Raw genomic sequence first — 56,307 nt, 5'->3', positions numbered from 1 at the left:
TTGCCGGTGTAGTGCTAGGTTTAGGTGGTTTATATGGCTGGAAAGCATATAACCAATCGCAAATTGATAGCGCTGAAGCAGCGTCGGATGCCTACACGCAGTTAATCTCAACGGCAGGCCAAGAGAACTCTGACGTACTTGCAAAGTCAGATGCATTTTTATCTGAGTATAAAGATTCTAGCTATTCTGTATTAGCTGCGTTTGTAAGCGCGCGTGAAGCAGTTGATACAAAAGACTACAGTGCAGCAAAAGAAAAGCTAGAGTGGATTGTAACCAATGCACCAAAAGCTGAATTGAAAGCCATTGCTACAACGCGTATTGCACGTATTGAACTTGCAGAAGGAAACTTTGATGCAGCACTTGCAAAACTAAACGCAACGTTGCCAGAAGCGTTCAAAGCACAAGTAGAAGAGCTTAAAGGTGACATCTATCTTGCTAAAGACGATAAAGACAATGCACGTTTAGCATACCAAGCAGCACTTGATGCAGCAGGTGAAACGCAAAATCAGCTTCTTCAAGTTAAATTGGATAATCTAGCTGTTGCTCAGACGCTGTAGGTGATTTATGAAAAAAATTACCTTAGCAACCTTGTTGCTGCTAACACTTGGTTTAACGGGCTGTTCATCAAGTGATGATGAAGAAGACGAGTTAACACTGCCTGAAATCGTTAATCAGTTTGAAGCTGATAGCGTATGGCAAACTAGTGTCGGTTCTGGTGTTGAACATTATTTTTCGCGTCTTTCGCCGGTGGTTTACAAAGACACAGTATTTGTAGCGTCACGTCGTGGTGAAATCAAAGCAATTGATATTAACAGCGGCAAAGAACTTTGGCGCAGCGATGTACGTAAAAACCCAGCGTTTTGGCCATGGGAAGATGACGATAGCGCTAAGCTATCGGGTGGCTTAAGCGAAGCGTACGGCAAAATTTTTGTTGGTACAGAACGCGGTGAAGTGATTGCACTTGATCGTGAAACAGGTGAACTTTCTTGGCGCAAACAAGTACCAGGCGAAGCACTTTCAGCACCTGCTGCAGGCGATGGTTTAATTTATGTGAATTTAGGTTCAGGTAAGTTAGTTGCACTACATCCAGATGAAGGTGAACAGCGTTGGGTGTATGAGCATGAAGTGCCAGCACTTACATTACGTGGTATTAGCTCTCCGCAATCAGCAAACGGCGGTGTTATCTTTGGTGAAGAGAACGGTAAGCTGTCAGTAGTTATCGCAGAAAATGGCTTTTTAGCGTGGCAAGCTGACGTTGCAATTCCACAAGGTGCATCAGAGTTTGAACGTTTAGCGGATGTAGATACGCAGCCAGTTGTACAGGGCTCAACTGTTTATTCACTGGCGTATAACGGCAACTTAGTGGCTGTTGATATTCGTTCAGGTAATGTGCTTTGGAAGCGTGAATACAGTGGCTATCGCGATTTTACCGTTGATGGTCGCAATATCTATTTGGTAGATAGCCAAGGTTCTATCTATGCTTTAGATGCAAGCTCAGGTATTGAACGTTGGAGTCAACCAGCTTTAAATGGTTGGTTTTTGACGGGTCCAACAGTATTTGGCAACTATCTAGTAACAGGTGACCAAGAAGGTAACCTACACTGGTTAGATAAAGAAACCGGCGATCTTGTATCGCGCAGTGAATTCGATAGTTCAGGTTTCTACGTCGAGCCAATTACAGCGGGTGATAAACTAATTGTTATCACGCGTGATGGTGAAGTGAGTTTAGTAAACTTACCACTAGCGAATTAATATTTATTGCCAAGTGTGACTTGGTAAATTAAAGGCTTCGTTACGGCTTGCTCTGGACGAAGCCTTTTGTTGTTTATTTAAGAGGTTGAATATGCTTCCTGTGATTGCCCTTGTGGGCCGTCCTAATGTTGGGAAATCAACATTGTTTAATCGCTTGACGCGAACGCGTGATGCACTTGTGGCAGACTTTCCAGGTCTGACACGCGATCGTAAATATGGTCAGGCGAGTTATGAAGATTACGAGTTCATTTTAGTGGATACTGGCGGTATCGACGGGTCTGAGCAGGGCATTGAATCTGAAATGGCTGAGCAATCGCTGTTAGCGATTGAAGAGGCTGATATTGTAATGTTTTTAGTTGATGCTAGAGCGGGCTTAACCGCATCTGATATTGGCATTGCAGATCACTTACGTAAACAGCAAAAGAAAGTATTTGTTGTTGCCAACAAGATTGATGGTATTGATGCGGATTCAAACTGTGCTGAGTTTTACCAACTCGCACTTGGCGAAGTATATCAAATCGCTGCAGCTCATGGTCGTGGTATTACATCGTTACTTGATACGGCACTACAGCCAGTCATTGCTGAATATGCTGAAGCGTATCGTGAAGCAAATCCGGAAGAGTTTGAAGATGACTTAGTTGATTCACTTTACGATGATGAAAACGAAGGTGAAGACGTTGACGGTGAGCGCCCAGACAAACCGGTTAAACTTGCGATCATTGGTCGTCCTAATGTGGGTAAATCGACTCTTACAAACCGTATTTTAGGTGAAGAGCGCGTTATTGTTTACGATATGCCAGGGACCACTCGTGACTCTGTGTATATTCCAATGACACGCAATGAGAAAGAGTACGTACTGATTGACACAGCTGGTGTGCGTAAACGTAAAAAAGTATCTGACGTTGTTGAAAAGTTCTCAGTAATTAAAACACTGAAAGCGATTGAAGATGCAAACGTTGTGTTACTGGTAATTGATGCACGTGAAGGTATTAGTGATCAAGACTTAAGCTTATTAGGCTATACGCTTAATGCGGGTCGTTCATTAGTGATTGCGGTAAATAAGTGGGATGGCTTGGATACGGATGTAAAAGATCGCATTAAATCAGAGCTTGATCGTCGTTTAGGTTTTATTGATTTTGCGCGTATTCACTTTATCTCGGCGCTGCACGGTACTGGTGTTGGTCATTTATTTGAATCAGTAGATGAAGCCTATGAATCGGCAACAAAACGTATCAGCACTGCAATGTTACGCCGTATTATGGACATGGCACAAGCTGATCACCAGCCGCCGTTAGTACGTGGTCGTCGTGTTAAGTTAAAATACGCGCACGCAGGGGGATACAACCCGCCAATTATCGTTATTCACGGTAACCAAGTTAAAGACTTACCTGATTCGTACAAGCGTTATATGATGAACTATTATCGCAAAGCGCTTAAGGTTATGGGTACGCCAATCAAGATTGAATTTAGAGAAGGTGATAACCCGTATGCAGGTCGCACTAATAAGATGACCTTGTCGCAGCAGCGACAGCGCAAACGTATTTCTAAAATGTATAGCAAAAAGCCTTAATTTTAGATTTGTTGAAAAAAGCACCGAATAGGTGCTTTTTTCGTATGTGATGATGGAAATAGCTGCAATTACCAGCAGTTATGTGCTAATAATTAGACAATAAGAATAATTAACCATCATGTCATAAATGGATTACTTAAAAACGGTTATCTACGTTGATAATGTTGAAGAAACGTTAGATTTCTACTTCCAAGCATTTGCCGTCAGCACGGCTCAGCTCGATGAAGACGGGCAATATGGCGAGCTGGACTTCCAAGGTGCGTGTATTGCCTTCGCGGCGCATCCCTTAGCGCAATCTCACTTTAAGCAGAGTTATATTCGCGCGCAGCCAAAACAACCGGCACTTGGTTTTGAATTAGTCTTAAAGGTTGATGACATTAATTTAGCATTTGCAAAAGCGGTAGATGCAGGCGCAGAACCACTTTCTGCACCGCATGAAATGGAAGGTAAAAACTTGGCGTATGTACGTTCTATTGAAGGTACGCTCATTGCGCTAAGCGAATAAACTTTGCTTCATAAACTGCCACGTTTCATTTGAGTTTATAATGCGACCGTGACCAAGTTTATTAACAGCTTTTAAATTGATATGGCTGTGCTGACTTGCTTGTTGATTGGTTAATTCAAACTTAGCAAATCGGTCTTTTTGATCGTGAATAATATGAATAGGATGGGCGTGACCTGCAACGTGTAATTCAGGCAAAATCTCACCAAAACGCATACCGTGTTCATCTTCAACACTTTTTAGCACGCCACTAAATAAGTGTTGATGAATGCCCGTATTCAAAATACGTTGTTCAAAAGAATCGTAAAAGCCAAAGGTAGGCGCGATTAAAAAATGGGGTACATCTTTACTCACATTAAGCGCTGCAATTGTTCCCATAGAATGACTGACAATTGCTTTGGGCTGCTCAATGCTTGCCATTATCGATTTTAGCCCTTTGATAAAAAGCGGTAAATTGGCAAACTTACCATCGCTTTCACCATGACCGTAATGATCAAATGCCATCGCTTTAAATCCACTTGCTGCTACTTTCTCCATAAGTGGTAAAAATTGGCGGCTACTACCAGACCAGCCATGGGTAAAAACCACAGCAGGACCTTCACCAATTGAGGTAAGGTGTAAGTCACCGTGCTCGGTTGCTAGTTTTTGTTGCGTAAACTGGGCTGACAATGTTGTTCTTTTGCGGTTTTTTACCGGTGTTAACAGTAATTTTCTCGTTTGATTAAAGGCAAACTTTGGAGCAATTTTAAGCGCGGTAGTCGATGCCGCTTTAATCAGATAGTAGGCAAGCGGCTTTCTTTTTGCCGATGATGAAAAATAGATTTTACTGCTCATACAGATTCCTCTGCGCGGTGGCGCTCAATTAATTGGTTTAGGGCTGTTTTAAAACGGCTATGCTCAGCGTCTTCAACACCTAGCCACGACATGCTTTGGCTGCCCAAATAAAGTGCGTAGAGTTCAAACACAAATTGTTCTGCGCTTACATCTTGTTTGAATTGCCCCGCACTTATCACTTGCTTAACTTTGTGAGTTAAATAGCCAAGCCAATTTGCTAGATCTTGCTTAACTTGGTCGTGTATAGCGCCTGGTTGGTCATCAAACTCCACTGCCGCGGAGATAAAAATGCAGGTCTTTGCTTGGTTTTCATACCAATCTAGCCAGTTCTCACATAAGCTAAGTAATTGAGCAAGAGGATCAAGCTCGCGGTTGATTGGCTGTATAACCGTGCTTTGAAAAAGTTCATTGGCGAATGTTAGTACATTTAATTGCAGCGTTTCTTTTGATTTGAAATGCGAAAACAAGCCCGATTTTGACATGCCTGTGGCAACTGCAAGGCCGCCAATAGTGAGATTGTCTAAGCTTGACTGTGTAGCAATTTTTAACGCCGTTGCGAGGATCTGCTGTTTTGTTTCTTGACCTTTACTCATAAAAGTACGCTCGTGCTATTATTTGTGTGATAATAGCACGAGCGTACTAAAAGTAAATGTTTCAATTAGCTGTTCGCGAACACCGCATTTAATTCAATGTTGCCTATACTGTGTGTAATGTAATATGAGAGTTCACTATGCTAACCCCCGATTTACCAGCCAATGAAAATACAAGAATTAAAACCTTACAAAGCTTAAATGTGCTCGACACACCGTCTGAGCAAAGGCTCGATAGAGTCACGCAAATTGCCGCAAAAATGTTTAACGTACCTATCGCATTAGTATCGTTAGTTGATAAAGAGCGGCAGTGGTTTAAGTCTTGTGTCGGTTTAACGGCAAGTGAAACACCGCGAGATATTTCCTTTTGCGGCCATGCAATTTTGAGTGAGCAAGCATTGGTTGTAACAGATACTTTAGCGGATGAACGTTTTGCAGATAACCCGTTGGTACAGGGCGAGCCAAATATTCGCTTTTATGCGGGGATCCCTCTTGAACATGAAAATGGATGCCGTTTGGGTACCTTGTGCATTATTGATAGCAAACCTCGTAATTTTAATAGCGACGATATTACCCTATTGAAAGAGCTTGCGGTGCTTGTGGAACTTGAGTTAGTAAATAAATTACCAAATACCACAGACCCTGTCACAGGGTTATCAAACAAAGCCGGCTTTAAGTTATTAGCGCCGATTAGTTTAAAGGTGTGTCAAAAGTTAAATCTTAAAGTCTCGGTAGTGTATTTGTTTATGAAGGGACTGCTTAGTTATCGACATGATCACCAGAAGTATACAACTATTTTAAATACAACTGCTGAACTTTATAAAACCACATTTAGAGCAACTGATTTAATCGCGCATTACGATGAAAATGGGTTTGTTGCGCTAGTAAGCAATGCGGACAAACATAATACGCAAGAGCTACTTGATTGTTTGATTACGCAAATGAATGACGTTGATTTTGATGTGCAGCATGATAGTCCTATAGAGTTGATAACGGGTGTCATCGACAGCTCACCATTTTGTGATATTGATGAGCTGATCTTTAACGCCTTTATTAAGCTACATGAGCAAGGTGAGGGGTTTTAGAAGCAGGATGCGACAATAAGCTGCTTAATCATCTCTTGACTTGGTTTTATTTTTTCCATCGCTAAAAATTCATCGGGTTGATGGGCTTGTTGTATTGAGCCTGGGCCCATTACGATTGTTTCACAACCGAGTTGCTGTAAAAAAGGCGCTTCAGTGCAATAGTTTACCGCTTGTGCTTTTTCGCCAGACAGTTTTTCAGCAAGCTTTACTAAACTGCTATCGGTGCTGCCTGAAAACGCAGGAATAGGTTCGTGCAAATCATGTACCGCCACCGCATTTGGATATTGGTCATTTATCGGTGCTACCGCCTGCAATAACATAGCTTGAAGTTCTGGAATACTAATGCCGGGAATTGGGCGCATATCAATATGTAGCTCACAACAACCACAAATGCGATTGGCATTGTCACCACCATGAATGTGTCCAAGGTTTAAAGTTGGGTAGGGTATTTTAAAATCTGATAATGAATATTTATTCTTTATCTCTTCTTTTAGTTTTAGTAGCTGGCTAATCACAAGCTGCATTACTTCTATAGCGTTTAAACCCGCATCAGGATCAGAGCTATGACCTGCTTTACCTGTTACACGAATTGCCGTCGACATATGTCCTTTATGAGTATATACAGGCACCATGTTAGTAGGTTCACCAATAATGCAACGAGCTGGCTTTAGCTTATTCTGTTTAGCGATTTCAATTGCGCCAGCCATTGTGGTTTCTTCATCTGCTGTCGCTAAAATTGTAATAGGCTGTTTTAGGTTAGCGAGTCCAATATCGCTATCTATTTCTTGTAATGCATTTAAAACAAAAGCAAAAAAGCCCTTCATATCGATACTGCCTAAGCCATAAAACTTATTGTCTTGTTCGCTTAATTTGAACGGGTCGAACTGCCAGCGACTATCGTCAAATGGCACTGTGTCTGTGTGTCCTGCCAGCATTAAACCGCCGTCACCTGTACCTAGCTTTGCCGCTAAATTGTATTTTCCCGGATTGTTATCAAGTTCCGTAATTTCGACTGCAAAGCCTATTGATTCAAACCAACTTGCCAATAAATTGATGACTTCGCGGTTACTCATGTCGAGTGATGGCACCGTTGCGCTAATCGACGGTGCGGCAATAAGTGCACCATACATATCAAGAAAGTGTAATTGCGACATTATTCCCTCAAAACATCCAATAAATAATTATGCAAAAAAGTTGAATATAAATTTACATTGGTTTATTCTGCATTTCAATTCATTATTTTGAAATAATTAGTACCGAGACTAACAGCATGCATAAATCAACTTTACGACGATAACACTTTATTAAAACTTGTCTTAATAACCCTTTTTTAGTTTTTTGGAAAAAATATGAATATCGTTATCGTTGGTGCAAGCGGTTACTCAGGTGCTGAACTTGCCAAATTAATATCACTGCATGATTCGTTAAATTTAATGGGTATGTATGTGTCTGAAAATAGCCTTGATAAAGGCAAGACGCTTGCAAGCCTCTATCCTGAGTTAAATGGTGTAGTTGAAGGTGCGCTTTCACCACTTACACCAGAGGCGTTTGACTCTATTAATCAACATGCTGATGCTGTTTGTCTGTGTACTGAACATTCAGTCAGTGTCGAACTTGCACCTCAGTTTTTAGCAATGGGCAAAAAAGTATTTGATTTATCTGGAGGCTTTCGTCTGTCATCAAATGATGACTATGAAACCTATTATGGCTTTAAACACACTAGCCCTGAGCTATTAGAACAAGCTGTTTATGGTCTTGTTGAATGGCAAAAAGACCAAATCAAAAATGCACAGTTAGTAGCAGTACCTGGTTGTTACCCAACCGCTGCGCTAAATGCGCTTAAACCATTAAAACAAGCTGGCTTACTTACTGATGATACTGTGATTATCAATGCAGTTTCTGGTGTTACAGGTGCAGGGCGTAAAGCCATTGTGGCAACGCATTTTTGTGAAGTGAGCCTAAAACCTTACGGTTTATTTAATCATAGACATGGCCCTGAAATTGAAAAATACCTTGACCACAAGGTGTTGTTTACACCGCATTTAGGCAATTTTAAGCGTGGCATTCTTGAAACCATCTATGTCAAAGTAAAGCAAGGCACTACTGCAAAGCAAATAGCAGAGTCATATCAGGTGCTTGCTGATGAGCCTTTAATTCGCTTACTTGGCGATGCAATTCCATCAATTAAGGGTGTTGAGAACACACCGTTTGTTGATATTGGTTGGCAGTTACAGGGCGACCAACTCATTGTTATTTCTGCGATTGATAATTTACTTAAAGGCGCGTCTGGCCAAGCACTTCAATGTATAAACCTAACTTTAGGACTGCCGGCACATACGGACTTTCAAGGAGTGAATCATGGCTAATTGGGTAATTAAGCTAGGTGGCGCGGTATTAAATAATATTGACGCTGCAAAAGCGTTAATTGATGTGTTACATCAAAAGCCTGAAGACAAATTTATTCTAGTGCACGGCGGTGGCTCGCTTGTTGATAGCTGGTTAAGCGATGCGGGCTTTGTTACGTCAAAGCACCTTGGTCTACGTATTAGTCCGCGTGAACAAATGCCTTACATTGTTGGTGCGCTTGCGGGTTGTGCAAATAAACAACTCATGGGCGCGGCAATTAGTAATGGTTTTAAGCCTGTTGGTTTAAGTCTTTATGAAGCGGGGCTCGTTAGTGAGCAAAAGCTAAAAGCGCTTGGCCAAGTCGGTACCTGCATTGAAAACGATGCCAGTATTCTTAAATCGCTGCTCAATGCGGGATGTTTTCCGATTGTGAGCTCAATTGGTTTTGACTTAGAAGGCAATTGGTACAACGTAAACGCTGACGAAGCAGCAGCCAGTATCGCTCAATTGCTTGATGCGGAACTTGTTTTTATGACAGATGTAGAAGCAGTATTAGATCACAAGCTTAACCCATTACATCAGTTATCAAGTACTGATATCAGCACATTAATCGAAGAGGGAGTCATTAAAGGCGGCATGCAGGTAAAAGTAAATACCAGCTTGCAAGCTGCTCAACATTTACGACGTGGCGTGTATATCTCGAGCTGGCAAAAGCCAGAAAACTTAATCGCATTGCTCAATGGTGAGCATGTGGGAACCAAGATTACGCCATAGGAAAAGCAATGACTCAACAATTTATTACGGGCTTAGAACTCAACAAAGAAGCCAACTTAAAATTACTTAATTTAGCATTACAAATTAAAAATAACCCAATGGATTTTGTCGATGCGCTGAAAGGAAAATCGGTTGTTACGTTATTTGAAAAACCAAGTTTACGTACTCGTCTGTCGTTTGACATCGGCATTAACAAACTCGGCGGACATGCAGTTTATTTAGATCAGCAAAACGGTGCAATGGGGCAACGTGAATCAGTAAAAGATTTTGCCCTAAATATTTCCACGTGGGCTGATGGCATCGTAGCGCGTGTAATGGCGCATAGTACATTAACTACGCTTAGTGAATTTTCGTCTGTACCGGTTGTAAATAGTTTGTGTGATTTATATCACCCATGCCAAGCACTCGCTGATTTTTTGACATTGACTGAAATTTACGGCGACGTAAGCCAACTAAAATTGGCTTATTTAGGTGAAGGTAACAATGTTACGCACTCACTGATGCTATTAGCGGCAACCTTAGGTACTGACTTTGTCGCAGTATGCCCTAAAGGCGCATCACCTGATGCACAAATTGTAAAACAAGCTGAAGCGATAGCAGCACAAAATGGCGCATCGGTCTTGGTAAGTGACCGTGTAGAAGCCGCAGTTGGTTCGAATGCACTCTATGCCGATACTTGGGTATCAATGGGCGATAACACTCCACTTGTACAAGTAAAAGAAAAGTACATGCCGTATCAAATTAATCAAAAACTGCTTGATATGACAGGCGCATCAAGTGTGCTTCATTGTCAGCCAGCGCACCGTGAATTTGAGATTACCTCAGAGGTAATGGACGGTGAAAAATCATTCATAATACAACAAGCTGAAAATCGTATGCATGCGCAAAATGCTCTGCTTGTAAGTTTATTAAACCCAAATTTTGTGTAAGGAATCGGTAACATGAGTTCTATTAAAAAAGTTGTACTAGCATACTCAGGTGGTCTTGATACATCGGCTATCGTGCCATGGTTAAAAGAAAACTATAACTGTGAAGTGGTGGCATTTGTTGCGGATGTAGGTCAAGGTGCTGAAGAGTTAGAAGGCGTAGAAGCAAAAGCAATTGCATCGGGCGCATCTGAGTGTCACATCGTTGATCTAAAAGACGAGTTAATTGCCGATTATATTTATCCAACACTTAAAACCGGCGCAATTTACGAAGGTACTTACTTACTAGGTACATCAATGGCGCGTCCTATCATTGCTAAAGCACAAGTTGAAGTTGCGCGTAAAGTAGGTGCTGATGCACTCTCTCACGGCTGTACCGGTAAAGGTAATGACCAAGTTCGTTTTGAAAGCTGTTTTGCAGCCCTTGCACCCGATTTAAAAGTGATCGCGCCTTGGCGTGAATGGGATTTATCAAGTCGTGAATCATTACTTGATTATCTTGCTGAGCGTAATATTCCATGTTCGGCGTCGGCGACTAAAATTTATAGTCGTGACGCAAACGCGTGGCACATCTCACACGAAGGTGGTGAGCTTGAAGATCCGTGGTGCCAACCGAGCGATCAAGTATGGACATGGACAAATTCGCCAGAGCAAGCGCCAAATGAGTCACAATTTGTTCAGCTTAGTGTTAAAAATGGTGAAGTAGTTGCGGTAAATGGTGAGCAAATGTCACCGTTTCAAGTACTCACTACGCTAAACGAAGTTGCAGCACCTCATGGTATTGGGCGTGTTGATATCGTTGAAAACCGTTTGGTAGGTATGAAGTCGCGTGGTTGTTATGAAACACCTGGTGGCACTGTAATTATGGCGGCACTTCAAGCGATTGATGAGTTAGTGCTTGATAAAACCAGCCGCAAATGGAAAGACACTTTAGCGAATGAGTTCTCGCACCTTGTTTATGACGGTCGTTGGTTTACGCCACTAAAAGATTCAATTTTAGCTGCAGCAGAAGTGTTTTCGACTCTCGCTACTGGCGAAGTGGTATTAAAGCTTTATAAAGGTCAAGTTACTGCGGTTCAAAAGCAATCTGAAAACTCATTATATAGTGAAGACTTTGCAACGTTTGGTGAAGATGATGTGTACGACCAATCACATGCAGAAGGCTTTATTCGTCTATTTTCATTAAGCAGTAGAATTTCTGCAATGAATAACAAGTAATCTTGCCGAGAATTAGTGAGAGGATAGAGTTATGGCACTGTGGGGCGGACGTTTTTCTTCGGGACCAGATCACGCATTTAAGCAATTTAATGACTCACTGCCATTTGATTATCAAATGGCAGAAGAAGACATTATTGGTTCTGTGGCTTGGGCTGGTGCGTTACAACAAGTTGATGTGTTAACAGCGGACGAACATCAAAAATTAGTAGCAGGTTTAAACGAACTTTTACATGAAGTTCAGCAAAACCCAAATGCAATTGCAACGGCTGGGGATGAGGATATTCACTCGTATGTAGAGGCAAAGCTAATTGAAAAAGTGGGCGATCTTGGTAAAAAGTTACATACAGGTCGTAGCCGAAATGACCAAGTAGCTACTGATTTTCGCTTGTGGAGCCGAAAAACTGCGAAGCAATTACTTGCGGCCATAGCGTCATTAAAAAATGCCTTAGTCACCCTTGCGGAAAAAGAGTTTGGTACCGTGCTACCTGGATATACTCACCTACAACGTGCGCAACCTGTGTTGTTTAGTCATTGGTGTATGGCGTATTTTGAAATGCTGGAACGTGATGAAGCGCGTTTAGAAAGTGCGCTTAGCCGCATTAATGTATGTCCGCTAGGTTCCGGTGCGCTGGCAGGCACTGCCTATACCATCGACCGTGAACAACTGGCTGCCAATTTAGGTTTTGATAGAGCAAGCCGAAATAGCCTTGATGCCGTGTCGGACCGTGATTTTGTGGTAGAGCTTTTAAGCTGTGCGTCAATTTCAATGATGCACTTATCACGCCTTGCAGAAGATATGATTTTCTACAATTCGGGTGAAGCAGGCTTTATTGAACTGGCAGATAGCGTGACGTCTGGCTCAAGCCTGATGCCGCAAAAGAAAAACCCAGATGCGCTAGAACTTATTCGTGGTAAAACTGGCCGAGTATTTGGTGCCTTTAGTGCCATGATGATGACCTTAAAAGCACTGCCGCTTGCGTATAATAAAGATATGCAAGAGGACAAAGAAGGGCTTTTTGATGCAATGCCAACTTGGCTTGCCTGTATTCATATGGCTGAAGCTTGCATTAAAGGTGTTAAGGTTAATGCGGATAAAACCAAAGCCGCGGCACAAGGCGGTCATGCTAATGCTACTGAACTTGCAGATTACTTAGTTGCCAAAGGTATTCCATTCCGTGAAGGTCATCACATTGTTGGTGAACTGGTACAAGTGGCAATTTCAGAGGGTAAAAACCTTGAAGATTTATCACTATCGCAGTTTAAAGCCGTTTGCGATGTAATCAACGATGATGTTTACCCAGTGCTTGAACTACAAGCGTGTTTAGATGCGCGTTTAGCACTTGGTGGTACATCGCCGACGCAAGTTCAATTTGCCATTAGTAACGCAAAAAAAAACGCTGAATTTTCGGTAAGAGATGCCACGCTAAACGATGTGGAAGCAATTGCTGAACTTATCCAATATTGGGCGCGTGAAGGCGAAAACTTACCGCGTGCAAAAAGCGATATGATCCACAGTATCAATGAATTTGCTGTTACAGAAGTGAATGGCAAAGTGACAGGTTGTGCATCGCTATATATTTACGATACAGGCCTTGCTGAAATTCGTTCGTTAGGAGTTAATCCTGAATCGAATGTTAAAGGGCAGGGGCGAGCATTGGTAAATCACCTAATTGAAAAAGGTGGTAAGTTGGCGCTAGGGCGCATTATTGTGCTGACTCGTGTGCCTGGTTTTTTTAGTAAGTTAGGTTTTGCTGACAGCCATAAATCTCAATTACCTGAAAAGGTGATGAAAGATTGTGAGTTGTGCCTCAGAAAAGATAACTGTGATGAGGTTGCTATGGACTATTTGATTGCACGGCCAAATTCGTTGCGTATCGATTGTCGCAATGTAGCCTAAATCCATTTCAAATTTAATCGCCATTAAAAGCACAACAGCTATGCTGTTGTGCTTTTTTACGTTTAACACTTTTTGTACTTTACTCAATAGAGATGGTGCTATTTAAATTGCAGTTGTTATTCAATTTGATTTTATTGTTATATAAAACAGTAAATTAAATTTAACCCTTTATTCGTATATTGCGAGTAATTCGCATTTATGGATCGCTAATTGCTAAATTTGTGCACCTGATGTTTAGTTGTCAGAAAAATGACAATTAAAGGCCCTAGGTATATAGCAGTATAAATAATTAAAAAATAATGCTTAGGGGTATCTTTAAAAATTAGTTTATAAGGAATTGAAAAATGCAAATTAACGGTACCAATAGCTTAAATGCTACACAATATGCTCAAACGCAAAACAGTCAGTCAACTGCAGTTAAATCAGAGGGTTCACAAAACACCCTACAAAATGATAAGGTGACTTTATCTACTGATTTGCAACGCGGTGGCGGTATAATTAAAACCGACTCTTATGCAAATTTAAAGCGTGGCGGTGGTATAATCAAAACTGACTCGCAAGCAGATTTGAATCGTGGCGGCGGTATTATTAAAACTGACCCACAAGAAAATTTAAATCGCGGTGGTGGCATTATTAAAACTGATTCACAAGCAGACTTAAATCGTGGCGGTGGTATCATTAAAACTGATTCTTACGCAAATTTAAATCGTGGCGGCGGTATCATTAAAACAGACTCATACACAGATTTAAATCGTGGTGGCGGCATTATCAAGACGGATTCGTACGCTGATTTAAATCGTGGTGGTGGTATTATTAAAACTGATTCACACGCAAACTTAAATCGCGGTGGCGGTATTATCAAAACGTAAAGATTAAATGATTTGGACGACTAACCTGGCACTAACTATGGGAACACTTGTTGTTTGGGGGTTCCTAATGGCATTTTTGTTTAATATATTTATGCGTACTGTTTCTGCTAAAACAGATAACTATTTAGTCTGGGTTAGTGCCATTATGTTTGCGTCATATTATTTCAGTGACTTATTCCACGATCTCAGCTCAGGTACTGAGATTTACTTTACGTGGTTTATTTATGATCTGCTCACGTTACTTGTTGTTCTTTTTCCTCTTCTGTTTAAACGTCGTCTAAATCTCATTTTAAAACCAGCTTCAATTTATATTTTTATTGGTTTAATTGTAAATGCAATTTTGTTTTTAGCTATGTTTATTGATATGAACTTACTGGGCAATAGAGAGCCATGGTTGTTGTGGTCTATTTATAGCTTTACGGTGAATGCGGTTGATTATGCAATGATTATTACATTAATTATTGGTCGTGATTGGTTAGGCCTAATCAGATTGGCACGTTATGCGTACTCAAGAGCTCTTAAATCAGAAGCTAAACATGAGGCTCGCACTGAACAGTGCGCACATATTGTATTACACGCTTAATTAAAAACGATATTCCCAACTGCCACTTAGTGCGAATTCTGTATCCGAATCATTAGCCAATTTATCGCGCCAAGTTGCCGCTTTCAGCTTTAGTAAACCGTCAAATAACCCTTGCTGAAAACCCACCTCTAGTTGCAAGCGCTTTGTATCAAGTTTTTCAAAATCCATATGACGTAGTTTTACAAATCCAGCATAGCCATTTGTAGTTTGGTAGCTGCTTGATAAACTCAAGCCTTTAACATTCTGACCGATACTTGCCGCGATATTTTCACCTAAATGCGCGTACCCTTGCTCATAATATGGGTGCTGATATTGGCAATGGCTCAAGGTCGCAATATAACGACAGTTTGAAATCGTATCTGTGTATTCAATATAGCTTTTAACTAAGAAATCTTGACCACCAAAAAAGTGTTCGGCGCCTAAGGTGTACATGGTATCTTCAGGTAAAAAGCTTAGCTCGTTGGTACCAGCATATTCACCATAAAGTGCAATAGACTGATTAAACAGTCGTGTACTGTATTTAATATCAATGCTGGTTAATTGGTTATATTCATTAACCCCATTGTTATCGAGCTTATTCTTTGTCAGTATGACATCTGATAGCGCACCAAAGCCATGATCTGTATCTGGACTATCAAATTGCGCAGTTTGGTTTACGCCTACCTCTAAACCCGTAATCGGGGTTGATGAAAAGCGCATAGCCCAAAATAGGGTGTCTTTGTCATCGTTTTTGAGGTACTTATCTTGACCAACAAAGGCTGAAAAATTCCACGGACCAATAAATGAGAGAAAACTCGGTCCATAGTAATCGGTATTTAAACGGCTAAGGCGCAGCCCCGGCATTGGGTCGGCGTTGTTTGAGAGTAACAACGCGTTATCGTTACTTGGTCCAAACCATTTATTAATTTGCTCAACACTGACGCTCCAATTGCCGTATAAAACCGCCAAATAAGAACCGTCATAGTTGAGTTCCTTTTGGCTGGTGGCATCTTTGCTATAGCCAATAGATACTTTTGCAGTCACTCTGTCACCCATTAGTACAGAGGTGCCTTGAATGTTGCCTTTATGCTTATTGCGTTCGCCAAAACTTTGTAAGTTGCTTGGCTCACTGTTACCACTTACTTTAACTGATGAATAAGAGCCTGATTTTGCAGCTTTAAGTGCATGTTGTACTTTACGCAATGCGAAAATACCATCATCAGATAGCTTATTGCGATTGATCATTGATAAATCTTGCGCAATACCTTGCCACATAAGCGGATAGCTATTAACTGGGCGTTTAATCGCGCCTTCACTTACTAATTGCTCAATCGCGGCGCGTAAAAACGGGTCATCGGTGCCAATCCAAGGCTCAGCAAAAACGTTTGCTGCAAAAACTAAACTACATGATGCAGCAATATGGCTCAACTTCATTTTGCCAACTTTTCCTTAAGGGCGTTTACGACAATTGGGTCTACAAATTCATGAACATCACCACCATGAATTGCCACTTCTTTTACTAGGCTTGATGAAATAAATGAATTTTTCTCAGCCGGTGTTAAAAACACTGTTTCAAGCTCTTTATTTAGTCGGCGATTCATATTGGCTAATTGAAATTCAAATTCAAAATCCGATACTGCACGTAAGCCACGTACTAATACGTGTGAATTTTGCTCTCTCGCTAAATCAGCAAGCAGGCCAGAAAAACCAATAACTGTCACGTTATCAAGGTGTGACAAAATAGATTTTGCGATTTCAACACGTTGTTCTAATTCAAAAAATGGCTTTTTATTTGGGTTATGTGCAACGGCTAAAATTACTTCGTCGAACATTTTAGCGGCACGCGCTACTAAATCTGTGTGGCCATTTGTGATTGGATCAAACGTTCCAGGATAAATCGCTTTTACTTTCATGGTATTGGTAACTTAGTGATGATGCTGGCATTTTATCAAGCTTTGATTGGAATACCAATCGCCAAGCGAGACATTTTGCCAATTGGTATTCAACACTAGATTGTTTATACTGCGCGGTATTAACGTTAGGCATAATAGGATATTTATGAGTACCAAGGATAAGATAATTCAAACAAGCATTGCATTGTTTAACCAGCATGGAGAGCGTGCGATAACAACCAACCATATCGCATCAGAAATGGGCATTAGCCCAGGTAACTTGTATTATCACTTTAAAAATAAAGAAGACATTTTACGCAATATCTTTAGCCTTTATAAAAATCACCTTAAAGATAATTTTATCCCAATGGATAAAAACCAAGATGTGATGGCGCAGCTCGCCGGCTACCTTGATTCACTGGTTGAATTAATGTGGCGTTTTAACTTCTTTTATAACAACTTAACCGATATTTTAAGCCGTGATAATGAGCTTAAAGCGCAATATTTAGAGCAGCAAGCACAACTGTTAGAACAAGTAGCAGCGGTTATTGCAGGGCTAAAATACGCCGAAGTTATTGAGATTGATGACAGCGATATCGTTGAACTTGCACATATGGTGAAACTAACAGTGAGTTTTTGGACACCTTATGTAAAAGCGCATAGCGAAGATGGTCGCTTGTCAAAACAGGATATTTTTGGTGGTATTGTTAAAGTTATATTACTGTTTAAGCCTTACGCCAAAGGCGCAGGCTTAGAACAGCTAAAAGAATTACAACAAGAATACATTAATAAGCAACTTGACGTTGAGCAGGCGGTTGCTTAACGGTCTTTTTGGCAGTGCGTTAACAGTTGCTGCCAAAACGCGATACCTTTTTCTCGCGCGAGATTAATGTTTGTCTCTGGAATACCTTCCGGATCAGGATGAATATCAAGTACCCTTGCCATTGAAGCTTCTCTTATTAAATGCAATGTTGGATAAGGCGCCCTGTTGGTGTAGTTAGCTGCATCTTGCTCATCACTATCGGCAAATACATAGTCTGGGTGGAAATTGGCGATTTGAATAAAGCCTTCATAACCGCTTGATACCAACATCGCATTGGCTAAATCAACCAAATCTAAAAAATCGTCAAAATTTTGAAAGCCTTCGCTAAAAATATGTAAACAGGTTTCAATATCGTCGTTTTCACGCATTTCTTGGATTAACGAGAGCATTTCAATTACCGCATCTTCATGCGACTTTGTTTTGCTATCTACATAGTTAATTGTATTGTTTACCACTTCTTTTTTGGCAAAAGGGCAAAAGTTATACCCAACAATAACGCGGCTAACCCAGTTTTTAGTTTGTTCAATCGGTGATAATGTCATGAGAAATCTCGTTTTCGATAAGCGTTATTGTGCGTTTAACCGCGCCACTGTTAGCATTCAATATAGCTAACGCATTGTCACCTAGTTCTTTTTGCTTGCTAGGGTCGTTTGCAATTGAAAGCAGGCTTTTACAAAGCGCATCGGCACTATCAACACACAAGCAGGCATTACTGTTTAGTAATTGCGGGTACACGTGTAAAAAGTTGGTGTAGCTTGGTCCGGTAATAATTGGAATACCAAATGCCGCAGCCTCAAGCGGATTATGACCGCCGCGCTCAATTAAACTACCGCCAATAAAAGAACTGTTTGCGGCCCCAAACAGTGTAAGCATTTCACCCATGGTATCTGCGAGTAGTACTGATTGCCCATTGTGTGGCGCTTTACTGCGTTGGCTAAAACTAATATTTTGTTGTGTTAAATAGGCTGCTACTTTGGCAAATTGCTCAGGATGGCGCGGAGCGATAATCAGTAGGGCGTTTGGCTGTTGCTCTAACAGTGATAAATGTGCAGCAATAACCTGTTCATGTTCGTTAGGGTGAGTTGAACCTGCAACCCAAATAAAATCATGTGTTGTAAGCTCAGATTGAAACTTTGCTACGTTATTTGTTATTTCATTATTTAGCGTAATATCAAACTTAATCGAGCCGGTCACATGCGCATTTTTGGGTTTTAAACCGAGTGCTAAAAAACGTGCTGCATCGTCTTTATTATGCGCTGCTAGCAAGCCTATGTTATGCATGATTTGTTTGCTTAAAGGCTTTATGCGCTGATAGCCTTTTTGCGATTTTTCCGATAAACGCGCGTTAATAACACACACAGGTATGCCATGTTTACTTGCTTTAATAATCAAATTTGGCCAAAGCTCAGTTTCTAAAATAACAATGGCTTTTGGTTTTAATTGTTTTATAAAACGTGAAACAGCGCCAGGAAAATCGAGTGGCAAATACACATGTTGCACGCTGTCTTTAAATTGCTTTTTTATTTCCGCTGAGCCCGTAGGTGTATTGCAGGTTATAGTGACAAGGTGAGTCTGTTTTAATGTGTTAATTAATTTACTTGCGGCCATTAACTCACCGACAGACGCGCAGTGAATCACTAGACTGTTTGGTTTTAAATTATCATCATAAAAACCAAGACGTTCGGCCCAACGTTTACGATATTCAGGCGCTTTTTTTCCGCGTAACCATAAGAGCAAAAACACCAGCGGTGATAAAAGATATAAAACAAAACTGTAAATGATGCGTGCCATATCGACCTCACGAGATAGAGCGGCGAGTTATAACATATTTATACAATTTTTGCTGCGCTATGTGATGGCGTTTTGTTATCATGAATGAATAACTCTATAACGACTTCGCCTATGAAACTCAGTAATTTACTTATTATTGCAGGGGCATTTGTTGCAACAGAAAGTGCTGCAAAACCTACTGTATATTTGCCTTTGGGCATAGACGCCCACTTAGAAACCCAACTTGATCGCATGTTTGCACTTACCAGTGGAACGCCTATGCATAAGCCGTATGCGTTAAGTGAAGTCGACCTTGCACTTAGGAAACTAAAGCAAAAAGACAGTAGGCTGTATCGTTACTTAGTGGGCGAGCTGAAACGTTATCGTGGTGAAGACAAAATTAGCCGTTATGGTTTACGAACTACAGCAAGTAGCGGTGATACGATGCCGATTGCTAACCAGCGCGGTTTAACAACCGATGAATATGCGCAAGGTTTTTTCGAAGGTATTTGGCGCCCTAATGACTTTATGTTGGCACAAATAGGCGTAGATTACCGCGTTAAAGGGCAAGACTTAGTCGCTTATAATTCGACACTGAGCATGGCTGCTGCAAACCTACAACTTGATATTGGTTACAGAGATCATTGGTATTCACCATTTAAAAATTCGGCGCAAATTATGTCGAATAACGCACAGATGCCAATGAGTATTTCACTAGGCACTGTTGAGCCGCTTAATAATTGGTGGAACCTCGATTTTGAATTGTTTTATACCGAACTCGATGAAGTAAAAGGCGGTATTCAGTATCAAGGTGAATGGCACGACGGTAGCCCTAAATTAGTTGGCATGCACGGTTCAATTGAACCGACACATGGCTGGAAAATAGGCTTTAACCGTGTGATGCAGTTTGGTGGTGGTCCGCGTGAGACGGATATCAGTGATATCTTTAAAGCATTTTTTGACCCATCAGGTAACGATAATGCTGATAATGACTTGAGCACAGACGATGAATTTGGTGACCAAATGATCTCGTTTACCTCGAGTGTTTATTTTGATTGGGTAACACCAATTGAAATTTACGCAGAATATGGTGCTGAAGATACCTTGCATGGCAGCAATTTTAAATTTGGCAATCAAACCATTTCATTTGGTACGTACTTACCAAAATTAACGAACAACTCTTCATTAAGATATGAATATAACAAGTGGAATACACTTTGGTACGTTCACCACTTATATAAAAATGGTAATACTAATGAAGGTTTCACATTTGGTCATTTTGCTGCTGATAATCGTAATTTCGGCGATGGTGTACCAGCTGATGTACACACCATTAATTATGACTATTTTGAATCGGTATTGAGCTCTTGGCAGTTTAAGCTAAGCACGCAAAATAACGACAGCGACGATTATCAGCGCGCTTATTCGTTATCTGTGCTTAACAGTCGTAAAGTGGGTGAATACCGTGTTGAAACTAGTTTAATGGGTGGAAAAAACGTTTACGATGAAAGTTATGGTTATTTATCTGTAACCATGTTTTGGTAACCATTGATTATGGCCTAGAGTTTGCTCTAGGCCAACTTCAGAATATTCTCAGCAGCAACGACGACTTCCGAAGCTGCAATATTATCAACTCGCTTTTTCCCTTCAAGCACTGAATTAGCCTTAAGTGGACGCCAGCTTGATGCCGATTCTCTAATTAATGCGATTTGTGGCAGTGATAAGCTGCTTGCGATATGCATAATCGCAGTTTCAACAGAAATCACTAAGTCACAGGCTTGCATAACACTCGGTAGCTCAAAGAAATCCTTAGTTGCTGAAAATGCTTCCACAGCAATGTTTGTTTGCTGTGCACACCAGTTAGAAACTTCATCAAATTTATGCGGCGGCGCGTTTAACACAAACAGTGTATTAGGTGACTTTTCAGTTAGTTTTGCTGTTAATTCAGTTAATTGTGATAGTTGCCAGTCACGTTTTTCATTAGTCGAAATATGATTAATGAAAATAGTCGGCCCATTACTTAAGTTCTTAGCGTTACGCCATGCGTTAATTTGTTGTTTGCCTTGTTCACCCAGAGAGTTTGTGACCAATATTTCGCGAGAGCGCTGTTGTTCATCAAGTGACACAGCAAACAGGCGAGAAAAAATATGGTTATAAAAATCACTAATGTGCTGGCTGGTAGCTAATTCAGACAGCGCAATCGTAGTACTTAATGATTTGTACTGGTTGCGATAAAACAAACGCGACAAAAGGTTTTTAGGCTCAGTGCCAACTATGGTGGCGTTTGCGTTGATTGCCTGTGCCACTTTTAAATAGGCCGGTGCGCGTGTAGTGGCAACAAATACAATAAAATCATACTGCTGATTTTTTGCATCAGCGATTAATTGCTCTCTGTGCTCGTTACTACTGGCAATGGGATATATGGTATTTAGGTGGTTTTCTTTTGCTAGCCACTGCTGCAAAGTAGAATTTCTGCCTGAATGCCAAGATTTTTTCTTGTTGCGACAATCATCAATCCACACGTCAATTTGCACATCGGGGTACTGCTTTGATAAGGCTTTTAGAAACGCGCCCTGATAGACATAATCACCTAGTGCAAGGTGAGTCATGTACAGTACTTTACTGCCTTTTTTGAGAGTCAGTTCAGGAACTTGTATTTGAGTTGTGGTTGAATGCTTGCTTTGATGCACTTAAATCTCCCTGCGCATGAACCGGAATTGTAACAAACAACCCTGCTGCAAGGGTAGTAAATTTAAAGATTCTTAAAAGTTTAACAAAGCCATTTGTTAAGATTGGTTAACAAGCCTCGCCATTTTAAGACGATTCGTTATAAAATGAAGTTAACTATTTATAGATGCAATAAACAAAGACCTATGGAAGCGATTACAAACTCATACTTAGCAAGCTTAGAACGTCACCGCAAAGTGTTTGCTATTATGGAGCAATACCAACAACAATCACTATTACTGTTACAAGCTTGCCAAGAAACCTTAGATAAAGGCGGCAAAGTAATTTGGTTTGGTAATGGCGGCAGTGCAGCTGACTCGCAACATTTAGCCGCTGAGTTTGTAGTGCGTTATAAGAATGAACGTGGTCCTTTAGCATCCATTGCACTTACAACGGATACGTCAATTTTAACCGCGCATGCTAATGACTATCACTTTGATACAGTATTTGAACGCCAAGTTCAGGCACTTTGCAAACCAGAAGACTTAGTGATTGGTTTAACGACTTCAGGCACCAGTGCCAATATTAATCTCGCACTAGAAGCAGCAAACAAAATTGGTGCCTACACGGTGGCATTAACCGGTCGTGATGGCGGTAAGGTAAAAGACATCGCACGCTTACCAATTATTATTGCGAACGATGAAACTGCACGTATTCAAGAAGCACATATGTTTATTGGCCATTGGTTGTGTGAAGCAATTGATATGCTAGTTGCCCAAAAGAGCTAAGTGTTGATTATGGATTTATCGTATTTTAATCATTTATCAAACAGCAAAATTTTAGTTGTTGGCGACGTTATGCTAGACCGTTACTGGCATGGAGATACTGGGCGTATTTCACCTGAAGCGCCGGTGCCAGTGGTAAAAGTCAGTGGTCTTGAAGATAAAGCCGGTGGCGCGGCAAACGTTGCAAAAAATATCGCACACCTTGATGGCAAGGTTAGTTTGCTTGGCATTATCGGCGATGATGATAACGGACAAAGTCTTGAGGCGTTACTAAAGTCAGAGAATATTGATTCTCAGCTTATTCGTCAGTCAGAGGCGCCAACAATCGCAAAAATGCGTGTGATTAGTCGTCACCAACAAGTCGTGCGCTTAGATCTTGAAGAGCGTTTTAGCGAAACCCATTCACAGCTTTTGCTTGAGCAGCTTAAAACCCTGATTAACGATTTTGATCTGGTGGTATTTTCTGACTACAACAAAGGCTCACTGCATTTAATTGCGGATATGATTGCTGTTGCAAAAGACGCAGGCAAAACGGTTTTAGTTGACCCGAAGTCAAAACAGCTGGCGGATTACCGCGGAGCTGATTTTATTACGCCAAATCTTACTGAGTTTAAAGCGGCTAGTGGTGTTGTAGGTGATGAAGCAACCATCACGCAAAGTGCGCGCGATATTATTGCTGAGTGTGGTTTAGGTAGCATGCTGCTAACGCGTTCAGAGCAAGGTATGTCGTTAATTACGCCGAGTGAAAAACACGATTTCGCCGCGCAAGTATTAGAAGTATCAGATGTAACGGGTGCCGGTGATACGGTAATCGCAACATTGGCGGTAATGTTAAGTACAGGCATGCCAGCAGCGCAAGCCGTTGAAATTGCAAACATTGCAGCAGGCTTAGTAGTTGCAAAACTAGGAGCTGCCACAGTATCACCAGAAGAGCTAAGTGCTAAACTAACGCAATATTTACGTGACACCGGTGAGCAGTACCAAGCGCCAGCACAAGAAGTACTGCATCATATTGAGCTTGCTCGTCAGCGCGGTGAAAAAATTGTCTTTACCAATGGCTGTTTTGATATTTTACATGCAGGGCATGTGCGCTACTTAGCGCAAGCTAAAGCGCGTGGTGATAAGTTAGTTGTGGGTTTAAACAATGACGAGTCGATTAGTCGTTTAAAAGGGCCAGCGCGACCTATTAATCCACTTGATGAGCGTGCCACCGTGATCAGTGCGTTAGCATCAGTCGATTGGGTGATCCCGTTTGGTTCTGAAGCTGAAAATGATACCCCGGCTAAGCTGATTGAACTTGTAAAGCCAGATGTTCTGGTGAAAGGCGGTGATTATAAAGTGTCTGAAATTGCAGGCGCTGATTTTGTACTTGCAAACGGTGGTCAAGTTGAGGTGCTGGAATTTGTAAATGGCTGCTCAACATCGAACGTAATTCATAAAATTCAAAGCGATAGCTAGTAACCACTTATTTATAGGCGCACTAAGCAGTTTTTAGTGCGCTGTTATACACTTCAATAAATACCTGCCAATCCTTTTCTTGCCAATAAAATTGTGCATTGCGATTAGCTTCTTTATCGAATGAGCGCTTTAGGCGTGTAATATTACTTTGCGCTTCTTGTGGGTTGAATGCAGCACGAGTGCCACGGTCAAAATCGATTAAAAAAATGCGTCCATCACTAATTAAAATATTATTGATATTAAGGTCGGCATGATTAACGCCGTGATTATGAAAATCGGCAATCGTTTTGGCGCAATCAGTAAGCTCTTTTTCACTTAATGCTCGGGTTTTTAGTACATCGAGCAGACTTTGCGAGTGCGGTAGTGCCTCGGTAATGATATCTCCACGATAGATTAATCCCGATTTTACTACCTTAGCTGCAATGGGTTTAGGTACGGACAAGCCAATATTCTCAAGCTCTACTAATAACTTGAATTCTTGGTATGTTCTTGTTTTTTCAAAGCCTAAATACAGGTATTGATCAGACAATAGTTTACCAATTAAGCCGCCACGCCAGTAATGGCGAAGTACACCCGTTGTGTCACCACATTTAAAAAAGTAAGTTGTTGCACGGCCAAGTTTTTTGTCGGCAATCAAATCATTACGGCTTAAATATTCAACATCAAATAAATTGGGATCGAACGTACCGTCCAAGTTGCTTGGGGTAATGATGGTAGCTGAACCGTGTTTTTGAAATGACAGCATGGCGATTTAAACTAAATAGTAATTGCGTGCAAAAAGGGATTATACCAAGTTTTAATTTACGTTAAACTGCACGCATCTATTTATATGTTTTTAGGTAAATTGTGAGCTTACAAGGGCCGTTCAACGATATTTGTATTTTACGTCTTTCAGCAATCGGTGATGTATGTCATGCCGTTTCCGCGGTGCAGGCAATTCAGCGTCATTACCCAAACGCTAAAATTACATGGGTTGTTGGAAAAATAGAGGCGATGTTATTAGCAGATTTACCGGGAGTTGAGCTGGTTGTTTTTGATAAAAAACAAGGCAAAGCGGCTTATCACTCACTTAAAGAACAGTTTAAAGGACGTAAGTTTGATGTGCTATTGCACATGCAAGTTGCGCTGCGTGCAAATTTAGCGGCGCGTGTTATTCCTGCAAAAGTAAAAGTTGGATTTGATTGGCAGCGTGCTAAAGAAGGGCACTTTTTATTTACTAACCACCGCATTGCGGCTGAAAAAGAAGCCCATGTACTCGAAGGTTTTCGTGGTTTTGCAAAAGCGATTGGTGTGCCTCATTATGAGCCATCGTGGCAGATGCCAGTAAGTGAAGAAGACCGAAGCTACGCAAAAGAAACATTATCGCAACTAGGCAAAAAAGTATTGGTGCTTTCGCCTGCTGCAAGTAAGGCTGAGCGCAATTGGTTACCGGAACGCTATGCCGAAATAGCGGATTATGCGGTGCAACAAGGATTTAGTGTTGTTATAACGGGTGGCCCAACAGAGCTCGAGGTCACACTTGCAAAGCAAATTGAAAATGCGATGAAATCAACAGCACTAAACCTTGTTGGCAAAACAAACTTAAAACAATTGTTATGCGTGTTAGAAAACGCTTCTCTTGTCATTGCGCCAGATACCGGCCCTGCTCATATGGCGGTGACTATGGGGACACCGGTAATTGGGCTATATGCACATTCGAATCCGGCACGTACCGGCCCTTATTTATACCAAGATTATGTGGTTGAGGTTTATCATCAAAACTTAAAAAAGCAAACCGGCAAAACAGCAACCCAATTGCCATGGGGTACACGTGTAAAAGGCAAAGATTTAATGCAACAAATTAGCGTAGACAGCGTTAAAGAGATGTTTGACCGTGTTGTAAACGAAAAGGCATTGTAATGAGTGATAAGGCTGTTTTTCTCGATAGAGATGGTGTTGTTAACGTTGACCACGCCTATGTTTACAAAATTGATGATTTTGAATTTATTGCAGGTGTATTTGAAGCGTGTCAGTTATTTCAGGCCGCGGGTTACAAAATTGTAATCGTAACGAATCAGTCAGGTATTGGGCGCGGTTACTATACCGAACAAGATTTTCATACGCTTACCGATTGGATGGTGGCGCAGTTTAAACAACATAATGTGGAAATCAGCAAAGTCTACTTTTGCCCGCATCACCCAACGAAAGGTGTTGCACAATATAAACAGCAATGTGATTGCAGAAAACCCAAGCCAGGCATGCTATTGCAAGGTGTGAAAGAACTCGGGCTGGACCCATCAAAATGCATTATGTTTGGCGATAAAGGCTCAGACATGTTAGCAGCAAAGACGGCAGGGTTTAGTAAGAACATTCTTGTTCAGTCAGGACAATCGTTTGACGAGCAAACTATCACGTTAGCTGATGACGTGTGGCAATCGCTGAATTGCGCCAGTGAAAAGTTTAGTGAAAACACCTAGGATTAATTAGTGAACTATTTAAAATGCAGTTTATTAAACTGTATTTTTGTTTGGTTTTAGTTTTATCTACTTTTCTAATCGCATTTACTAGTATTAAGTGCATTTATCAACCTAACCTTTTACAATTACCCCTTTAAATATAAGCTACAATTTTAAGGCTTAGCATTCGTCGTTTTTAACGTATTTGTGGAAAACGTGCGAGCAACCCGTTCTATTAGGCATTGGAGACTTTGGATGAGAGCATCTGCATTTTTTGATCAGCTTAAACAACAGATTGAACAAGTAAAAGAAGATGGATTATACAAAAGTGAACGTGTAATCACGTCACAACAACAAGCTGAAATTGAAGTTGCATCTGGCGACTCAGTAATCAACTTTTGTGCAAATAACTACTTAGGTTTAGCAAATCACCCAGAGTTAATTAATGCGGCAAAAGCTGGATTAGATGACCACGGTTTTGGTGTGGCATCAGTACGTTTTATTTGTGGTACGCAAGACATTCATAAAACGTTAGAAGCAAAAATTAGTAATTTCTTACAAACTGAAGATACTATTCTTTATTCATCTTGCTTCGATGCTAATGCAGGCCTTTTTGAAACAATTTTAGGCCCAGAAGATGCGATTATTTCAGACTCGTTAAACCATGCATCAATTATTGATGGTGTGCGCTTATGTAAAGCAAAACGCTTCCGTTATGCCAATAACGACATGGCTGATTTAGAGCAGCAATTAATTGCTGCTGATGAAGCGGGTGTTAAAACCAAACTAATTGCTACAGATGGCGTGTTCTCAATGGACGGCGTTATTTGTAACTTAGAAGCGTTATGCGATTTGGCTGACAAATACGATGCTTTGGTAATGGTTGATGATTCTCACGCGGTGGGTTTTGTTGGCGAAAACGGTCGTGGTACACCTGAATACTGTAATGTAATGGACCGCGTTGACATTATCACGGGTACATTAGGTAAAGCGCTAGGTGGTGCATCGGGCGGTTATACGTCAGGTAAAGCTGAAATTGTAGAATGGTTACGTCAGCGTTCTCGTCCTTACTTATTCTCAAATTCTCTCGCGCCTTCAATCGTTACAGCATCAATCAAAGTACTTGATATGCTTGCTGATGGTAAAGAGCTACGCGATACACTTTGGCAAAATGCGGCGTACTTCCGTGAGCAAATGGAAGCGGTTGGCTTTACTTGTGCAGGTAAAGACCACGCAATTATTCCAGTAATGTTAGGCGATGCTAAATTAGCAGCTGAAATGGCTGATAAATTACTGGCTGAAGGTATTTACGTAACAGGTTTCTCATTCCCTGTAGTACCAAAAGGGCAAGCGCGTATTCGTACACAGATTTCTGCTGCGCATACCCGTGAGCAACTAGATAAAGCAATTGCTGCATTTACCCGTATTGGTAAAGAATTAGGTATTATTTAATTTGATATTGGCCTGTTAGATAACAGGCCTTTTTTGTGAGTAAAAAGATGAAAGCATTATCAAAACTTAAAGCTGAACCAGGGATCTGGATGACAGAAACGGCTAAACCGGAAGTTGGCCACAATGACTTATTAATTAAAATCCGTAAAACAGCGATTTGCGGTACCGATGTACATATCTACAAATGGGACGAATGGTCACAAAATACCATTCCAGTACCTATGGTTGTGGGTCACGAATACGTTGGCGAAGTAGTGGATATGGGCCAAGAAGTACGTGGTTTTAAAGTGGGTGACCGCGTATCAGGTGAAGGCCATATTACCTGTGGTCACTGTCGTAACTGTCGTGCAGGCCGTGTTCACTTATGTCGAAACACGACAGGTGTAGGTGTAAACCGCGAAGGTGCATTTGCCGAATACTTAGTTATTCCTGCATACAATGCGTTTAAAATTCCTGACAACATCCCAGATGAATTAGCATCAATTTTTGACCCATTTGGTAATGCTGTTCACACGGCATTGTCTTTTGATTTAGTCGGTGAAGATGTACTGATCACAGGTGCAGGTCCTATTGGCATTATGGCTGCAGCGGTAGCTAAACATGTTGGTGCCCGTCATGTGGTAATTACGGATGTAAACGAATACCGTTTAGACCTTGCACGTAAAATGGGTGCAACACGCGCCGTAAACGTGGCGAACGAGAAATTAGAAGATGTGATGAATGAGCTTGGCATGACAGAAGGCTTTGATATTGGCCTTGAAATGTCAGGTGTACCGAGCGCGTTTAATAGCATGCTAAACAACATGAACCATGGTGGTAAAATTGCCATGCTAGGTATTCCACCATCAGATATGGCGGTTGACTGGAATCAGGTTATTTTTAAAGGGTTAATTATTAAAGGTATCTATGGCCGTGAAATGTTTGAAACTTGGTACAAAATGGCAAGTTTGATTCAATCTGGCTTAGATTTATCACCAATTATTACTCACGAATTCCACATTGATGACTTCCAACAAGGCTTTGATACCATGATTTCAGGCCAGTCAGGCAAAGTTATTTTAAATTGGGATTAAGCTATCGCTTGATGATATTATAAAGGGAGCATTTGCTCCCTTTTTTATTGAGGTATATATGTCATACAAACATATTTCAGTGTCGCAAACAGCAGCACTTCTTACAAATGACAATGTTGTTATTGCCGATATTCGTGATCCAAATAGTTTCAGCTCAGCACGTATTCCTGGATCTGAGCGCTTGTCGAATGAGAATTTGGCACAATTTTTAAATGAAAAAGATTATGAGCAACCAATAGTTGTTGTGTGTTATCACGGTATTAGTTCACAAAGTGCTGCGAATTATCTGGTTGAGCAGGGTTTTGAAGATGTTTACAGCATGGACGGTGGCTTTGCTGCGTGGGGCAGCGAGCAAGCCGATAATGTTGAATCAGGTGCGTAATCATTGTGAAGCAACTTACTACGCTAAGTAATGTAAGGGCTGCACAAGGTTTTTGTGATTACCTTAATAGCATTAATATTCACTGTGAATCAAAGCCAATTAACAGTGAAACCGTTGTATTGCTGGTGTCAGATAGTCAGTTTGAAGTTGCTGAAAAAGAATTGACGCAATTTCAAGCCAACCCTAACCAAGCAAAGTATCTTGAGGCATCTTGGCAGGTTGGTTCAACCAATAGTGGGCTAAGTTATGGCGGCAGCTCACTTAATTTGGTACCGCGATTTTTAAAGCTTTCACTACTTATCCAAAGCGTGTCATTGTTATCGATTTTGGTATATGGGGCGTTTGTTTTAGGCGGTTTTGAGTGGTTGTTTCCATACCTTCAGTTTGCCCCTAATGCACCACATACTTGGCTTGCGCCCACTATTATGCATTTTTCAGCAATGCATTTAATTTTTAATTTGATGTGGTGGATGTACCTTGGAGATAAAATAGCGCAACAATTAGGTAAACGCTTCTTAGTATTGGTATTTATTGTTACTGCACTTGCCAGTAACTGGCTTCAGTTTGGGTTGGTGAATGCTAACTTTGGCGGCCTGTCTGGTGTGGTTTATGGTTTATTGGGCTTTTGTTGGCTGTATGGTTATATTACTGGCAATAGCAAATTAGCTGTTAGCCCGTCCATTGTTGGCTTTATGTTGGTGTGGCTGGTACTTGGTTTTGCTGACGTGTTGTTTATCAATATGGCGAATTGGGCACATTTAGGCGGATTGATCGCCGGTGCTGTGCTTGGCGTGTTAGCTGCGAGTAGTCATAAAAAAAGCAAAGTTAATTAACTTTGCTTTTTTTGTTTTCTATCTAGTAATACAGATACTTAGTAAATAGCACATCGTGCACAACTTCTTGCCCTGTTTCTTCTTTTAGTAACTCTTTTATTCGCTCGCTGCAACGTTTGCGAATTTCCTCACGGCCAGTTAATGATTTAACGTGTTCTTCTTGCTCTTTGCTAATAATTTCAACAATCGCGTCGCGTAGTAAAGGTGAGTGGTGTTCAACCACTTCTAAATTGCCCATATCTTTAATCATTAGTTCAACCGTTACTCTAACGTAACCTAATTTTTTATTTGACGTCGCAATGTAGTTTGTAATGATATCTGGCTCAAAGCCAAAATAACCAAAGTTAGACGCAGCATCGGCCTTAGGCGTTGATAGTGATAAAAAAAGTGTAATTAGAAATATCGATAGGCTACGCATTGCGTGACTAACACCTTGTTTTTCCCATAGTAACTTAACAATAATAATACTTGATTATGGGCTTTTTACTAGTCACTTAAACGTAATTTAATTGAAAATTTAATTTACCATTTAGCTCACTGTTATCCAGTGCTAAAATGGTGCGATTTTTTTTCGCAGCAGGTTATTGTGGTAACTTTCCCTTTAGATATTTCGGCGCAGTGGCATCAAAATTTTACCCAGTTAAATAGTGTGCAGAGTGAGTGGTTGTTAGAAACCGGTTCGCTTACTGCTAAGTTGAAGCAAACGTTTTCGCAATTTAGTGTGCGCGTGCTAAGCGAAAAGCACATTACGCTCAGCGCACAGCAAGCCAATGTGTTAGGTGCTGATCAGCAAACTGCGCTATGCCGCGAAGTTATTTTATATGGTGATGAAAAACCACGGGTGTATGCGCAAAGCTGGATTCCGCTTGAGCAATTAACTGACAATAGTCTGTTTTTAAATTTGGGGGAGCGCCCGCTCGGTGAGTTTATTTTTCAGCACCCTAATTTAGTGCGGGAAGATTTAATGATCACCCAGTTTTCGGGCTGTGCACAACTTCACTCGTTATTACAAGACTTGTCGCTTGAAATCGCTGATGTTTCAGCTCGCCGCAGTGTGTTTCATTTAGCAGACCTAAAACTAATGGTGTGTGAAGCCTTTTTACCAGGAGCATTTGAATAACCATGATCCAGCTAACATGGCAAAATCGTGATGCCTATAAAGCGTTAATGCGCACTGATAAACCAATTGGTACTTTGCTTTTGTTATGGCCAACATACTGGGCACTATGGCTAGCGAGTTCTGGTGTGCCAGATTTAACGATTTTGCTTGTTTTTAGCGCTGGTGTATTTGTTATGCGCAGCGCTGGCTGTGTAATTAATGACTTTGCTGACCGTAAAGTGGATGGTTTGGTTAAACGCACTCATATGCGCCCATTGGCATCCGGTAAAGCAACACCAGTAGAGGCGATTCAGCTTTTTACTCTACTGATTTTAATAGCATTTATCTTGGTGCTATTTTTAAATTGGCAAACCGTGTTACTGTCACTTGGGGCGTTAGCATTAGCATTTTGTTATCCCTTTATGAAGCGCTATACCCATTTGCCTCAAGTCGTGCTCGGCGCCGCATTTAGTTGGTCGATTCCAATGGCGTATATGGCTGTGCTTGGTGAAGTACCCGAGGAAGCGTGGTGGCTGTATTTTGCTAACCTCGTTTGGACTGTGGCATACGATACCATGTACGGCATGGTAGACAGGGACGATGATGTGAAAATTGGGGTTAAATCTACCGCTATTTTTTTTGGTCGTTTCGATAAAGCCGCGGTATTTATACTGCAAATCGCTTTTTTACTGACCTTAGTATTTATTGGTTTCAACCGCAATTTGCCATGGCCATTTGACGTTGGCGTGCTGCTATCAGCATTTTTGTTGGCGCATCAGCAAGTAAAAATTAAGCACCGCGACCGCGATGCCTGTTTTTGGGCGTTCTTAAACAATAACTACGTTGGGTTATTTATATTTATGGGCATAGCTGCAAGCTTTATTGGCTAGGGTCAACAAAGTTTGTGCTTGAATTATTTTTTCTAAACCAACCAGCAATAGAGTAGCGAGTGCTACCAGCCGCTAATACTTCGTGCGGGAAGCGTTCACTTTCAAAACAAATTAACGTACCAGCCTTCGGTGCTACTTTAGCGAGTGGTTCTTTGCCTTTTTCTGGGTAGATTAATAGCTCGCCGCCTTGGCTTGGGGTATTTAAATAGCAAACTGTGGTAAATACACGGTTTGATTTACCTTTAAACGCATCTAAATGCTTCTTGTAAAAATCACCTTGTTGATAAACCGCAAAATGGCATTCGTAATCAAATAGGCCTAGGTAGAAGCTTTGGTTGATTGCTACTCTAATTTGCTCCATGAGGGCTAGGTATCTCGTTTCGGCAGCTGTTTCACCATTAAACCATTTTGTTTTATCACTACGAATTGAACTTGCTTGCTGTAAATCCTGATGGCGTCCAATTTTAGCGTGTTGAAATTGTGCTTCTCGTGCTTCACATTGCTGTTGTAATTGAGCTATTAACTCTGCAGAAATCGCATTTTCGATAATGCAATAGCCATTTTCCGCTATATTATCGAGCAGATTGTCGAGGTATAAAAAGGTCTCGGGTGAGCAGTTCATAAATAACGCCAAATATAAAAATTGGCGTTATTTTAAAGAACATTTAGTCAGTTAGAAAGTTGCTTTTGCAAGTTCAATTTCTGGGCGAGCACCTGCTTCTAAAGTAATAAAGTTTAAGAGCTCAGAAATATTAGGTGCCGTTAGATTCGCTTTTGCAATTTGCAGCTCTAAGTTGAGTTTTTCAGATTGCTCAATCATTTCACTTAAATTTACAAGTTCTTCATTGTTCGTCACTTGTTGCATTAAATCGAGCGTAGTGAGTGCTATGTGATTACGGTCACTTAATTTAGTAACCACTTGCTCAAACGTACCTAATCGTAATGAATCTTGTTTGTTAAGATTAGTTGCTGCCTGATTAATTAACTTACCAAGTGCTTGATTAGTACTTACTGTCGCCAACATAGGTAGTTTGGTTATTTGTGATAACTGTACCGGAGAACTTTGTAAAATAGGGTGGTCTTTATGGCAGAACATCACCACTTGTTCTGGCAGGCTAAACATTTCACCTGAGCTTGTTGCGATAGGCGCATTAATTGCTAAATCAAGTCGACCATTTCGAATATTCTGCAATAACGTATCGGCATCTTGTAGTTGCATTTCAATAGAAATGTTCGGGAATTGTTGCATAAATTTGCCACATGCTTGTGGTACTAAACCAATGGCTTCTGGGCTATAACCAATCACAATTTTGTCGTTTTTGGCTTCGGTAAATTTACTTAATTTTTGTTTAAGTAATGCATGATTATCGAGCGCTTGTTGGCAGTACTGTAAAAATACTTCGCCCGCGGCGGTTAGCTTAACCGAGCGCGTCGAACGTGTTAATAAATTGCAAGCAAGATCTAATTCAAGCGTTTGAATGCTGCGGGTAAGGGCTGATGTGCTTAAGTTACACACCTCTGCAGCTTTGCGAAAATGTTGATGATGGGCAAGTGCAATAAACTGTTCAAATTGCTCTATACGCATGATTACTCCTGTAAACTAAAATCCGTGATTGTTGCTAATGAGAACATAATTAGGGTACAAATACCATTGCTAAAGTGTAATTAATTATTAGAGTTATCATTCTACGTAAATGAATGATAACGAAGTTAAAAGTTATACATTAGGACAAGACTTTTAGCTTAGTAAAGCACTACTTTAGTTTGTTGTGTTTTTATTCAGTTTACCGACGTATTTCAAATATTGGTTAATGCGTCATTAGGAATAGTCGCTACCGTAAAGTTAAAACGAAAAAGTAAATAAAACGGCTAAATGTTTTTCTCAATCGGGAAATTGATCTCTAATTGCTAAAAATTCATCGAGGTTATCAATAAAAATCTCAATTAGTTTGGGATCAAACTGCTTACCTTTTTCGTCTTTTAACAATGTAAGTATTTTATCGAGCGGCCAAGCGGGTTTGTAGCAGCGTTCGCTGCCAAGTGCATCAAACACATCTGCAAGCGCTGTAATACGCCCTGATATATCAATATCTTCACCTACGAGTTGCTGCGGATAACCCTTGCCGTCCCAACGTTCATGATGCTCATACGCAATCGTCGCACCCTGTTTTAAGATTTCATTAGTTGAGTTTTTAAGTATGTCGTAGCCAATCTCAGCGTGTGACTGCATGATTTCCCATTCTTGGGCGTCATGCTTTCCGGGTTTATTGAGAATATGATCAGGGATGGAGATTTTACCAATATCGTGTAGCGGTGAAGCCAGTTTGATAATTTCTGCCTGATATGGGGTTAACCCGTATTTAATTGCAAGCAAATAACTATAATGGGCTACACGTTTTACGTGGCTGCCTGTTTCTTTACTACGTTTTTCAACGGCTTCCCCAAGAATATAAGAGAGTTCTTTTTGTGACTCTCTAATGAGTTCACGAAGCCGTAAGTTGTCGTATGCAAGGGCAATGTTATGGGCAAAAAACTCTAGCAGTTGATGGTCCGAAGAGTTTAAATCTGATGACTTACTGACATACAGCATCGTCTCTAAGCCGCCTTTTGTTGGGAAATAGCCAACATATTCCTGCGGTGTTTTAAACGATGACTTCGTATTGTGTGCTTGCTCGAATAAATTGCCAATTTCGCTTGGTACGTCTTGCTTTGTGTTATCAGCACCAGAGCAAGCTAGTAGTTTAAAATCTGTTGCATTATCGGTCTGCGAGTTGATTGCTGCGGCACAGTAAATCTCTTTATTGCTGTGGCCAATTACACCTGAAACATGCTCTAGAATCGAAGATGCAAATTCGTTAACCGTTTCACACTCTAAGAATTTAGCAGAAGCATTAATGATGTTTTCAAGTCCCAATTTATGCTGCTCAATAATGCAAATATCACGATAAGAGCGAAGGGCAGAGTACAACAATGTTTTGAGTTTTATTGCAGTGAGTTCAGTTTTATTTTTGTAATCGTTAATATCGTAATCACGAATCACTGACTCTTCGGGTGCTTCACCTGGTTGTCCGGTACGTAAAATCAGGCGAATATCGTGATTATCGGCGTCTTCGCGAATATAACGAATGAGATCCAAACCAGCGTGGCTAGTTTCCATAACTACATCCACTAACGCTACGGCAACCTCGGGCAACCCTTTAAGCATTTGCATTGCCTCAGCGGCAGTGTATGCGTGGTGAAAGATCAGCCGCTTATCTTCAAACGTAAAGCCGTTTAGAACCAGCTTGGTGACCTGATGAATATCTTCTTCATCATCAACTACCAAAATATTCCAACTCTCGTCGTTTGACGCTTTTGCAATGTCATCAATTTGCTCTTCGGCAAATAGAAAGTCCGTCACAGTCGCTGCTCTAATTTATGAATCTTATTTAAAAGTATAGAAGCAAAAAACTAGAGTAGTGAAATATTAAATGTCACTAATATTACGTCGCGTTGTAAGGCTAGGGCTTTTATATGGCACTGTCGTCATTATCAATAACAGGTTTACTTTCTATATTATTGAGTTCGATTTCGATAGCCTGACAAGAGATATGTATTTCGTAAAGTGACAGCACTAATGAGTACAGCAAACACGCTAAGCTTAAACCAAATAAGCCTGTACCCAGCAAGTTTTGAGTGAGAAATACAGCGAACATGGCTGCGGTGCAAAGCAAAAAAGAAAGTACACCAAAAAACTGCATGCGGCGAATCAAATTTAGGCGGTCGCGAAGGTTGGAAATTTGCGCCTTCACCATAGCTCGAATTTCATTGCCATTTTCACGTGAATTTAATTGTCTAATAAGTTGTGCAAGTACCAAAAAACGGTTGGTATATGCGAGTAAAAGCAATGATATTGCTGGAAAAAGCAGCGCTGGGGTGGTTAAGTTTAGTTCAATTGTCATACCGTTTTAATAATTTCTTTTTTAGTAATAAATACTTATTTTTTTTATTTTACAACTAGGTTATTCCATCCGACTATATTGTAGGCTAGACTAAAGCGCAAAAATAACACGATTAAATCTCATCGCTATAGTAAGCAGTGCCAGATTTTATTGTCTACACTTATCTTTGATTTTTATTATTCATAACAACGAATGATAACAAAGAAACTTTATACGTAAATTGGATTACATTAGAGCAATAATAATAAAAAGCTCAAAGGGGGATACATGGGTGAAAATAAGAGCAAGCAGTTAAATGAAGTGCTGAGTGCTTTAAACAGTTTATCGCCTAGTGATGTGTTTAATCTTGCAGCAGAAAAAGTGAATGCAAGTCAAGAAAGTATCGAGCAACAAGTTGCTGACGCAATTGAGTTCGAACATCCGTATATTTCTGAATTAAGTCAAACCTTTACGACGAATATCGCGCCGATATTGCAAACTCTTTTACTAAGCGCGAGTCAACAGGCGCTAGAAAAAGGCCATCAAGCGGCAATGGTTCAACATCAAAATGATGAAGATGAGCACATTCAGCAGCTTGAAGCGCAACTAGCCGAATTTAAAAAGAAAGCAAATCAATTAGAGCTGGATAACGAATCGCTAGAAGAGGCGATTGCAGCGAAAGAAGCTGAGCTTGAAAAAGTAAGTGACGAATTAAGCTCTCAATCAGAGCAGCAACAAGGCGAGCTTAGTAGCAAAATTGCTGAGCTTACAGAAAGTCTTGAACTTGCAGAGTCGCAGCTTCACAAACAAAAAGAACAAAACGAAGCACAGTCTAACAAGCTTAAACAGCTGATTGATGAGCGCAGAACAGAGCATCAGAGCCAAGATCAAAAGCTAGTTAAAGTGAAAAAAGTATTTACTGATGAAATTGAGCTACTAAAGCAAGAATCAACCGGTAAAGACGAAGTTATCGAGAAATTAAAGCAACAGCTTGATGACGTAAGTGGCGAGCTAGATTCAGTACATGAGAAGCACCAATCACTGTCGCAAGAAGCGAATAAAGACAGTGAAACATTGCGCTCGATGTTAGAAGACAAAGAAAAATCACTGCAACAATACGAGAAAGATAAAGCAGAACTTGAAAGCCAAGTGAAAGAGCAATCAGAGGTTGTTGGTAAACTTGAAGAGCAAAACAAACTGCTTTCATCTGATATTGAACAGCACAAAGAGCAAGTTAGCGAACTGTCTGAGAAGTTAACGCAAATCAGTCAAGAAAGTGAAGGTCGCTTCAACGATTTGAAGAAAGACTTGAGCCAAGAAGCAAGCGCGCTTAAAGAGAAAGTGAAAGCGCAAGCAGATGCACTTTCTGAAGAAACATCTAAAAACCAAGAGTTAATGGAAAAACTCACACTGCTTGAAAACGCGAAGCAAGATGACCAAGATTTGATTTCGCAGTTACGCCGTCAGTTAGAAGCGCAAGACACTGCGCTTAACCGTGAACAAGGCCGTAACTCAAGCTTGCTAAGTCGTATTGAAAAGGATACTCAACAAGCACGTGGTGCTTATGAGTCAATACGTAGCGAAAACATTGGCTTAACGGACCGTGTGGAAGAGCTTGAAGCAAAAGTAACCGAATTTAAGCTTAAGTTTGAATACGCACAGAAACAGCTTAACCAAGAATAATAGTGAGAATAGAAAAAAGGCGTGCTAATTAGCACGCCTTTTTTATGTGTTTTAAGCCGAATCTTGCTACAATTCGCCTAATTAAATTTTAGACTGAACAATAATGAAAAAACCTAATAACTTTCAGCGCATTCGCGAACTTAACTATGTACAGCAAGCATCATTAGCAGCGGCAATGATTGAACGAATGCTGCCTAATTATTTGTTATTTAGTGAAGCGTTAGAGTTTGGTAATGGTACAGAGCTACGCAATGCTCTTAACTCATTGTGGGAAAAACTATTATTGCCAAAAGCTAAAATTAGCTTAGAAAAATTAAACGAAAAGGTTGAACAAAATACGCCTGATCTAAACGACTTTGATATGTTTGGCGTATACCCTGCAATTGATACTTGTACTGCGTTAATTACCTTAATTAATGGTATGCAGCAAAAAGAAGAAGCTAATTTTGTTGATGTGTGCAAAATATCGCAAGCAAGTGTGGCGAAGTTTATCGAATACCAATTAACATCTGAAGGTGAAATAGCCGATAATGCAGCGCTTCGTGCTCACCCTCTAATGGCGTATGAAATGGAAGTGCTCGCAGAGCTGATTGATAAAGTTGAGTCGTTTGAACGTATCGATAAAGACGCAGTGAAAGCGTTAAAACAATTAGCAATTGCTGATGGTCAAAGCAACATCGGTATTGAAATTTAACGCTTTTATGGGCTACTTGGTCGCTAACAAGTAGCTCGTAACCTGACCAAAATTATTTTCCTTTAAAATTTGCCAGCCGTCTGGGAAATTCAAATTTACTAATTCTTTTTCGACTTCCAAATACACAACCGCATCGTTATTTAGCAAATTATTGTCAGCTAATAAGTGGCAGGTTTGTTCTGCTAAATTTTTGCGAAAGGGGGGATCAATAAATACTAAGTCGAATTTATCAGCTAGTTTGGGCAAAACCTCTAGACTGTTCCCATGTTTTAATGTGGTATTTTCTGCTTTAAGTACATTGATGTTTTCAGCGATCTGTCGATGTGCTGTTGTATCCAGTTCAATAAACGTTACTTTTTCGGCGTAGCGAGACAGTGCTTCGAACCCTAAACCACCTGAACCTGCAAAACAATCTAACACATTGGCATTGCTGGTGTATGGCATCAACCAGTTAAATACGGTTTCCTTCACTCTGTCTGTTGTAGGTCTCAAGCCTTCAACATCATGCACTTTTAACTTTCTCGAACGGAACTTGCCGCCAATAATTCTAATTTGGCCAGAATTGTTTGTTGGCTTGTTTTTTTGCTTGTGTGATCGCATTACAAATTTACTTACAGAATTAGACTAAAAAACCAATATGATTTTTTTCATTCACCGGTGAAAGTGATACCATATTGGGAATTGTAGTTTATCAGAATTTTGTGATTGGTATTTAACTTAAATGGCAAAAAATAAATTTTTATCTTGGCTTGGTTTCGGCAAAAAAGACGAGCAACAGCAGCAAGAAGAAGCACGCCTAGCGGCAGAAGAACAAGCGCGATTAGAAGCGGAAGAAAAGGCACGTTTAGAAGCTGAGGCTGAAGAAAAACGCCAAGCGGAACTAGCGGCGCGTTTAGCAGCTGAGGCTGAAGAAAAGCGCCAAGCTGACGAAGCGGCACGTTTAGCCGCTGGGGCGGAAGAGAAACGCCAAGCCGAGCAAGCGGCACGAATAGCTGCTGAGGCAGAAGAAAAGCGCAAAGCCGAAGAGGCGGCACGTTTAGAGGCTGAGGCTGAAGAAAAACGCCAAGCTGAGCAAGCGGCACGAATAGCTGCTGAGGCGGATGCAAAGCGCCAAGCTGAGGAAGCAGCGCGATTAGCCGCTGAGGCTGAAGAAAAACGTCAGGCCGAAGAAGCGGCACGAATAGCTGCTGAGGCTGAAGAAAAGCGCCAAGCCGAAGAGGCAGCTCGTTTAGAAGAGGCAGCTCGTTTAGAGGCAGAGGCTGAAGCAAAACGCCAAGCGGAAGAAGCGGCGCGTTTAGCAGCTGAAGCGGAAGAAAAACGCCAAGCAGAGGAAGCAGCTCGTTTAGAAGCAGAAGAGCAAGCTAAACAGCAAGCTGAAAAAAGTAAGGAACCTAAACTTGGCTTCTTTGGTCGCTTGAAAAGAGGCTTACTTAAAACAAAGCAAAACATCGGTACAGGTTTTGCCAATATTTTTAGCGGTAAAAAAATCGATGATGAGCTATTTGAAGAACTTGAAACTCAATTACTGACAGCTGATGTCGGTGTTGATACAACCTTAAAGTTAATCGATAGTCTAACCGATGCGGCTGATCGCAAGCAGCTAAAAGATGGTGATGCACTATACGGCCTATTAAAAGAAGAAATGTCGTCAATGTTAGCAAGTGCAGACAAACCGCTTGTGATTGAAAACAGCGATGGCCCATTTGTTATCTTAATGGTCGGTGTAAACGGCGTAGGTAAAACAACAACCATTGGTAAGTTAGCTAAGCAATTCCAAGCTGAAGGTAAATCGGTTATGTTAGCTGCGGGCGACACATTCCGTGCAGCTGCGGTAGAGCAGTTACAAGTGTGGGGCGAACGTAACGATATTCCTGTTATTGCGCAGCACACCGGCGCTGATAGTGCATCTGTTGTGTTTGATGCATTGCAAGCAGCGAAGGCTCGTAACGTGGATGTATTAATTGCCGATACTGCGGGTCGTTTACAAAACAAAGATCACTTAATGCAAGAGCTAGAAAAAATTGCACGTGTGATGAAAAAGCTTGATGTGAATGCGCCACATGAAGTGATGCTAACTATCGATGCAGGTACTGGTCAAAACGCAATTAGCCAAGTAAAACTATTTGATCAAGCTGTAGGCCTGACAGGGATCAGCATAACGAAATTAGATGGTACAGCAAAAGGTGGTGTTATTTTTGCGGTGGCTGACCAATTTAATATTCCAATTCGCTATATAGGTGTGGGTGAAGGTATTGATGATTTACGTACCTTTAATAGCACAGACTTTATTGAGGCTCTGTTTAGCGAAGAATAATTCAACGACATAATTATAATAATGATAAAATTTCAACAGGTAAGTAAAACATACCCAGGTGGCCATAAAGCAATTGAGAAAGTAAGTTTTCACTTACAACCCGGTGAACTCGCTTTCTTGACTGGCCACAGTGGGGCAGGGAAAAGCACCTTGCTTAAACTGATCAGCTTGATGGAGCGCCCATCTGCTGGTGAGGTATATATAAATGGTGTGCTGCTAAATAAAGTAACGGCAAAGCAAGTTCCTTATGTTAGGCGCGATATTGGCGTTATTTTTCAAAACCACCGATTGCTTGACCGTTACTCGGTATTCGATAATGTGGCGTTGCCACTGGTTATTGCTGGCAGTCATCGCCGTGATATCGAAAAACGAGTGCATGCAGCCCTCGATAAGGTAGGGCTGTTAAATAAAGCACGCTGTGCACCAGAAACCCTATCGGGTGGTGAACAACAACGCGTTGGTATTGCGCGGGCAATTGTTAATTCACCGCCTATTTTACTTGCCGACGAACCTACCGGTAATTTAGATCCTGAGTTGTCAGTTGAAATTTTAAAACTGTTTGAAGAATTCAATCAACATGGCACGACTGTGCTTATTGCTACCCACGATTTAGGCTTAATAGCGCGTATGAAGTACCGCAGCTTAACCTTAAAGGCAGGCAATTTAGTCACCGATCCACTTATGGGAGGTGCATAATGAGTTTATTGTTTAAAGGCCGTAAAAGTCAGGGTGAACAGGTTCAGCACTCTTATTTTATGGGGTTGTACTTTGCCTTTATGAATACCATTCGCCAAGGTGTACACAGCCTAGGTGAATTGTGGCGAACGCCAGTTGCATCACTGATGACCATTGCAGTGCTCGGGCTTAGTTTAACCCTGCCTACCACCTTGTACGTGGTAGTTAAGAATGTGCAAAAGGTAAGCAGCGGTTTTGACAATGCAGCTGAAATTTCACTGTTTTTAAAACAAGATATCTCCGACAAAGAATCGAGTGCACTGATTAAGCGCCTGTCTCTTTATAACGAAGTAAAAGATGTGCGTTTTATTTCAAAGCAAGATGCATTAGAAGAATTTAAAGTGGCGTCGGGCTTTGGCGAAGCACTTAATTACCTCGACGAAAATCCACTTCCCAGTGTTGTTTTAGTCACACCGAATAGCCAATTTACCAAACCAGAAGCGGCACGTGAATTGCTCGATAAACTCGAGCGAGAGCGAGATGTTGATTTTGGTAAACTCGATATAGAGTGGTTGGAAAGACTTAATGCGTTACTTAGCTTGTTACGTGAAAGCGTGCTTACAATTGCATTTTTGCTGTTAACCTCAGTTGTGTTGATTGTAGGTAATACCATTCGTTTGTCGATTATGGATAAGAAACAAGAAATTCAGCTAATGAAGCTCGTTGGTGCAACCAATCATTTTATTCAAGCACCGTTTTTGTGGACGGGCATTTGGTATGGCATTGTCGGTGGTTTTATTGCTTTTCTAGCGGTATTGATGATGTTGCTTTGGCTTGATAATGCCGTTACGCAAGTTGTGGGCGTGTATAACGCTAACTTTAACTTACAGGGACTCAATTTTAGTGAATTTCTTGTACTGCTAGGGCTTGCTGTGTGTTTAGGTTTATTTGGGTCGTTCTTATCAGTTAAGCGCTATATCGACGCCATTGAGCCAAACGAGGTGTAATTTCAATATTGCGTTTTACAATAAAACTACATTTAAAATTGTCGATATTTCAGGTCATTAGTTTTTTCTTACAAGTTTCACGGAACTTTAACTTGAATTCCTGCTCAAAACCTGTAAATTCAGATTAGCACTCTAGTTAAGAGAGTGCTAAAATTGAGAAAGTTTGTTACTCCACCTGAGGTGAAATATGACAAAAGAGATGAATGCCCTAACACTTAGTATGCCGCAAAACGCAGGTAGCATTGAAAGCTATCTACAAGCTGTAAGCACTATTCCTATGCTAAGTGCGGATGAGGAAAAGGCATTGGCAGAGAAGCTACAGGACAGTGGCGACCTTAATGCAGCACGTGCGTTAATCATGTCACACCTTAGATTTGTAGCGCATATCGCGAAAAGTTACTCGGGTTATGGTTTACCGCAGGCAGATCTTATCCAAGAAGGTAACGTTGGCCTAATGAAGGCTGTAAAACGTTTTGACCCAACTGTAGGTGTACGCTTAGTATCGTTTGCTGTTCACTGGATTAAAGCAGAAATTCATGAATATGTGCTGAAAAACTGGCGCATCGTAAAAGTAGCAACGACTAAAGCGCAGCGTAAGTTGTTCTTTAACCTTCGTAAAAACAAAAAGCGTTTAGGCTGGTTTAATCACGAAGAAGTACAAACGGTTGCTAACGAATTAGGTGTATCTGAAAAAGACGTACGTGAAATGGAATCACGTATGAGCAGTCAAGATATGGGCTTTGACCTAAATGCTGACGAAGACGACGGCGCAACACAGTCGCAGTTTTCACCTGTTCAGTACTTAACAGATCAATCGTCAGACCTTGCAGAAACAGTTGAAGAGGAGCAGTGGCAAGATAACTCTAACCAACGTTTATTCTCAGCGTTAAATACGTTAGATGACCGCTCACAAGATATTATTCGTGCACGCTGGTTAGCTGAAGAGAAAGAAACGCTGCAAGACCTAGCTGCTAAATACCAAGTATCAGCAGAACGTGTTCGCCAGTTAGAAAAATCAGCTATGAAAAAGCTACAAAACTTAATGGCGTAATTGCTAATTACAGCCAAAGAGAGAAAAGCCGCATCAGCGGCTTTTTTTGTGGCGGGGGGTTAACTGGTAATGAGCTTTTGGTGTCTTATACAAAGCAGCACTCATCCCTGGTTTTTATCTCGCATCATCCATGATGCGCTCTTGTTCATTTTTGTTACACGACAAAAACGAACCAAAAAACGTGCCCCAAAATCAAACAGTTCTTCGTCTATCTCTTAAATGTGAACATAAACGCCATGAATCGGCATCCATGCCTTAGCATGGCTTACTCGACTTGCTACGCTTCCTGTCTCGTATTATTCATTTAAGTGATAGTTTCAGGTTTGATTAAAGGGGTGACGAAAGACCGACAAAAATATATGGAATATTTTTGAACAGCGGAGCTGGCCCGAAGGGTGAAAGGCAGGAAGCCTAGAATCATCTATGCTTCGCAGCTTTAGGAAGTGAGGTCATGGATGACCGATAGAACCAAGCTTCATGGATGAATTATTAATTCAGGTCCATAAAATGCTTAGTCGCACTAAGGCAGATCAGAGCGAAAAGCAGTTCTTCGCTCTAGCTCGTTAATGGACAGGAATGAGTTAGCTAAAGGGATTAGAAGATCACAGTGTAGTCATTATCAAAATATGAATTAGACAGATAATAGTCTATAAAGATTGAATAATTCGTTTACTAAATGGAGATAGATTATTAAAAAAATCTTTTTTAATAATTTGTCTTAATTTATTCTCGGTTCCAACTATTTCTTTCAATTTACTTATCTCACTTGAAATCTTAACGATATCTTCTTGTGGTATTCCAAGATCACTTAAAATTCGTTCATAGCCATCCGTTGAATCAAAATAATTTTCTATCATATGAACACTTTGAATAAACGCTCTATTTTTTAATTTATCAAACAAGTTTTTACTATTGAATAGCTCATATATACCGACGATTTTCATCATCTTAAATTTGATAAATTCATCAATTTGAAAAAGCGTATCAATAAATTTATTAATATCAGCAACGCTGGGGTTATATTTATTAACAAATTTATCAATTACTGGTTTCAATAGCCCATCGTTAATCATTAAAGAATAAACAGCATCAAAAATATGACTGTCTTGGGATTTAAATGAATAGTTTTTAATTTCTAAACCGCTTACAAATGACGCATCTTTTCTAAGTAGTTTAAATTTAATATCGCTAATAACATTCCATTCTTTTTCATAGGTTGTTATTTCGTCATATATATTTATAAATTCAATCAATAGACTTATTTCAATTTCAGAATCTATAACTTCGGTTAGATCTATACCAAATTTATCGACTAAAGATTCTTTTAATTTTTGAATTGTTTTTTCTGGTACTCCATCACTGGAAGACTTATCCAAGTATAAGATTTCATCTTCAGGACTATTTGTAATTACTTCATCGGTTTCATATAGTATTTTTAAATCAATCCATTGATCGGGCTTATACAGGTCTAGGACTTTCTCATCATAAATATAAATTTTCCCTATTTGAGGCGATTTAGGGTTTAGCCGACCAACCCTTCCTATTAGGTTATTCAGTTCAAATGTTCCACGGGGTGGATCATATATGATTAATTTATTAGTTGGAGTATTTATGCCCTCCATCAATGTACTTGTGCAAAGTATTGTATGTATACAACCATCGGGCTTTGAATATTCATTTTCTATATACTTTCTCAGAAATAAAGGTGTTCTTCCATGATGGATACCTATTCCTTTTTTTAAATAAATAGAATAATACCATTCAGGATGAATGTTCTCGGATATCCAATCAATAATATCGTCATCAAAGTTATCAAAATGGTCTTCATCATTTATTAAGTCAGTTTTATTTATAAAAGACGTGATACTCTTTGGAGATTTAAAGTAAACAAATTTTTTTTCATTAGAAAATTTAAAATTAACGGTCGATTTATTAAGCTCAATTTCGTTATAAACAAGGTTTAAATTTGTAATGAATTTAACAATCTTAATATCGCTTTTATAGAAATCTACATTTTTGATGAAAGGGCCGAGTAACAATATCTTTCGTGATTTTTTTATTAAGTACTTGTAGATAGAGTTCATCTTAATAATTCTACTATTCGTCTCCTGTCGGTTAGCTTCATATTTAAGCTTGTAGATTTCATCGTATACAAGTAAATCAATGTTTGTCGAGCTGATATATTCCTTGAATTTCTTACTGCTAATTCTTTCAGGGACCACAATCATAATTTTTTTCGTCACATCATTATATTGATCAAGCTCTGCATCAGATGTAATTAATATGTAGTTCTCGTTGAAAAAGTTAAAACACTTCTTCCGCAATTCATTCATCAATGAAATAGTAGGAACAACAAAGATTATATTATCTAATAAGTGTTTATTTCTTGCGATAAACTCTAGTGCAATAAAAGTTTTACCAAAGCTTGTAGGGGCACTTAGAAACAAATTATTGTCATTTAGTATATTTAAACATTCAATTTGTTCATTCGTCAGAATAATTTTTTCATCTAATAAGGACTGTTTAATAGCATTGCTAAATCTGGAAAAGAAAGTACTATTCTGAGAGTAAATTGATAAGTCAGTAAAACTTAATTCTGCTTCTGATATAATTTGTCCACTATATATTTTCTTTAGAAAATGACTTCTTAAATCATTCATATTTGGATCAAATTTATTAAGCATTTAACTTCTCCCAAACACTATCACTTTTTATTTTAAAGAGGTTAAGATAGTCATTTTTATTGATTATAGGTAAAACAAATAAAACTATATTAAATTTAACTTTTAAATCATTTAGTTTTGTATTTTCTTTAACAACGTTCAGGATGTCGTTATATTCTGTGTAGTTATCGCAAATTAGAAACAAAACCAAATTCTCTGTAACATTCTCATCTATTTCAATTACTTCGTTTAAGTTGTCGGTCTTTATATTCCGAAATAACTCTATTCTATGGTTTAATTCTTCTTGAGTTACTTCATTATGTTCGCTTAGTGAATCAACGGCTTTATTAATAGCCGTGTTTAAATTGCTATAAAACTTAGCCTCTAAGTAATAAATTTCTTTTTTATCTTTTAAATAAATAGTTCCATCATTGCCATATACAGGCATTTTAGGTGAAGTTTTAAAAACGAGTTTAGGGTAAATATATTTTTCGGAAGAGTGTTCAGACAAAAATTGACTAAGCATCGTATGCATTAGAAACTCGCCTATATCGCCGTGTAAAGTTGTATGTGAAGTATTGACTCCATTTTTAGATATAAAGCCTATACTTTTTAATGCATCTAAATATTTTTTTTGTATTAGAGCATCAGTACATTTGAGGTCTGGTGAATAAGTACTCGCAATTTTAAGCACATTTTTTTTATTGAAAATTTTTTCATTAATTTCGTTAAATAGAATCTCTTTACAATCTAGTAATTCATCCCACGTAAAAAATTTCATTTTAATTTTATTTAAATCGCTATCTTTTTTGTTGTTTTCGAAATCTGTTTCACTTCCTTCAATAGTGAAAGTTCGATAAAACGATTCACTATCGTATGTATTTGCCCCATTGAGCCCTAATTCATCACAAATTAAGTTTTTGGTATTTTGTGACACTTTTGAATACTTGAATTCATTTGTTTTATCATCAAAATGAATATTAGAGACACTGTAAATAGTAGTTTGTGTATTTAAATCAAAGTAACTAACAACAAAATACAAATGATTCTGTGACCTATGAAATCGGTCGTAAAAATCAGATACATTTTTAATTGTCTCTTTATGCGTGAAGGTGTAAGTCCCTTCCTGAGAGAACAAACGAGATACTTTAGACAAAGTTGTAAAATGCATTAATACTTTCATTAATTCCCTTTTGTTCAATTTCCTATTTATTGCGCTTTATAATTAACAACCTCAGCTGAATGCTTTGATATCATTCCTGCTGAAAATCATATAGAAGAAAGTACATTTTGTTTACACGATTTTGAAGATACCTTGCGTATACCATTCGAAAACTGGCTATCGTTAATCCAATGATAACTATGTTAAAACTATCAGAAAAGCAAATAATTTCAACGTTCTGTAGTAGAATAACTTAACACATAAGCTTGAGTTGTATTAAACAAACCTAATTGATTTTCATAACGCTTTTATAGGTGGCAAGCTTTGCAAAGAGATTATTTGCAGAAGTAATATTCGTGCTGGCATTATGAATGCACTACCCAGACTCGATAGAGAGTAAGACCTCTCATCTTGCTCTAAGCAGACCTTAGAGTATTTTTCTTAACTCGTTTTGGGGCAGAAACGAGTTATGACTAAAGATCCGCTTTCTGGCACTAACCTGCTATTGAGGCAGGTGTTAAGGTTTACTCCCTTACCCATTAATCAAACCTGAAAATACAATTTAAATGAATAATGCGAGACAGGGAGCGAAGCGGTCGAGCAAGTCATGCTGAGGCATGGATGCCGATTCATGGCGTTTATGTTCATATTTAAATTGTGTTTGAAGAATCAGTTTGATTTTTGGGGCACGTTTTTTACGAAATACATCCGTGTATTTCGCCCTACGGGCCAGCTTCACTGTTCAAATTTATTCCCGATAAATTAGTGGTTCGTTTTTGTCGTGTAACAAAAATGAACAAGAGGGCAGTTGCGCAATGTATAGTTTTGTAAGTTTAAAGTTGATAGTACGACAAACCGGCTTTAATTTTATTTTTAAGCTGAGATTAAGTTTTTAAGTTTAAAAGTTCGTTTTCAAAATACACCTAAAAGCGCGTTTTCAGAATAGACAAAACTCAAATTTTAACCATAAAAAAAGCCGCATTTACGGCTTTTTGAATATTTAGCGTCGGCTACAAAGGAAACCTTAAATTGTATCTTCCGGTTCGCCTAGTGCAGTAATAAGCGCTTCTAGCATTTGCTTAATTTCATCGCTAGAAAGCATAAAGTCAGCATCTAGCTTTACTGCCATATCTTCTTTTGGAATATCGGCGTTTTCTTCTTTTAACAGCTCTGCGTAGTTTACACGTTTAATTGAGCCATCTTCTTGCAGCACAAAGCGAATGCGCTCCATCCAATCTAGTGCTAGCTTTGTAACCACTTTACCGTTATCTAAGTGATTCTTTACTTCGTCAGAGGCAAGATCGTGCTGTTTAAGTACGACCTTCGCGCCGTTTTCTTCTGGTTCAACAAGCTCTGCATCAAGACCAATGGTAAACTGCTCTGGGGCTTCATCTTTCGCCAACCAATTTGTTAAAAATAAGCCCAAATCATAGTTTACGAAAGCAGGCACTACAGGCAATGAACCAAGTGATTTACGCAGTAGTGCTAGTAATTCTTCTGCTTTATTGAAACTTGCACTGTTAACCACCATCCAGCCTTTTTCTAAGTCGATAAAGGCAAACTGTAAGCTCGATTTTTTAAACGCCTGAGGTAGTAAAGAATGCACTAAGTTTTCTTTTAACTCGTCTTTCTCTTTTTTCTTAACAGGGCGGTTTTCGCTGTTTTCGATTTGTTCTACTTTCTCTGCCAGAAGATCATTGATAACCGCTGGCGGTAGTACTTTTTCTTCACGTTTAGCGCAAAGCAGAATGCTTTTTTTACTAAAGTGCGACAGCATTTGGCCGTGTTTACCAAGTGCTTTGGTCCAGCCAAAGGTGCTTAAATCTTGGCTGCCACATGGACGAAATTTATCTTGCTCGAGTGCTTTTTCAAATTCGTCTTGGTTGTAATCAACTTCTTGTTTGAAGCGATAGCAAATTAGGTTACTAAACCACATGAAAGGATCCTTGAAATTGTATTGGCAAAACCAATTTCGTTATAAATTTTGCTAAGCGTATCAGGGTTACAAACAATAAAAAAGCGCCTTTCAGCGCTTCTTTATCAATTGAGCAATTAATCCACCAATGGGTAGGAGTCTGGACTTGGCATATCCTTAGGGAAGGTGATTTTATAGCACAAGCCTTTGCCTGGTTCGCTGGTTGCTGTGATATCGCCAGCCAGCGTTTGTTTTACTAAGTTAAAGGTTATGTGCGTGCCAAGCCCGCTGCCGCCTTGCTCGCGACGTGTTGTGTAGAATGGGTCAAATAGATTTTCTAGTTGCTCAGCTTCAACACCACGGCCGTTATCTTTAAAGGTAATGGCTACTTCGCCATCTTGCTCTTGAATATTAATATCAATGGTACCTGCATTTATGCCTTCAAAACCATGAATTAGTGAATTCATAATCAGGTTAGTGAAAATTTGGCTAATTGCGCCAGCGGGCAAGTTGAGTAATAAGTCTTCCGGACAATGAATATTAATTTTATGCATTGTCTTTTTAAGTTTCGGATGAAGCGAGCGAATAATCTCGTTGAGGTATTCTTTTAAGTTAATTTGACGCACTGCTTCACTGGCTTGGTCTACCGCAATTTGCTTAAAACTAGCAACAAGCTCAGATGCGCGCTCTAGGTTAGTTGTTAATAGGGCGGTACTTTGTTTTGCGTCGGCTATAAACTCTTCAAGGGCTTTTGGTGAGAGGGTTTTTTCTGCGTATGCCGCTTCTACTTGTGCCAAGCGCTCTTGTAAAAATGATGTAGCGGTAACGCCAATGCCAACGGGTGTATTAATGTCGTGGGTGATACCAGCGACTAAGCCACCAAGAGCAGCCATTTTTTCAGAGCCAACTAAGCGCTCCTGCGCCATGTTTAACTCATCTACATATTTAGTAAGCTCGTCCTGCTTAACAAGTAATTCGCCTTCAGTGGTTTTACGACGATCGACTTCTTCTGTAAGTACCAACTTTTGTTTTTCAAGTTCGTATTTCTGTTGCTGTAAATCCATCATTGCTTGGCTTAGGTTTGATGTTTTACGTGCAACTTCTTGTTCTAAAAGTAGGTTTTGTTGGTCGAGTTTTTCGTTTGTTTTTACAAGCTGGCGCTGTGTTGATTCGAGTTGGTCTTTATAACTTACCACTTTATCAATGAGCTTGTTAAACGAGTGCTCCATAATTTTTAATTCATTATGCTCTGTGGTTTCAATACTAACGCGTGCACCTTCAAGGTTATCGAGCTCTAATTCTTCAATTTGCTGAGTTAAGTCTGTTAATGGCTCGGTAAGCAGGCGTCTAAATGCCATTAAGAATAAAATAATTAAGAAGGTGGTTTTGATTAAGGCATTACCTACTAAAAAGTACAGCGAAACCATAATACGGCTAAATACAACTTCGCGGCTTGAAAATAGCGTTACGTCACCTACTTGTGTGGCGCGACCTGAAAATTCAAATACTAATGGGAAGGTGTAACCAAAAAGGCCTGAGCTAGTATGTTGAACAAGCACTGCTTCTTGTACGAGTTGCGACTCGTAACGCTCAACAATATCAATTGATTGACCTATTTGTGAAATAATTTCACCGTTATCATCGCGAACAATTACCCCTTCGATAGAGGGGATTGCAAGTAAACCTTCAGCAATAGTGCGGGTTTGCTGCGTATTTAGCTCCCAAATGGCTCGGGTTAAGCTGCCGGAAAAGGTTTTTTGTAAGGTGGAAAGCTCGTTTTGAATGTGATCTTTTGAATTGTGGTATTCAGCGATTACTTGCCCGCAAGTTACGATAAACGTAAGTACAAAATATACTGAGAGTACGCTGGTTAACAAGCGTTTAGAAAGACTTTTGCTTAACATTGAATTAACCAGAACCTCATTATTGTAATTTTATCATGTTCGCCATTAAAGTTAGCTAATTTTGACCTAAAAATAAATACGAAAGTGGTTAAATAAATCGAATAAATAAAAGCTTAGTTCATTTTAACCAGCTCTACTGACATTTTTGTGAAATAATTTGATCTAATCGCAGCATTACGTAACTAGCACGCATAAATCTTGCAATTACCGCGTTTACTCATATTATGGCTATATTATTACGGTTTTTATTGGTTTTATTTTGTCTAGTACATTTCCCGTACTTGTGTGTGATGACTCGTTAATTGCGCGAAAGCAAGTTGCGCGTTATTTCAAAAATCACAATGACTTTGTTGTTAGCCAAGCCCAGAACGGGCAAGAGGCACTCGACTTATTGCGCCAGCAAGAGTTTGGTTTGTTGTGCCTAGATTTGACTATGCCAGTAATGGACGGTCTTGGTGTGTTAGCTAATTTAAAAGCCGAAAAAATTCACTTACATACCATTATTATTTCTGCCGATATTCAGCCTGAAATGAAACAGCGAGTTGCTGAATTTGGCGTACTAGGATTTATTGAAAAACCATTTAAAGATGAAGTGTTTTCTTCACTTTTGCATAAATTTGGCATTCGTTGATTTATTATAGTGCTAAATGGAATAAATTATCTTTTTTATAGTTGACATATCTTTGACGATTCGGCAGTCTAAAGGCCATGAAACAAATTAATTTAGTACACACCACCATTATTACAACCATTATCCTAACTGGATAGTGGCATAGGTCTGTACGCAAAATTTAAAGGCCTGTGCTCACTACGAGCACAGGCCTTTTTCGTTTTTGGAATGGGGAAAAATAATGAAAGTATTAAAATTCGGAGGCTCGTCTCTTGCTGACTTTGCCTGTTTAAAGCAGGTGGCCGAGCTTGCCAAAGGTCAACTTGAAGATCAGATGTTGTTAGTATTGTCTGCACCTGGCGGTATGACTGACAGTCTTGTTGAGTTATCTGAACTTGCTGCGAAAGGGCAAGATTATTCAGCGGCATGGCAAGCACTCGTTACACGTAGTGAAGGCCTAAAAGCGCAGGTGTCGGAGATTGCAGTTGTAACTAATTGGCCTAATTTTGATGAGCTAAAACAAAAACTCGATGGGGTTGCATTAATCGGGCATTGCCCAGCACAAGTAAAAGCCTACGTTATAAGCTTTGGTGAGCGCGTTAGTGTATCGCTGATGCAAGCATTGTTAAATGAGTTATCGCCTGTTTACCTTGAAGCCACTAAATGCATTGCATCAAACAACAATTATTTAGATGCTGAAGTTGATTTAACACAATCAAAGCAGCAGTTTGCTAAGCAATTAGCAGCGCAGCCAAGCAAGGTTTATATTATGCCGGGCTTTACTGCTGCAAGCGAGCAAGGCGAGTTAACAACGCTTGGTCGTAATGGTTCTGATTACTCTGCAGCGATAGCTGCAGCCTGTGTTGATGCGAAAATCTGCCAAATTTGGACAGATGTTGACGGTGTTTACAGTGCCGACCCGCGTTATATTAAATCCGCAATGAAAATTGATAGTTTAAGCTACAAAGAAGCAATGGAGCTTTCTTACTTTGGCGCTAAGGTACTTCACCCTAAAACAATTCTACCGTGCGCAAAATATGGCGTGCCGTGTGAGATTAAAAATACCCATGATCCTGATGTACCAGGCTCGCTTATCAGTGCGCAGTCAAGCTCTAATGGTGAGCCTGTAAAAGCACTTTCGAGTTTACAAGACCTTGCGATGATCACAGTATCTGGCCCAGGCATGAAAGGCAAAGTGGGCATGGCATCGCGTGTATTTAGCGCATTAGCCCAAGATGAAATCTCAATTGTGTTAATTACACAGTCATCGTGTGAATTCAGCATTAGCTTCTGTGTTTATCAAGCTGATTTAGCTAAAGCCACAAACGCACTTGAGCAAGCATTCGCGTTAGAAGGGCAAGCAGGCCTGATAGAACCATTCCAAATCGAACAAAATTTAGCAATTGTGACTTTAGTTGGCGACAACATGAAAGCCCATAAAGGCCTTGCCGCTAAGTTCTTTGCATCACTTGCGCAAGCACAAGTTAACATTGTTGCGATTGCGCAAGACTCGACAGAAAGCGCGATTTCAGCGGTAATTGATGGCCAGTCATGTAATGATGCAGTGAAAGTATGTCATGAAAACTTCTTTACGCATGTGCCTTCTATCGATGTATTTTTACTCGGCTGTGGTTTGGTTGGTAAAGAGCTGGTTAGCCAGCTACAACGCCAGCAAGAATGGCTGCAAAAACGTAATATCAAACTAAATCTGTATGGCGTTGCAAACTCGCGTCAAATGCTACTTGATAGTGACGGCGTAGATTTTGAAAACTGGCAAATGCAACTTGCTGATTCACAGCAGAGCTTTGATTTAAAAGCGGTTGAGCAATTTGTTAAAGAAAACCACTTAATTAACCCTGTGCTTGTTGATTGTTCATCATCACAGTTCTTAGCAGAACAGTATTTAGACTTTATTAATGCAGGCTTCCACGTGGTAGCGGCAAATAAAAAAGCCAACACGAGCTCGCAGGCATATTACCAATCTTTAGTTGCAGCAACACAAAAAACAGGCCGTAAATTTTTATATGAAACAAACGTAGGTGCTGGCTTACCTGTGCTTGATAACCTGCAGCTGCTGTTTGGTGCAGGTGATAAATTACTTAGCTTTAACGGTATTTTAAGTGGTTCACTGTCGTATATGTTTGGTGTAGTTGAAGATGGCTTAAGCTTAAGCGCAGCAACTAAACAAGCAAAAGAGAATGGTTTTACAGAGCCTGATCCCCGTGATGATTTATCAGGAATGGATGTAGCGCGTAAGTTACTTATTATTGCCCGTGAATCTGGATTACAGCTTGAGCTTGATGATATTGACGTTGAACCTGTGATATCACCAAAATTTGCTGAAGGTGCAAGTGTTGATGAGTTTATGGCACGACTACCTGAACTTGATGCTGAATTTACAGCGCGTGTTGAATCAGCAAAAGCTGATGGCAAAGTACTGCGTTATGTTGGTTCAATCGAAGATGGCAAATGTAAAGTAGGTATTCAAGCAGTAAGCAAAGAAGATGCGCTTAACAGTGTTCGTGATGGTGAAAATGCACTGGCAATTTTAAGCCAATATTATCAACCAAAACCATTTGTCATTCGTGGTTATGGCGCTGGCGCAGAAGTTACTGCGGCAGGCGTATTTGCCGATATTTTAAAAACACTGCCGTAGGAGAGGGGGATGATTGAAGTTTATGCACCCGCATCCAGTGGCAACTTTGCAGTTGGTTTTGACTTGCTTGGCGCAGCACTTGCGCCAGTAAGTGGCGCGCTACTTGGCGATATTGTTGCAATTGGCGCAAGTGATTCAGGCCAAGACGAATTTGTATGTAGTGGAAAATACGCTGAAAAACTGGCAGGTCCAAAAGAAGATAATCTTGCTTATCAGTGTTTAGTGCATTTCCGTGAGCATGTTTCAAGCGATATGCCAGCATGTAAACTGGAATTAAAGAAAAACCTACCGGTTGGCTCGGGCTTAGGTTCAAGTGCGTGCTCTGTGGTTGCTGCATTTGCGGCACTTGATAAGTTTGCTAATACTAACCTTTCACAAAAACAGTTGTTGGCATTAATGGCTGATTTTGAAGAAAAAGTCAGTGGCGGTCGCCATTACGACAACATTGCACCTTGTTATTTAGGTGGTTTGCAATTGTGCGGTGATTTAGTGCCAAATAATTCACTGGCGTTACCAACAGATGAAAATTGGCAATTAGTCGTTGCCTACCCAGGCTTCGCACTTAATACCGCAAAAGCACGTGCTGTTTTGCCAAAAGAGGTCAGCATGCACACTAGCATTAATTATGGCCAGCGTTTAAGCGCGTTTACTGCGTTATGTTTTAGTGGGCAATTTGATAGCGCAATAGCTCTTATGAAAGATGAACTTGCTGAGCCATATCGCCAATCACTGATTACAGGCTTTAGCGAAGCCAAAGCGGCATTACCAGAATTAGGTGCAGAAGTGGTTGCCATTTCTGGCGCAGGTCCAACGCTTTTGGCTTTAACAAAAAGTGAAACGCAAGCACAAGCGATAGACGCTTGGTTAAAAGAAAATTATTTGAATGAAAACGGTTTTAGCCACATTTGTAAAATAGATAACCGTGGCACACGTGTACTAGAAAAAGGAGAAAGTGATGTTATTGCATAATCTAAAAGACGCCGAGCAGAAGGTATCGTTTGTAGAGGCGGTAAAAGTAGGGTTAGGCAATAATCAAGGTGTCTTTTTCCCAAATAGTCTCGCGCCGTTAAGCAATGTTGATGAGTTACTTGAGCTTGATTTTGTCGCGCGTAGTAGCAAAATATTATCGCATTTAATTGGTGATGAACTACCAGAAAGTACCGTACAGAAAATGGTACAAAATGCCTTTAACTTTCCAGCTGAACTAGTAAAAGTTGAAGATAATGTTTACTGCCTTGAGCTATTTCATGGTCCAACGCTTGCGTTTAAAGACTTTGGCGGTCGTTTTATGGCAGAGTGCTTGTCGGTATTTAATGAAGGTAACAAAACCACGATTTTAACCGCAACAAGTGGTGACACTGGTGCTGCTGTGGCACATGCGTTTTATGGCAAAAAAGACATTGATGTGGTAATTTTATACCCGAAAGGTAAAATCTCATTAGCCCAGCAAAAACTGTTCACAACGCTGGGCAATAACATTCATTGCTACGCGGTAGATGGCAGCTTTGATGATTGCCAAGCGATGGTTAAGCAAGCGTTTTTAGATGATGAAGTAAAACAGCGCTTAGG

Annotated in this window: 53 protein-coding genes (1 of these 53 running past the window's edge); 34 read left to right on the top strand and 19 right to left on the bottom strand. The window is 40.1% G+C overall.

Annotated features, from left to right (window positions below; genetic code table 11):
- The 4 genes from AN214_RS04820 to AN214_RS04805 all read left to right on the top strand — a co-directional run.
- Positions 1 to 557, top strand: a 557-nt coding sequence (locus tag AN214_RS04820) for a tetratricopeptide repeat protein (protein ID WP_054978651.1), incomplete at its 5' end; no start/stop codon positions are given.
- Between the two features lie 7 nt (positions 558 to 564).
- Entirely contained in the window at positions 565 to 1,752 is a 1,188-nt protein-coding gene (bamB, locus tag AN214_RS04815) for an outer membrane protein assembly factor BamB (protein ID WP_054978650.1), read from the top strand.
- Between the two features lie 91 nt (positions 1,753 to 1,843).
- Positions 1,844 to 3,322, top strand: coding sequence for a ribosome biogenesis GTPase Der (gene der, locus AN214_RS04810; RefSeq protein WP_054978649.1), 1,479 nt, complete (start codon positions 1,844 to 1,846; stop codon positions 3,320 to 3,322).
- 127 nt (positions 3,323 to 3,449) lie between these two features.
- Positions 3,450 to 3,827, top strand: coding sequence for a VOC family protein (locus AN214_RS04805; protein ID WP_010560874.1), 378 nt, complete (start codon positions 3,450 to 3,452; stop codon positions 3,825 to 3,827).
- Here AN214_RS04805 and AN214_RS04800 read toward each other — a convergent pair.
- The gene (locus AN214_RS04800) at positions 3,816 to 4,658 is read right to left on the bottom strand and encodes an alpha/beta fold hydrolase (protein WP_054978648.1); all 843 of its coding nucleotides are present in this window, start codon (positions 4,656 to 4,658) and stop codon (positions 3,816 to 3,818) included. The genes AN214_RS04805 and AN214_RS04800 overlap by 12 nt on opposite strands.
- A complete protein-coding gene (locus AN214_RS04795) occupies positions 4,655 to 5,251 on the bottom strand; it encodes a TetR/AcrR family transcriptional regulator (RefSeq protein ID WP_054978647.1) in 597 nt (198 codons plus the stop codon). The genes AN214_RS04800 and AN214_RS04795 overlap by 4 nt, the downstream gene beginning before the upstream one ends.
- Before the next feature lie 137 nt (positions 5,252 to 5,388).
- On the opposite strand from AN214_RS04795, the gene AN214_RS04790 reads away from it, so the two are divergent.
- Entirely contained in the window at positions 5,389 to 6,333 is a 945-nt protein-coding gene (locus AN214_RS04790; protein ID WP_054978646.1) for a GAF domain-containing protein, read from the top strand.
- Here AN214_RS04790 and argE read toward each other — a convergent pair.
- Positions 6,330 to 7,487: an acetylornithine deacetylase gene (argE, locus tag AN214_RS04785; protein WP_054978645.1), complete on the bottom strand. Its 1,158-nt coding sequence runs from the start codon at positions 7,485 to 7,487 to the stop codon at positions 6,330 to 6,332. The two genes, AN214_RS04790 and argE, sit on opposite strands and share 4 nt — an antisense overlap.
- Before the next feature lie 195 nt (positions 7,488 to 7,682).
- On the opposite strand from argE, the gene argC reads away from it, so the two are divergent.
- The 7 genes from argC (at position 7,683) to AN214_RS04750 (ending at position 14,946) form a co-directional block, all read left to right on the top strand.
- Positions 7,683 to 8,699, top strand: coding sequence for an N-acetyl-gamma-glutamyl-phosphate reductase (gene argC, locus AN214_RS04780; protein ID WP_054978644.1), 1,017 nt, complete (start codon positions 7,683 to 7,685; stop codon positions 8,697 to 8,699).
- Positions 8,692 to 9,453 carry an acetylglutamate kinase gene (argB, locus tag AN214_RS04775; protein WP_054978643.1) on the top strand — a complete coding sequence of 254 codons (762 nt, stop codon included), beginning with the start codon at positions 8,692 to 8,694 and terminating at the stop codon, positions 9,451 to 9,453. The genes argC and argB overlap by 8 nt, the downstream gene beginning before the upstream one ends.
- Before the next feature lie 8 nt (positions 9,454 to 9,461).
- Complete coding sequence (locus AN214_RS04770; RefSeq protein WP_054978642.1) at positions 9,462 to 10,382, top strand: ornithine carbamoyltransferase; 921 nt, start codon at positions 9,462 to 9,464, stop codon at positions 10,380 to 10,382.
- A gap of 12 nt (positions 10,383 to 10,394) precedes the next feature.
- On the top strand, positions 10,395 to 11,597 hold the full coding sequence (locus tag AN214_RS04765) for an argininosuccinate synthase (protein ID WP_054978641.1): 1,203 nt from the start codon (positions 10,395 to 10,397) through the stop codon (positions 11,595 to 11,597).
- Between the two features lie 31 nt (positions 11,598 to 11,628).
- Entirely contained in the window at positions 11,629 to 13,494 is a 1,866-nt protein-coding gene (gene argH, locus AN214_RS04760; RefSeq protein ID WP_054978640.1) for an argininosuccinate lyase, read from the top strand.
- Between the two features lie 344 nt (positions 13,495 to 13,838).
- Entirely contained in the window at positions 13,839 to 14,363 is a 525-nt protein-coding gene (locus tag AN214_RS04755; RefSeq protein ID WP_054978639.1) for a hypothetical protein, read from the top strand.
- Positions 14,364 to 14,430: 67 nt separating this feature from the next.
- Complete coding sequence (locus AN214_RS04750) at positions 14,431 to 14,946, top strand: hypothetical protein (protein WP_054978638.1); 516 nt, start codon at positions 14,431 to 14,433, stop codon at positions 14,944 to 14,946.
- Here the strand turns inward: AN214_RS04750 and AN214_RS04745 are convergent, their stop codons facing one another.
- Positions 14,947 to 16,359, bottom strand: coding sequence for a capsule assembly Wzi family protein (locus AN214_RS04745; protein WP_054978637.1), 1,413 nt, complete (start codon positions 16,357 to 16,359; stop codon positions 14,947 to 14,949).
- Positions 16,356 to 16,838: a pantetheine-phosphate adenylyltransferase gene (coaD, locus tag AN214_RS04740; RefSeq protein ID WP_054978636.1), complete on the bottom strand. Its 483-nt coding sequence runs from the start codon at positions 16,836 to 16,838 to the stop codon at positions 16,356 to 16,358. The genes AN214_RS04745 and coaD overlap by 4 nt, the downstream gene beginning before the upstream one ends.
- 145 nt (positions 16,839 to 16,983) lie before the next feature.
- Between coaD and AN214_RS04735 the strand changes: the two genes are divergently transcribed.
- Positions 16,984 to 17,640, top strand: coding sequence for a TetR/AcrR family transcriptional regulator (locus AN214_RS04735; RefSeq protein ID WP_054978635.1), 657 nt, complete (start codon positions 16,984 to 16,986; stop codon positions 17,638 to 17,640).
- Here AN214_RS04735 and AN214_RS04730 read toward each other — a convergent pair.
- Together AN214_RS04730 and waaA are read right to left on the bottom strand one after the other, a co-directional pair.
- The gene (locus tag AN214_RS04730; protein WP_054978634.1) at positions 17,637 to 18,182 is read right to left on the bottom strand and encodes a DUF1415 domain-containing protein; all 546 of its coding nucleotides are present in this window, start codon (positions 18,180 to 18,182) and stop codon (positions 17,637 to 17,639) included. The two genes, AN214_RS04735 and AN214_RS04730, sit on opposite strands and share 4 nt — an antisense overlap.
- Positions 18,163 to 19,431: a lipid IV(A) 3-deoxy-D-manno-octulosonic acid transferase gene (gene waaA / locus AN214_RS04725; protein WP_054978633.1), complete on the bottom strand. Its 1,269-nt coding sequence runs from the start codon at positions 19,429 to 19,431 to the stop codon at positions 18,163 to 18,165. The genes AN214_RS04730 and waaA overlap by 20 nt, the downstream gene beginning before the upstream one ends.
- Positions 19,432 to 19,542: 111 nt before the next feature.
- Here waaA and AN214_RS04720 point away from each other — a divergent pair, with 111 nt between their 5' ends.
- Positions 19,543 to 20,955 (top strand): capsule assembly Wzi family protein, encoded by a 1,413-nt coding sequence (locus AN214_RS04720; protein WP_054978632.1) that lies wholly within the window; start codon positions 19,543 to 19,545, stop codon positions 20,953 to 20,955.
- Between the two features lie 26 nt (positions 20,956 to 20,981).
- Here the strand turns inward: AN214_RS04720 and AN214_RS04715 are convergent, their stop codons facing one another.
- Complete coding sequence (locus AN214_RS04715) at positions 20,982 to 22,100, bottom strand: glycosyltransferase family 9 protein (RefSeq protein WP_054978631.1); 1,119 nt, start codon at positions 22,098 to 22,100, stop codon at positions 20,982 to 20,984.
- A 183-nt stretch (positions 22,101 to 22,283) separates the two neighbouring features.
- Here AN214_RS04715 and AN214_RS04710 point away from each other — a divergent pair, with 183 nt between their 5' ends.
- Together AN214_RS04710 and hldE are read left to right on the top strand one after the other, a co-directional pair.
- Positions 22,284 to 22,865, top strand: a complete 582-nt coding sequence (locus tag AN214_RS04710; protein WP_054978630.1) for an SIS domain-containing protein — start codon at positions 22,284 to 22,286, stop codon at positions 22,863 to 22,865.
- A 9-nt stretch (positions 22,866 to 22,874) separates the two neighbouring features.
- Entirely contained in the window at positions 22,875 to 24,320 is a 1,446-nt protein-coding gene (hldE, locus tag AN214_RS04705; RefSeq protein WP_054978629.1) for a bifunctional D-glycero-beta-D-manno-heptose-7-phosphate kinase/D-glycero-beta-D-manno-heptose 1-phosphate adenylyltransferase HldE, read from the top strand.
- A 22-nt stretch (positions 24,321 to 24,342) separates the two neighbouring features.
- Here the strand turns inward: hldE and AN214_RS04700 are convergent, their stop codons facing one another.
- Positions 24,343 to 25,065 carry a 3-deoxy-D-manno-octulosonic acid kinase gene (locus AN214_RS04700; RefSeq protein WP_054978628.1) on the bottom strand — a complete coding sequence of 241 codons (723 nt, stop codon included), beginning with the start codon at positions 25,063 to 25,065 and terminating at the stop codon, positions 24,343 to 24,345.
- A gap of 101 nt (positions 25,066 to 25,166) precedes the next feature.
- On the opposite strand from AN214_RS04700, the gene AN214_RS04695 reads away from it, so the two are divergent.
- From AN214_RS04695 to glpG, 6 genes are all read left to right on the top strand, one after another.
- The gene (locus tag AN214_RS04695; RefSeq protein WP_054978627.1) at positions 25,167 to 26,219 is read left to right on the top strand and encodes a glycosyltransferase family 9 protein; all 1,053 of its coding nucleotides are present in this window, start codon (positions 25,167 to 25,169) and stop codon (positions 26,217 to 26,219) included.
- Positions 26,219 to 26,776 (top strand): D-glycero-beta-D-manno-heptose 1,7-bisphosphate 7-phosphatase, encoded by a 558-nt coding sequence (gene gmhB, locus AN214_RS04690; protein ID WP_054978626.1) that lies wholly within the window; start codon positions 26,219 to 26,221, stop codon positions 26,774 to 26,776. The genes AN214_RS04695 and gmhB overlap by 1 nt, the downstream gene beginning before the upstream one ends.
- A 234-nt stretch (positions 26,777 to 27,010) precedes the next feature.
- Complete coding sequence (locus tag AN214_RS04685) at positions 27,011 to 28,207, top strand: glycine C-acetyltransferase (protein WP_010560850.1); 1,197 nt, start codon at positions 27,011 to 27,013, stop codon at positions 28,205 to 28,207.
- 47 nt (positions 28,208 to 28,254) lie between these two features.
- A complete protein-coding gene (gene tdh / locus AN214_RS04680; RefSeq protein ID WP_054978625.1) occupies positions 28,255 to 29,280 on the top strand; it encodes an L-threonine 3-dehydrogenase in 1,026 nt (341 codons plus the stop codon).
- A 58-nt stretch (positions 29,281 to 29,338) separates the two neighbouring features.
- Positions 29,339 to 29,662: a thiosulfate sulfurtransferase GlpE gene (glpE, locus tag AN214_RS04675; RefSeq protein ID WP_054978624.1), complete on the top strand. Its 324-nt coding sequence runs from the start codon at positions 29,339 to 29,341 to the stop codon at positions 29,660 to 29,662.
- Positions 29,663 to 29,667: 5 nt separating this feature from the next.
- Entirely contained in the window at positions 29,668 to 30,495 is an 828-nt protein-coding gene (gene glpG, locus AN214_RS04670) for a rhomboid family intramembrane serine protease GlpG (protein ID WP_054978623.1), read from the top strand.
- 22 nt (positions 30,496 to 30,517) lie between these two features.
- On the opposite strand, the gene AN214_RS04665 is transcribed toward glpG, so the two are convergent.
- Positions 30,518 to 30,913 (bottom strand): flagellar basal body-associated protein FliL, encoded by a 396-nt coding sequence (locus AN214_RS04665; protein ID WP_010560846.1) that lies wholly within the window; start codon positions 30,911 to 30,913, stop codon positions 30,518 to 30,520.
- A 168-nt stretch (positions 30,914 to 31,081) separates the two neighbouring features.
- On the opposite strand from AN214_RS04665, the gene AN214_RS04660 reads away from it, so the two are divergent.
- Together AN214_RS04660 and ubiA are read left to right on the top strand one after the other, a co-directional pair.
- Complete coding sequence (locus tag AN214_RS04660) at positions 31,082 to 31,615, top strand: chorismate lyase (protein WP_161805658.1); 534 nt, start codon at positions 31,082 to 31,084, stop codon at positions 31,613 to 31,615.
- Positions 31,616 to 31,617: 2 nt separating this feature from the next.
- Entirely contained in the window at positions 31,618 to 32,484 is an 867-nt protein-coding gene (gene ubiA, locus AN214_RS04655) for a 4-hydroxybenzoate octaprenyltransferase (protein ID WP_054978621.1), read from the top strand.
- On the opposite strand, the gene AN214_RS04650 is transcribed toward ubiA, so the two are convergent.
- From AN214_RS04650 to AN214_RS04635, 4 genes are all read right to left on the bottom strand, one after another.
- Positions 32,474 to 33,106 (bottom strand): 2OG-Fe(II) oxygenase, encoded by a 633-nt coding sequence (locus AN214_RS04650; protein ID WP_054978620.1) that lies wholly within the window; start codon positions 33,104 to 33,106, stop codon positions 32,474 to 32,476. The genes ubiA and AN214_RS04650 overlap by 11 nt on opposite strands.
- 51 nt (positions 33,107 to 33,157) lie before the next feature.
- Entirely contained in the window at positions 33,158 to 34,069 is a 912-nt protein-coding gene (locus tag AN214_RS04645; RefSeq protein WP_054978619.1) for a LysR family transcriptional regulator, read from the bottom strand.
- Between the two features lie 297 nt (positions 34,070 to 34,366).
- Positions 34,367 to 35,884 carry a DUF3369 domain-containing protein gene (locus tag AN214_RS04640; RefSeq protein ID WP_054978618.1) on the bottom strand — a complete coding sequence of 506 codons (1,518 nt, stop codon included), beginning with the start codon at positions 35,882 to 35,884 and terminating at the stop codon, positions 34,367 to 34,369.
- A gap of 109 nt (positions 35,885 to 35,993) precedes the next feature.
- Positions 35,994 to 36,425 (bottom strand): DUF2721 domain-containing protein, encoded by a 432-nt coding sequence (locus AN214_RS04635; protein ID WP_010560840.1) that lies wholly within the window; start codon positions 36,423 to 36,425, stop codon positions 35,994 to 35,996.
- Between the two features lie 267 nt (positions 36,426 to 36,692).
- Between AN214_RS04635 and AN214_RS04630 the strand changes: the two genes are divergently transcribed.
- Positions 36,693 to 38,087 (top strand): hypothetical protein, encoded by a 1,395-nt coding sequence (locus AN214_RS04630; protein ID WP_054978617.1) that lies wholly within the window; start codon positions 36,693 to 36,695, stop codon positions 38,085 to 38,087.
- 103 nt (positions 38,088 to 38,190) lie between these two features.
- Positions 38,191 to 38,781 (top strand): YjaG family protein, encoded by a 591-nt coding sequence (locus tag AN214_RS04625; RefSeq protein ID WP_010560838.1) that lies wholly within the window; start codon positions 38,191 to 38,193, stop codon positions 38,779 to 38,781.
- A gap of 12 nt (positions 38,782 to 38,793) precedes the next feature.
- Here AN214_RS04625 and rsmD read toward each other — a convergent pair whose 3' ends face one another.
- Entirely contained in the window at positions 38,794 to 39,381 is a 588-nt protein-coding gene (rsmD, locus tag AN214_RS04620) for a 16S rRNA (guanine(966)-N(2))-methyltransferase RsmD (protein WP_054978616.1), read from the bottom strand.
- 121 nt (positions 39,382 to 39,502) lie between these two features.
- Here rsmD and ftsY point away from each other — a divergent pair, with 121 nt between their 5' ends.
- The 4 genes from ftsY (at position 39,503) to rpoH (ending at position 43,828) form a co-directional block, all read left to right on the top strand.
- Positions 39,503 to 41,095 carry a signal recognition particle-docking protein FtsY gene (gene ftsY, locus AN214_RS04615; RefSeq protein WP_054978615.1) on the top strand — a complete coding sequence of 531 codons (1,593 nt, stop codon included), beginning with the start codon at positions 39,503 to 39,505 and terminating at the stop codon, positions 41,093 to 41,095.
- Between the two features lie 21 nt (positions 41,096 to 41,116).
- Positions 41,117 to 41,791, top strand: a complete 675-nt coding sequence (gene ftsE, locus AN214_RS04610) for a cell division ATP-binding protein FtsE (protein ID WP_010560835.1) — start codon at positions 41,117 to 41,119, stop codon at positions 41,789 to 41,791.
- Positions 41,791 to 42,777 (top strand): permease-like cell division protein FtsX, encoded by a 987-nt coding sequence (gene ftsX / locus AN214_RS04605; RefSeq protein ID WP_010560834.1) that lies wholly within the window; start codon positions 41,791 to 41,793, stop codon positions 42,775 to 42,777. The genes ftsE and ftsX overlap by 1 nt, the downstream gene beginning before the upstream one ends.
- Before the next feature lie 187 nt (positions 42,778 to 42,964).
- Positions 42,965 to 43,828 carry an RNA polymerase sigma factor RpoH gene (gene rpoH / locus AN214_RS04600; RefSeq protein WP_010560833.1) on the top strand — a complete coding sequence of 288 codons (864 nt, stop codon included), beginning with the start codon at positions 42,965 to 42,967 and terminating at the stop codon, positions 43,826 to 43,828.
- Between the two features lie 647 nt (positions 43,829 to 44,475).
- Here the strand turns inward: rpoH and AN214_RS04595 are convergent.
- The 4 genes from AN214_RS04595 to AN214_RS04580 form a co-directional block, all read right to left on the bottom strand.
- Entirely contained in the window at positions 44,476 to 46,512 is a 2,037-nt protein-coding gene (locus AN214_RS04595) for a DEAD/DEAH box helicase (protein ID WP_054978614.1), read from the bottom strand.
- On the bottom strand, positions 46,505 to 47,674 hold the full coding sequence (locus AN214_RS04590) for a Hachiman antiphage defense system protein HamA (RefSeq protein ID WP_054978613.1): 1,170 nt from the start codon (positions 47,672 to 47,674) through the stop codon (positions 46,505 to 46,507). Before AN214_RS04590 ends, AN214_RS04595 begins: the two co-directional genes overlap by 8 nt.
- Before the next feature lie 1,003 nt (positions 47,675 to 48,677).
- Positions 48,678 to 49,589, bottom strand: coding sequence for a recombination-associated protein RdgC (rdgC, locus tag AN214_RS04585; protein WP_010560814.1), 912 nt, complete (start codon positions 49,587 to 49,589; stop codon positions 48,678 to 48,680).
- A gap of 116 nt (positions 49,590 to 49,705) precedes the next feature.
- A complete protein-coding gene (locus AN214_RS04580; protein WP_054978612.1) occupies positions 49,706 to 51,472 on the bottom strand; it encodes an ATP-binding protein in 1,767 nt (588 codons plus the stop codon).
- A gap of 259 nt (positions 51,473 to 51,731) precedes the next feature.
- Between AN214_RS04580 and AN214_RS04575 the strand changes: the two genes are divergently transcribed.
- The 4 genes from AN214_RS04575 to thrC all read left to right on the top strand — a co-directional run.
- The gene (locus AN214_RS04575; protein WP_054978611.1) at positions 51,732 to 52,103 is read left to right on the top strand and encodes a response regulator; all 372 of its coding nucleotides are present in this window, start codon (positions 51,732 to 51,734) and stop codon (positions 52,101 to 52,103) included.
- 220 nt (positions 52,104 to 52,323) lie between these two features.
- Positions 52,324 to 54,738 carry a bifunctional aspartate kinase/homoserine dehydrogenase I gene (gene thrA / locus AN214_RS04570; protein ID WP_054978610.1) on the top strand — a complete coding sequence of 805 codons (2,415 nt, stop codon included), beginning with the start codon at positions 52,324 to 52,326 and terminating at the stop codon, positions 54,736 to 54,738.
- Between the two features lie 9 nt (positions 54,739 to 54,747).
- Positions 54,748 to 55,707 (top strand): homoserine kinase, encoded by a 960-nt coding sequence (gene thrB, locus AN214_RS04565; RefSeq protein WP_054978609.1) that lies wholly within the window; start codon positions 54,748 to 54,750, stop codon positions 55,705 to 55,707.
- Positions 55,694 to 56,307, top strand: the beginning of a protein-coding gene (thrC, locus tag AN214_RS04560) for a threonine synthase (RefSeq protein WP_054978608.1). The gene runs 670 nt beyond the window's last position; 614 of the gene's 1,284 nt are visible here — the first part of the coding sequence; it begins with the start codon at positions 55,694 to 55,696; its stop codon lies off the right edge, out of view. Before thrB ends, thrC begins: the two co-directional genes overlap by 14 nt.

It is taken from the genome of Pseudoalteromonas sp. P1-9, assembly GCF_001399975.1.
Taxonomy (GTDB): Bacteria; Pseudomonadota; Gammaproteobacteria; order Enterobacterales; family Alteromonadaceae; genus Pseudoalteromonas.
Note: the sequence above shows the minus strand (reverse complement) of the source record. Positions and strands in the feature narration are given on the sequence as shown.

Bases quoted from the DNA above. Each gene is read 5' to 3' on its own strand.
- bamB (WP_054978650.1), top strand. From the start codon at position 565: ATGAAAAAAATTACCTTAGCAACCTTGTTGCTGCTAACACTTGGTTTA.
- der (WP_054978649.1), top strand. From the start codon at position 1,844: ATGCTTCCTGTGATTGCCCTTGTGGGCCGTCCTAATGTTGGGAAATCA.
- AN214_RS04805 (WP_010560874.1), top strand. From the start codon at position 3,450: ATGGATTACTTAAAAACGGTTATCTACGTTGATAATGTTGAAGAAACG.
- AN214_RS04800 (WP_054978648.1), bottom strand. From the start codon at position 4,658: ATGAGCAGTAAAATCTATTTTTCATCATCGGCAAAAAGAAAGCCGCTT.
- AN214_RS04795 (WP_054978647.1), bottom strand. From the start codon at position 5,251: ATGAGTAAAGGTCAAGAAACAAAACAGCAGATCCTCGCAACGGCGTTA.
- AN214_RS04790 (WP_054978646.1), top strand. From the start codon at position 5,389: ATGCTAACCCCCGATTTACCAGCCAATGAAAATACAAGAATTAAAACC.
- argE (WP_054978645.1), bottom strand. From the start codon at position 7,487: ATGTCGCAATTACACTTTCTTGATATGTATGGTGCACTTATTGCCGCA.
- argC (WP_054978644.1), top strand. From the start codon at position 7,683: ATGAATATCGTTATCGTTGGTGCAAGCGGTTACTCAGGTGCTGAACTT.
- argB (WP_054978643.1), top strand. From the start codon at position 8,692: ATGGCTAATTGGGTAATTAAGCTAGGTGGCGCGGTATTAAATAATATT.
- AN214_RS04770 (WP_054978642.1), top strand. From the start codon at position 9,462: ATGACTCAACAATTTATTACGGGCTTAGAACTCAACAAAGAAGCCAAC.
- AN214_RS04765 (WP_054978641.1), top strand. From the start codon at position 10,395: ATGAGTTCTATTAAAAAAGTTGTACTAGCATACTCAGGTGGTCTTGAT.
- argH (WP_054978640.1), top strand. From the start codon at position 11,629: ATGGCACTGTGGGGCGGACGTTTTTCTTCGGGACCAGATCACGCATTT.
- AN214_RS04755 (WP_054978639.1), top strand. From the start codon at position 13,839: ATGCAAATTAACGGTACCAATAGCTTAAATGCTACACAATATGCTCAA.
- AN214_RS04750 (WP_054978638.1), top strand. From the start codon at position 14,431: ATGGCATTTTTGTTTAATATATTTATGCGTACTGTTTCTGCTAAAACA.
- AN214_RS04745 (WP_054978637.1), bottom strand. From the start codon at position 16,359: ATGAAGTTGAGCCATATTGCTGCATCATGTAGTTTAGTTTTTGCAGCA.
- coaD (WP_054978636.1), bottom strand. From the start codon at position 16,838: ATGAAAGTAAAAGCGATTTATCCTGGAACGTTTGATCCAATCACAAAT.
- AN214_RS04735 (WP_054978635.1), top strand. From the start codon at position 16,984: ATGAGTACCAAGGATAAGATAATTCAAACAAGCATTGCATTGTTTAAC.
- AN214_RS04730 (WP_054978634.1), bottom strand. From the start codon at position 18,182: ATGACATTATCACCGATTGAACAAACTAAAAACTGGGTTAGCCGCGTT.
- waaA (WP_054978633.1), bottom strand. From the start codon at position 19,431: ATGGCACGCATCATTTACAGTTTTGTTTTATATCTTTTATCACCGCTG.
- AN214_RS04720 (WP_054978632.1), top strand. From the start codon at position 19,543: ATGAAACTCAGTAATTTACTTATTATTGCAGGGGCATTTGTTGCAACA.
- AN214_RS04710 (WP_054978630.1), top strand. From the start codon at position 22,284: ATGGAAGCGATTACAAACTCATACTTAGCAAGCTTAGAACGTCACCGC.
- hldE (WP_054978629.1), top strand. From the start codon at position 22,875: ATGGATTTATCGTATTTTAATCATTTATCAAACAGCAAAATTTTAGTT.
- AN214_RS04700 (WP_054978628.1), bottom strand. From the start codon at position 25,065: ATGCTGTCATTTCAAAAACACGGTTCAGCTACCATCATTACCCCAAGC.
- gmhB (WP_054978626.1), top strand. From the start codon at position 26,219: ATGAGTGATAAGGCTGTTTTTCTCGATAGAGATGGTGTTGTTAACGTT.
- AN214_RS04685 (WP_010560850.1), top strand. From the start codon at position 27,011: ATGAGAGCATCTGCATTTTTTGATCAGCTTAAACAACAGATTGAACAA.
- tdh (WP_054978625.1), top strand. From the start codon at position 28,255: ATGAAAGCATTATCAAAACTTAAAGCTGAACCAGGGATCTGGATGACA.
- glpE (WP_054978624.1), top strand. From the start codon at position 29,339: ATGTCATACAAACATATTTCAGTGTCGCAAACAGCAGCACTTCTTACA.
- AN214_RS04665 (WP_010560846.1), bottom strand. From the start codon at position 30,913: ATGCGTAGCCTATCGATATTTCTAATTACACTTTTTTTATCACTATCA.
- ubiA (WP_054978621.1), top strand. From the start codon at position 31,618: ATGATCCAGCTAACATGGCAAAATCGTGATGCCTATAAAGCGTTAATG.
- AN214_RS04650 (WP_054978620.1), bottom strand. From the start codon at position 33,106: ATGAACTGCTCACCCGAGACCTTTTTATACCTCGACAATCTGCTCGAT.
- AN214_RS04645 (WP_054978619.1), bottom strand. From the start codon at position 34,069: ATGCGTATAGAGCAATTTGAACAGTTTATTGCACTTGCCCATCATCAA.
- AN214_RS04635 (WP_010560840.1), bottom strand. From the start codon at position 36,425: ATGACAATTGAACTAAACTTAACCACCCCAGCGCTGCTTTTTCCAGCA.
- AN214_RS04630 (WP_054978617.1), top strand. From the start codon at position 36,693: ATGGGTGAAAATAAGAGCAAGCAGTTAAATGAAGTGCTGAGTGCTTTA.
- AN214_RS04625 (WP_010560838.1), top strand. From the start codon at position 38,191: ATGAAAAAACCTAATAACTTTCAGCGCATTCGCGAACTTAACTATGTA.
- rsmD (WP_054978616.1), bottom strand. From the start codon at position 39,381: ATGCGATCACACAAGCAAAAAAACAAGCCAACAAACAATTCTGGCCAA.
- ftsY (WP_054978615.1), top strand. From the start codon at position 39,503: ATGGCAAAAAATAAATTTTTATCTTGGCTTGGTTTCGGCAAAAAAGAC.
- ftsE (WP_010560835.1), top strand. From the start codon at position 41,117: ATGATAAAATTTCAACAGGTAAGTAAAACATACCCAGGTGGCCATAAA.
- ftsX (WP_010560834.1), top strand. From the start codon at position 41,791: ATGAGTTTATTGTTTAAAGGCCGTAAAAGTCAGGGTGAACAGGTTCAG.
- rpoH (WP_010560833.1), top strand. From the start codon at position 42,965: ATGACAAAAGAGATGAATGCCCTAACACTTAGTATGCCGCAAAACGCA.
- AN214_RS04595 (WP_054978614.1), bottom strand. From the start codon at position 46,512: ATGCTTAATAAATTTGATCCAAATATGAATGATTTAAGAAGTCATTTT.
- AN214_RS04590 (WP_054978613.1), bottom strand. From the start codon at position 47,674: ATGAAAGTATTAATGCATTTTACAACTTTGTCTAAAGTATCTCGTTTG.
- rdgC (WP_010560814.1), bottom strand. From the start codon at position 49,589: ATGTGGTTTAGTAACCTAATTTGCTATCGCTTCAAACAAGAAGTTGAT.
- AN214_RS04580 (WP_054978612.1), bottom strand. From the start codon at position 51,472: ATGTTAAGCAAAAGTCTTTCTAAACGCTTGTTAACCAGCGTACTCTCA.
- thrA (WP_054978610.1), top strand. From the start codon at position 52,324: ATGAAAGTATTAAAATTCGGAGGCTCGTCTCTTGCTGACTTTGCCTGT.
- thrB (WP_054978609.1), top strand. From the start codon at position 54,748: ATGATTGAAGTTTATGCACCCGCATCCAGTGGCAACTTTGCAGTTGGT.